This is a genomic window from Mycobacterium persicum (assembly GCF_002086675.1).
GTDB lineage: Bacteria > Actinomycetota > Actinomycetes > Mycobacteriales > Mycobacteriaceae > Mycobacterium > Mycobacterium persicum.
The window spans coordinates 1-55654 of sequence record NZ_MVIF01000026.1; the positions used below are offsets into that span (position 1 = coordinate 1).

General features: G+C 68.2%; 58 protein-coding genes, 1 tRNA gene and 1 pseudogene (1 of these 60 cut by a window edge). 34 read left to right on the forward strand and 26 right to left on the reverse strand.

Annotation, left to right across the window (positions count from 1 at the left end; genetic code table 11):
• Nucleotides 1-35: 35 nt before the first annotated feature.
• Nucleotides 36-1088 (reverse strand): iron-containing redox enzyme family protein, encoded by a 1053-nt coding sequence (locus tag BST40_RS10885; protein WP_083154234.1) that lies wholly within the window; start codon nt 1086-1088, stop codon nt 36-38.
• A gap of 315 nt (nt 1089-1403) precedes the next feature.
• On the opposite strand from BST40_RS10885, the gene BST40_RS10890 reads away from it, so the two are divergent.
• Nucleotides 1404-2465, forward strand: a complete 1062-nt coding sequence (locus tag BST40_RS10890; RefSeq protein ID WP_083154236.1) for a lysophospholipid acyltransferase family protein — start codon at nt 1404-1406, stop codon at nt 2463-2465.
• On the opposite strand, the gene BST40_RS10895 is transcribed toward BST40_RS10890, so the two are convergent.
• From BST40_RS10895 to BST40_RS10915, 5 genes are read right to left on the reverse strand one after another with little or no spacing between them, the layout of a single operon-like run.
• On the reverse strand, nt 2462-4666 hold the full coding sequence (locus BST40_RS10895) for a SpoIIE family protein phosphatase (RefSeq protein WP_075547809.1): 2205 nt from the start codon (nt 4664-4666) through the stop codon (nt 2462-2464). The genes BST40_RS10890 and BST40_RS10895 overlap by 4 nt on opposite strands.
• Complete coding sequence (locus BST40_RS10900; RefSeq protein WP_075547810.1) at nt 4663-5289, reverse strand: SpoIIE family protein phosphatase; 627 nt, start codon at nt 5287-5289, stop codon at nt 4663-4665. Before BST40_RS10900 ends, BST40_RS10895 begins: the two co-directional genes overlap by 4 nt.
• Nucleotides 5279-5692, reverse strand: a complete 414-nt coding sequence (locus BST40_RS10905; protein WP_075547811.1) for an anti-sigma regulatory factor — start codon at nt 5690-5692, stop codon at nt 5279-5281. The genes BST40_RS10900 and BST40_RS10905 overlap by 11 nt, the downstream gene beginning before the upstream one ends.
• Nucleotides 5682-6071: an STAS domain-containing protein gene (locus BST40_RS10910; RefSeq protein WP_075547812.1), complete on the reverse strand. Its 390-nt coding sequence runs from the start codon at nt 6069-6071 to the stop codon at nt 5682-5684. The genes BST40_RS10905 and BST40_RS10910 overlap by 11 nt, the downstream gene beginning before the upstream one ends.
• Before the next feature lie 30 nt (nt 6072-6101).
• Nucleotides 6102-6992, reverse strand: coding sequence for an STAS domain-containing protein (locus BST40_RS10915; RefSeq protein WP_371687272.1), 891 nt, complete (start codon nt 6990-6992; stop codon nt 6102-6104).
• A 176-nt stretch (nt 6993-7168) separates the two neighbouring features.
• Here BST40_RS10915 and BST40_RS10920 point away from each other — a divergent pair, with 176 nt between their 5' ends.
• The 4 genes from BST40_RS10920 to BST40_RS10935 all read left to right on the forward strand — a co-directional run bounded on the left by BST40_RS10920 (nt 7169) and on the right by BST40_RS10935 (nt 9945).
• A complete protein-coding gene (locus BST40_RS10920; RefSeq protein WP_075547814.1) occupies nt 7169-7537 on the forward strand; it encodes an STAS domain-containing protein in 369 nt (122 codons plus the stop codon).
• A gap of 258 nt (nt 7538-7795) precedes the next feature.
• Nucleotides 7796-8194 carry a heme-binding protein gene (locus tag BST40_RS10925; protein WP_083154257.1) on the forward strand — a complete coding sequence of 133 codons (399 nt, stop codon included), beginning with the start codon at nt 7796-7798 and terminating at the stop codon, nt 8192-8194.
• 117 nt (nt 8195-8311) lie between these two features.
• Entirely contained in the window at nt 8312-8821 is a 510-nt protein-coding gene (locus tag BST40_RS10930; protein ID WP_083154258.1) for a DUF6328 family protein, read from the forward strand.
• 68 nt (nt 8822-8889) lie between these two features.
• Nucleotides 8890-9945, forward strand: a complete 1056-nt coding sequence (locus BST40_RS10935) for a DNA topoisomerase IB (protein WP_083154237.1) — start codon at nt 8890-8892, stop codon at nt 9943-9945.
• Between the two features lie 10 nt (nt 9946-9955).
• On the opposite strand, the gene BST40_RS10940 is transcribed toward BST40_RS10935, so the two are convergent.
• The 5 genes from BST40_RS10940 to BST40_RS10960 all read right to left on the reverse strand — a co-directional run bounded on the left by BST40_RS10940 (nt 9956) and on the right by BST40_RS10960 (nt 16057).
• Nucleotides 9956-11008 carry a helix-turn-helix transcriptional regulator gene (locus tag BST40_RS10940; protein ID WP_083154239.1) on the reverse strand — a complete coding sequence of 351 codons (1053 nt, stop codon included), beginning with the start codon at nt 11006-11008 and terminating at the stop codon, nt 9956-9958.
• 31 nt (nt 11009-11039) lie between these two features.
• Nucleotides 11040-12248, reverse strand: a complete 1209-nt coding sequence (locus BST40_RS10945; protein ID WP_075547816.1) for a glycosyltransferase — start codon at nt 12246-12248, stop codon at nt 11040-11042.
• 141 nt (nt 12249-12389) lie between these two features.
• Nucleotides 12390-14231: a CheR family methyltransferase gene (locus BST40_RS10950; RefSeq protein ID WP_075547817.1), complete on the reverse strand. Its 1842-nt coding sequence runs from the start codon at nt 14229-14231 to the stop codon at nt 12390-12392.
• A gap of 58 nt (nt 14232-14289) precedes the next feature.
• Nucleotides 14290-15048 carry an STAS domain-containing protein gene (locus tag BST40_RS10955; RefSeq protein WP_083154260.1) on the reverse strand — a complete coding sequence of 253 codons (759 nt, stop codon included), beginning with the start codon at nt 15046-15048 and terminating at the stop codon, nt 14290-14292.
• Complete coding sequence (locus tag BST40_RS10960) at nt 15041-16057, reverse strand: chemotaxis protein CheB (RefSeq protein WP_083154241.1); 1017 nt, start codon at nt 16055-16057, stop codon at nt 15041-15043. The genes BST40_RS10955 and BST40_RS10960 overlap by 8 nt, the downstream gene beginning before the upstream one ends.
• Before the next feature lie 130 nt (nt 16058-16187).
• Here BST40_RS10960 and BST40_RS10965 point away from each other — a divergent pair, with 130 nt between their 5' ends.
• Together BST40_RS10965 and BST40_RS10970 are read left to right on the forward strand one after the other, a co-directional pair.
• The gene (locus tag BST40_RS10965) at nt 16188-17174 is read left to right on the forward strand and encodes a glycosyltransferase (RefSeq protein WP_208618905.1); all 987 of its coding nucleotides are present in this window, start codon (nt 16188-16190) and stop codon (nt 17172-17174) included.
• Nucleotides 17171-18379, forward strand: coding sequence for a glycosyltransferase (locus tag BST40_RS10970; RefSeq protein WP_083154243.1), 1209 nt, complete (start codon nt 17171-17173; stop codon nt 18377-18379). The genes BST40_RS10965 and BST40_RS10970 overlap by 4 nt, the downstream gene beginning before the upstream one ends.
• An 18-nt stretch (nt 18380-18397) precedes the next feature.
• Here the strand turns inward: BST40_RS10970 and BST40_RS31090 are convergent, their stop codons facing one another.
• The gene (locus BST40_RS31090) at nt 18398-19297 is read right to left on the reverse strand and encodes a glycosyltransferase family 2 protein (RefSeq protein ID WP_176357731.1); all 900 of its coding nucleotides are present in this window, start codon (nt 19295-19297) and stop codon (nt 18398-18400) included.
• A gap of 82 nt (nt 19298-19379) precedes the next feature.
• On the opposite strand from BST40_RS31090, the gene BST40_RS31095 reads away from it, so the two are divergent.
• The 10 genes from BST40_RS31095 (at nt 19380) to BST40_RS11025 (ending at nt 30364) form a co-directional block, all read left to right on the forward strand.
• A complete protein-coding gene (locus BST40_RS31095; protein ID WP_176357732.1) occupies nt 19380-20363 on the forward strand; it encodes an NAD-dependent epimerase/dehydratase family protein in 984 nt (327 codons plus the stop codon).
• Nucleotides 20364-20371: 8 nt separating this feature from the next.
• Nucleotides 20372-22012, forward strand: a complete 1641-nt coding sequence (locus tag BST40_RS10985) for a carbamoyltransferase family protein (protein ID WP_075547882.1) — start codon at nt 20372-20374, stop codon at nt 22010-22012.
• On the forward strand, nt 22009-23502 hold the full coding sequence (locus BST40_RS10990) for an HAD-IIIA family hydrolase (protein ID WP_075547820.1): 1494 nt from the start codon (nt 22009-22011) through the stop codon (nt 23500-23502). The genes BST40_RS10985 and BST40_RS10990 overlap by 4 nt, the downstream gene beginning before the upstream one ends.
• A complete protein-coding gene (locus tag BST40_RS30760; RefSeq protein ID WP_241780274.1) occupies nt 23499-24530 on the forward strand; it encodes a glycosyltransferase family 9 protein in 1032 nt (343 codons plus the stop codon). Before BST40_RS10990 ends, BST40_RS30760 begins: the two co-directional genes overlap by 4 nt.
• A complete protein-coding gene (locus tag BST40_RS30765) occupies nt 24527-25096 on the forward strand; it encodes a D-sedoheptulose-7-phosphate isomerase (protein WP_075547821.1) in 570 nt (189 codons plus the stop codon). Before BST40_RS30760 ends, BST40_RS30765 begins: the two co-directional genes overlap by 4 nt.
• Nucleotides 25093-26484, forward strand: a complete 1392-nt coding sequence (locus BST40_RS30770) for a PfkB family carbohydrate kinase (RefSeq protein WP_075547822.1) — start codon at nt 25093-25095, stop codon at nt 26482-26484. Before BST40_RS30765 ends, BST40_RS30770 begins: the two co-directional genes overlap by 4 nt.
• Before the next feature lies 1 nt (nt 26485).
• Nucleotides 26486-27187, forward strand: coding sequence for an SDR family oxidoreductase (locus tag BST40_RS11010; protein WP_075547823.1), 702 nt, complete (start codon nt 26486-26488; stop codon nt 27185-27187).
• Nucleotides 27178-28125, forward strand: coding sequence for a glycosyltransferase family 9 protein (locus BST40_RS11015; RefSeq protein WP_075547824.1), 948 nt, complete (start codon nt 27178-27180; stop codon nt 28123-28125). Before BST40_RS11010 ends, BST40_RS11015 begins: the two co-directional genes overlap by 10 nt.
• A complete protein-coding gene (locus BST40_RS11020; RefSeq protein ID WP_083154249.1) occupies nt 28122-29426 on the forward strand; it encodes a UDP-glucose dehydrogenase family protein in 1305 nt (434 codons plus the stop codon). The genes BST40_RS11015 and BST40_RS11020 overlap by 4 nt, the downstream gene beginning before the upstream one ends.
• 86 nt (nt 29427-29512) lie before the next feature.
• Nucleotides 29513-30364 carry an SDR family NAD(P)-dependent oxidoreductase gene (locus BST40_RS11025; protein ID WP_158006357.1) on the forward strand — a complete coding sequence of 284 codons (852 nt, stop codon included), beginning with the start codon at nt 29513-29515 and terminating at the stop codon, nt 30362-30364.
• A gap of 76 nt (nt 30365-30440) precedes the next feature.
• Here the strand turns inward: BST40_RS11025 and BST40_RS11030 are convergent, their stop codons facing one another.
• Nucleotides 30441-31202, reverse strand: a complete 762-nt coding sequence (locus BST40_RS11030) for a cutinase family protein (protein WP_075547886.1) — start codon at nt 31200-31202, stop codon at nt 30441-30443.
• Nucleotides 31203-31391: 189 nt separating this feature from the next.
• Here BST40_RS11030 and BST40_RS11035 point away from each other — a divergent pair, with 189 nt between their 5' ends.
• Complete coding sequence (locus BST40_RS11035) at nt 31392-32348, forward strand: esterase family protein (protein WP_075547827.1); 957 nt, start codon at nt 31392-31394, stop codon at nt 32346-32348.
• 5 nt (nt 32349-32353) lie between these two features.
• Here the strand turns inward: BST40_RS11035 and BST40_RS11040 are convergent, their stop codons facing one another.
• Nucleotides 32354-32926 carry a hypothetical protein gene (locus tag BST40_RS11040; protein ID WP_075547828.1) on the reverse strand — a complete coding sequence of 191 codons (573 nt, stop codon included), beginning with the start codon at nt 32924-32926 and terminating at the stop codon, nt 32354-32356.
• Between the two features lie 184 nt (nt 32927-33110).
• On the opposite strand from BST40_RS11040, the gene BST40_RS11045 reads away from it, so the two are divergent.
• Both BST40_RS11045 and BST40_RS11050 read left to right on the forward strand, forming a co-directional pair.
• Entirely contained in the window at nt 33111-34103 is a 993-nt protein-coding gene (locus BST40_RS11045) for an acyl-CoA dehydrogenase family protein (protein ID WP_075547829.1), read from the forward strand.
• Nucleotides 34104-34116: 13 nt separating this feature from the next.
• Nucleotides 34117-34899, forward strand: a complete 783-nt coding sequence (locus BST40_RS11050) for an endonuclease/exonuclease/phosphatase family protein (protein ID WP_075547830.1) — start codon at nt 34117-34119, stop codon at nt 34897-34899.
• Between the two features lie 397 nt (nt 34900-35296).
• On the opposite strand, the gene BST40_RS30775 is transcribed toward BST40_RS11050, so the two are convergent.
• Nucleotides 35297-35467: a hypothetical protein gene (locus BST40_RS30775; RefSeq protein ID WP_089025095.1), complete on the reverse strand. Its 171-nt coding sequence runs from the start codon at nt 35465-35467 to the stop codon at nt 35297-35299.
• A gap of 68 nt (nt 35468-35535) precedes the next feature.
• Nucleotides 35536-36075: a cysteine hydrolase family protein gene (locus tag BST40_RS11055; RefSeq protein WP_075547831.1), complete on the reverse strand. Its 540-nt coding sequence runs from the start codon at nt 36073-36075 to the stop codon at nt 35536-35538.
• A gap of 248 nt (nt 36076-36323) precedes the next feature.
• Between BST40_RS11055 and BST40_RS33205 the strand changes: the two are divergent.
• From BST40_RS33205 to BST40_RS11080, 5 genes and pseudogenes are all read left to right on the forward strand, one after another.
• Nucleotides 36324-36449, forward strand: a pseudogene (locus BST40_RS33205) (hypothetical protein); the annotation flags it as partial.
• 263 nt (nt 36450-36712) lie between these two features.
• Entirely contained in the window at nt 36713-37015 is a 303-nt protein-coding gene (locus BST40_RS11065) for a DUF4193 domain-containing protein (protein WP_075547887.1), read from the forward strand.
• A 15-nt stretch (nt 37016-37030) separates the two neighbouring features.
• Nucleotides 37031-38500, forward strand: a complete 1470-nt coding sequence (locus BST40_RS11070) for a cytochrome P450 (protein ID WP_089025096.1) — start codon at nt 37031-37033, stop codon at nt 38498-38500.
• Between the two features lie 28 nt (nt 38501-38528).
• Complete coding sequence (locus BST40_RS11075; RefSeq protein ID WP_075547833.1) at nt 38529-38774, forward strand: hypothetical protein; 246 nt, start codon at nt 38529-38531, stop codon at nt 38772-38774.
• A 33-nt stretch (nt 38775-38807) separates the two neighbouring features.
• Nucleotides 38808-39500 (forward strand): SDR family oxidoreductase, encoded by a 693-nt coding sequence (locus BST40_RS11080; RefSeq protein ID WP_083154252.1) that lies wholly within the window; start codon nt 38808-38810, stop codon nt 39498-39500.
• A gap of 22 nt (nt 39501-39522) precedes the next feature.
• Here the strand turns inward: BST40_RS11080 and BST40_RS11085 are convergent.
• The 4 genes from BST40_RS11085 to ponA2 all read right to left on the reverse strand — a co-directional run bounded on the left by BST40_RS11085 (nt 39523) and on the right by ponA2 (nt 44181).
• Nucleotides 39523-39596 (reverse strand) — tRNA-Pro (locus BST40_RS11085).
• A 17-nt stretch (nt 39597-39613) separates the two neighbouring features.
• Entirely contained in the window at nt 39614-40759 is a 1146-nt protein-coding gene (cds1, locus tag BST40_RS11090) for an L-cysteine desulfhydrase Cds1 (RefSeq protein ID WP_075547835.1), read from the reverse strand.
• Nucleotides 40756-41712 (reverse strand): metallophosphoesterase, encoded by a 957-nt coding sequence (locus BST40_RS11095; protein ID WP_075547836.1) that lies wholly within the window; start codon nt 41710-41712, stop codon nt 40756-40758. Before BST40_RS11095 ends, cds1 begins: the two co-directional genes overlap by 4 nt.
• 54 nt (nt 41713-41766) lie before the next feature.
• Nucleotides 41767-44181, reverse strand: coding sequence for a transglycosylase/D,D-transpeptidase PonA2 (gene ponA2 / locus BST40_RS11100; protein ID WP_075547837.1), 2415 nt, complete (start codon nt 44179-44181; stop codon nt 41767-41769).
• A 361-nt stretch (nt 44182-44542) separates the two neighbouring features.
• On the opposite strand from ponA2, the gene BST40_RS11105 reads away from it, so the two are divergent.
• Nucleotides 44543-44893: a WhiB family transcriptional regulator gene (locus tag BST40_RS11105; RefSeq protein WP_023368611.1), complete on the forward strand. Its 351-nt coding sequence runs from the start codon at nt 44543-44545 to the stop codon at nt 44891-44893.
• 325 nt (nt 44894-45218) lie between these two features.
• On the opposite strand, the gene bagB is transcribed toward BST40_RS11105, so the two are convergent.
• On the reverse strand, nt 45219-46379 hold the full coding sequence (bagB, locus tag BST40_RS11110; protein WP_075547838.1) for an ATPase BagB: 1161 nt from the start codon (nt 46377-46379) through the stop codon (nt 45219-45221).
• Nucleotides 46376-47401, reverse strand: a complete 1026-nt coding sequence (bagA, locus tag BST40_RS11115; RefSeq protein WP_083154253.1) for an ATPase BagA — start codon at nt 47399-47401, stop codon at nt 46376-46378. Before bagA ends, bagB begins: the two co-directional genes overlap by 4 nt.
• A gap of 76 nt (nt 47402-47477) precedes the next feature.
• Between bagA and sp36 the strand changes: the two genes are divergently transcribed.
• Genes sp36 through BST40_RS11125 form a run of 3 tightly spaced genes read left to right on the forward strand, consistent with a single transcriptional unit; the run spans nt 47478 to nt 48885 of the window.
• Nucleotides 47478-47639 (forward strand): Sp36 family protein, encoded by a 162-nt coding sequence (sp36, locus tag BST40_RS28955; RefSeq protein WP_023368608.1) that lies wholly within the window; start codon nt 47478-47480, stop codon nt 47637-47639.
• A complete protein-coding gene (locus BST40_RS11120; RefSeq protein WP_075547840.1) occupies nt 47639-48103 on the forward strand; it encodes a RidA family protein in 465 nt (154 codons plus the stop codon). The genes sp36 and BST40_RS11120 overlap by 1 nt, the downstream gene beginning before the upstream one ends.
• The gene (locus BST40_RS11125; RefSeq protein WP_075547841.1) at nt 48100-48885 is read left to right on the forward strand and encodes an MBL fold metallo-hydrolase; all 786 of its coding nucleotides are present in this window, start codon (nt 48100-48102) and stop codon (nt 48883-48885) included. The genes BST40_RS11120 and BST40_RS11125 overlap by 4 nt, the downstream gene beginning before the upstream one ends.
• 66 nt (nt 48886-48951) lie before the next feature.
• On the opposite strand, the gene crp is transcribed toward BST40_RS11125, so the two are convergent.
• Nucleotides 48952-49626: a cAMP-activated global transcriptional regulator CRP gene (crp, locus tag BST40_RS11130; protein WP_036362963.1), complete on the reverse strand. Its 675-nt coding sequence runs from the start codon at nt 49624-49626 to the stop codon at nt 48952-48954.
• A gap of 98 nt (nt 49627-49724) precedes the next feature.
• On the reverse strand, nt 49725-50072 hold the full coding sequence (locus BST40_RS11135; RefSeq protein WP_075547842.1) for a hypothetical protein: 348 nt from the start codon (nt 50070-50072) through the stop codon (nt 49725-49727).
• 173 nt (nt 50073-50245) lie between these two features.
• On the opposite strand from BST40_RS11135, the gene nth reads away from it, so the two are divergent.
• From nth to marP, 4 genes are read left to right on the forward strand one after another with little or no spacing between them, the layout of a single operon-like run.
• On the forward strand, nt 50246-50926 hold the full coding sequence (gene nth, locus BST40_RS11140; protein ID WP_075547843.1) for an endonuclease III: 681 nt from the start codon (nt 50246-50248) through the stop codon (nt 50924-50926).
• Nucleotides 50923-51570: a TlpA family protein disulfide reductase gene (locus BST40_RS11145; protein WP_075547844.1), complete on the forward strand. Its 648-nt coding sequence runs from the start codon at nt 50923-50925 to the stop codon at nt 51568-51570. Before nth ends, BST40_RS11145 begins: the two co-directional genes overlap by 4 nt.
• A gap of 55 nt (nt 51571-51625) precedes the next feature.
• Nucleotides 51626-52390 carry an NUDIX hydrolase gene (locus tag BST40_RS11150; protein WP_075547845.1) on the forward strand — a complete coding sequence of 255 codons (765 nt, stop codon included), beginning with the start codon at nt 51626-51628 and terminating at the stop codon, nt 52388-52390.
• Between the two features lie 14 nt (nt 52391-52404).
• On the forward strand, nt 52405-53598 hold the full coding sequence (gene marP, locus BST40_RS11155) for an acid resistance serine protease MarP (RefSeq protein ID WP_089025098.1): 1194 nt from the start codon (nt 52405-52407) through the stop codon (nt 53596-53598).
• Here the strand turns inward: marP and BST40_RS11160 are convergent.
• A complete protein-coding gene (locus tag BST40_RS11160; RefSeq protein WP_075547847.1) occupies nt 53591-54559 on the reverse strand; it encodes an alpha/beta fold hydrolase in 969 nt (322 codons plus the stop codon). The genes marP and BST40_RS11160 overlap by 8 nt on opposite strands.
• On the reverse strand, nt 54560-55081 hold the full coding sequence (locus BST40_RS11165) for a phage holin family protein (RefSeq protein WP_075547848.1): 522 nt from the start codon (nt 55079-55081) through the stop codon (nt 54560-54562).
• 249 nt (nt 55082-55330) lie between these two features.
• On the opposite strand from BST40_RS11165, the gene BST40_RS11170 reads away from it, so the two are divergent.
• A protein-coding gene (locus tag BST40_RS11170) for a chymotrypsin family serine protease (RefSeq protein ID WP_075547849.1) crosses the window boundary here: on the forward strand, nt 55331-55654 show its beginning. 375 nt of this gene lie beyond the right edge of the window; only the first 324 of its 699 coding nucleotides appear in the window; the start codon lies at nt 55331-55333; the stop codon falls past the right edge of the window.

Here is a 55654-nt window from a genome sequence, read left to right on the forward strand (position 1 = left end):
CGACGACGAACCCCCACCCTTTTAAGCGCGAGGGCCTACACCTCGTCCAACGGCCGGCGCAGCGATGTCTCACCGGCCTGCCACGACCGCATCAGGCAGTCGGCCAACCGGTTTTCGAGGAGCTCGAACGCCCGCATCCCGAACACGATGTCCTGCTCGAGGTGTGGTTCTCGCTCGGCGAGATCGCCCACCACGTCGATGCGGACCACCTGTTCGTGTACCGCGTCCGCTTCCACGTGTTCGTGGTAGAAGGCGACACATTCCTCGGGTGCCTCCATCCGGCGCAGCGCCTCGACCATCCGCCGAGAACCCGGTGGCGAGGTGATCTCCGTCGCCGCGAAGTGTCCGATTGCGGCGCCCCGCAACCGCCGGTGCAGCCCGAACAACGACATGATGTTGACCACCGCCAGTGATTCGGCGGGAACCACGTCGAGATACCCCAGGTAGGTCGAATCGAGTCCGGCCGCGTCCAGGAGGTCGGCGAAAAGCTGCTGGTGCACCCGCGGGCCATAACCGGCACCGTATTCGTCGAACTCGACGGCGACGAATGCCGCCTTGGCCTGACCGGTCAGGCGTGGAATTGCCCAGGCATGCGGATCACCCTCTTTGAGGTGATACAGCGATCGGTGTGCAAAATATTCACGCATCTGCCGCCATGTTCCGGTGTCGCGCAGGTAATACGACGGCCCAGTGCCGTCGACGGGCTCTATCGAGAGCTTGTCCATTTCGGCCACGGCGGTGTCGTGCGGCTCGATGGGGCCGACATCACGACGCACGCCCGTCAGGAAAGCCCGCTCGAATTCGGCACGTAGGTGCAGCAGCGCGGGATTCCACTCCCAAGTCGGATCCACTCCGGAAAAGCCGCGGTAGTGCAGCTCATAGCACATATACAAGGCCAGCTGCAGATCGTGGCCGTAGGGATCGACGTCGCCCACCGAGGCGCCGATGCGGGTGAACTGGTCGCGGGGCGCCGGCCCGGTCAACGCGCGGCGCACGGCGATCGACAGTGGTCCGTGTCCGGCCGGTAGGGACGGCTCGACGTCAGATGAGCGTCGCTGCTTGACGGGCCTGAAGGTGGTACGGGTCACGCCCTTGAATACCCCGGATCCGGTAACTCAACCTGCCGCGGTTCAACCGAGGATCGGCCGTAGCCGCCGCGGGCGGCTAATGCGATTTGACGACCCGGACAGATTTGCCGCGATGCCGCCACGTGAATTGTGCTCCGGCAAGCCGTGATCTGAGCGAGATCGCCTGGATAATTTTCGTCCAACCCCATGTCTTCTATTGCCGATATGTAAGGACTAAACTCCTTGCATGCGCTGCGGGGGCGGCGCCGGCCAGGGTCTAACACAAGGCCCACTTCACATCCATTCCAGACACTCAGAGTGCCGGGGGGTTCGTCTATGCCCGCGAGGACCAATGTCATTGCATTGCAACCGAATCGACAACGTTTAGCGACACGGAATCAGGCTGGCCGCCAAAGCAGCCGGCACACGGCATTGCGGCCCACGCTTGCGCCGCCCAATTCCAAGGCCACTCAACGGCGGGCGGCCGCCGTCATCCGAGACCTCGATCAGAAGCGCGCCTTCGGAGCCAGGGTGCCCGGGGCCCAGGCGCCGGCCAACGAGCTCGCCCAACGGGTCGCCGCCGTTGCCCAATTCCTGCGCAAGCGACTGACCGGGGACTATCGCGTCGACGAGTTCGGCTTCGACCCCCACTTCACCGACGCACTGGTACGGCCGTTGTTGCGGTTCTTTTCGCGGTCGTGGTTCCGGGTCGAGGTCAGCGGGATCGAAAATCTGCCCGACAAGGGCCCGGCACTGGTGGTCTCCAACCACGGCGGGGTGTTGCCGGTCGATGCGCTGATGATCTCGACGGCGGTGCACGAACACCATCCCGCGCACCGAAACCTGCGAGCGTTGGCCGCCGATTTGTGTTTCGACGTGCCGGTCATCGGCGAGGTTGCCCGCAAGGCCGGTCACACGCTGGCCTGTCCCACCGATGCTCATCGGCTGCTGGCGGCCGGCGAACTCGCCGTGGTGTTTCCCGAGGGATACAAGGGCTTGGGCAAGTGCTTCAAGGACCGCTACAAGCTGCGCCGTTTCGGCCGCGGCGGCTTCGTGTCGGCCGCGGTGCGCGCCAAAGCGCCGATCATCCCGTGCGCGGTGGTGGGTTCGGAGGAGATCTATCCAATGCTGGGCGATGTCAAGCCCTTGGCGAGGCTGTTGGGCCTGCCGTACTTCCCGATCACCCCGTTGTTCCCGTGGGCCGGAACGGCCGGGCTGATACCGCTGCCGTCCAAGTGGCACATCGCATTCGGCCGGCCGATCGGCACCGCCGACTACGACCGCGCCGATGCCGACGACCCCACCGTCACATTCGAACTGACCGACCACGTACGGGAGACCATCCAGCAGATGCTGTACAGCCTGTTGATCCGCCGCCGCAACGTCTTCTTCGGCTAGCGAGGCAGCCGAAACAGCATCTCGATGGCAGTCCCGCCCGGGCTGTTGTCGATTTCCACGGCGTCACACAGGGCGTTGATCAGCGTCAGGCCCCGCCCGCCGTTGCCCGGATCGGCCGCCGGTGTCTTCCACGACCCGGAGTCGACGACCCGCGCCTGCACCGCTTCGTCGACGGCTCTCACATCGACCAGCATGGTCCCGACGCGGTGCCCGCGGTATGCGTGCTCGATGCAATTGGTACAGGCCTCGCTGATCACGAGCACGATGTCGCCGGCCCGTTCGTCGGAGACGTCGGCGGCTCGCAGCCACCACGCCAGCTGGCGCCGGATGCCCGCCAATTGATCTGGGGTAGCACTGGTTTCGATGCGTAGCGGCCCGTGTGGATGCCGGTATGCCACCATTGCGACGTCGTCGTCGTATCCTGCGGCCGGCGCCAATCGGCCCAGCACGGCATCGGCGACGGCATCGACCGGCAACATCATCGACGCTGCCAACACGTCGGCGACGCGTCCCAGGCCTTCGTCGATCGACTCGTACTTGCGCTCGACCAGGCCGTCGGTGAACAGCATCAGCGTCGAGCCGGGCAGCAATTCCTGGGAAGCCTCCGGGCGCGGCTGCGTTCGCCGGACCGCCAACGGCACCGAGCGGGCGTCGGTCAACAACGTGGTCCCGCGGCCGGGCTCGGCAAGCACCGCGGGCATGTGCCCGGCGTTGCTGTAGTCGAGGATCCCGGATTTGGTGTCCAGGATCGCCAGAAACACAGTGGTGCAGTAGGCATCCGGAATCAGCGACGCGGCCGCGTCGAGTTGTTCGAGCAACAGTGCGGGTTGCGCGCCGGTGAGTAACAGCGCGCGCGCCGAGCTGCGCAGCTGGCCCATGATCGCGGCGGCTGGCAACCCGCGGCCCACGCAGTCGCCGACGACAATGCCGATGCGGTGGTCGTCCAGTGCCAGCACGTCGTACCAGTCGCCGCCGATCTCCAACGGCGGCACGGCGGGTTCGTAGCGGACCGCGAAGCCCGGCGGCGGCTTTACCGGGGGCAGCATGGCCCGCTGCAGGGTCAACGATGTCTCACGGGCGCTCTCGAATTGCCGGACATGGCCGATGGCCAGGCTCAGGTGACCGATGAGCACCGTGACCAGCAGCCGATCCTCGGCGGTCACCCAGCGCGGCACCCGCAACTCGAGCCACAGCGCGACGTCGGCGGCACCCGACAGCACCGCGACCAGTCCCCGGGCTTTGCCCGGAGTGTCGGGCCACTCGATAGTTCTCGCCGTCAGCGGCAGTTGTTGGCGTGCCTCCTCAAACGTCTGGCGCAGCATCGGATCCATTCTGCGCCAAGACTTTTCGGATGGCTCCCCGGCGACCTGGACGGTCGGTTCACCGTCGCCGGGAGGCCATATGACGGCAACCACGCGTTGCACGTCGACCGCGCTGCGGCATTCGTCGAGGGTGATGGACAGCACCTCGGCCATGCTCTTGGCCACACCGACCGACGTGGCCAGCCGCAGCACCGCGCTTTCCCTTGCGGCGAAAGCTCGTTCGGCGGTGATGTCGCGCACCGTGCCCACGTACACGTCGCGGTCCGCGACCGCGCCCCGAACGGCGTTGATACTGACTGTCACCCAGACCAGATGGCCGTCGCGGTGCCGGATCGGCGTCTCGTACTCGGCAAAGCCGTCCCGCCGGACCCGCTGCTGTTGCTGGGCCGCGCTTTTCTTGTCGAGCAGCCACGGATGCGGCCACCGGTACGGCAAACCTTCCGGGGGATAGCCGATGATCTCGGCGAACGCGCTGTTCATCTCGATCACGGCGCCGTCGTGGTCGGCGACGAAGAATCCTTCCTGCAACGAGTTCACCAGCGCGTTGCGGAAGGTGTCGCGGTGGGCGAGATCCTCGGCCCGGGCCCGCTGCTGCTCGTAACGCCTGGTGCCGTCAAGGAATCCGCGGGTGGCGATGTCGAGGGCTGCCAGGGTCTGCAGCAGGAACTCCAGCGCGATCGGCCGGCCCGACGCGGCGTCTGCCGAGAGCTCGTCGAGCAACCGGAAGTGGTTCTCGATGATGTCGAGCATGCTGATGCGTTCCGCTAAGGCCCGGCGTCCGAGCTCATGGCCGACGGCCAGGCTGTCCTCGTCGCGCTTGTCCAGGTAGGTACGCAGCGCGGCGAAATAACGGGCGCGAAAGTCGTCGGTGTAGGTCATGTCGAGATGCCCCGGTGACGCGCGGCGAGCACCATCGCGTCGTCAGTGTCCTTGGCGTGCTTGACCAGTATCTGCTCGGCGATGGCGGTGGCGGAAGCAGCGAAGTCGATGTGGTCCAGGTGGTCGTCGGTGATGCCGTCGCTGGCGACGACCAGCAGGTCACCGGCGCGGATCGGCACCACCTTGGCCGGCGTGACCTCCGGTACCCGGTAGCCGACGATGCCGGCGGTCAGCCGCACGCTGGAACTGATCCGGACCCCGCTGATCGCCTTGGCGACCAGGTTGGCGGCCACGTTTCCCACGCCCGTCCAGCACAGCCCGCCGGCGGAGAAGTCGATTCTGGCCAGGGTCATCGCGACCCCCCGGGTGCCGTACAGCATGCGGTGGCAGAGCTGGATCAGCACCTCGAGACGTTCGTCGCGGGCGTCGTCGAGCACCTTGACGGCGATCCGTGCGGCCCGGGCGGCCTCCGGGCCGTGTCCAAGTCCGTCGAGGACACCGAACAGCGCCGCGTCACCGCCGATCTGGACCGCGATCGGCAGGTCGCCGCAGGTGTGCTCGCCCGGCCGCGGCCGGCCCGCGACCGCCCACTCGATCGGCCCGAACCGGCCGTTATCGCGCACGGGGCGGAACCCATTTCCACATTTCGACGATCGTTCCGCGACCCACCGCCGACTCGACGATCAGCCGGTCCATCAGGCGCCGCGCGCCCGGCAAGCCCATGCCCAGCCCGCGGCCGGTGGAGTAGCCGTCCTCCATCGCACGATCGACGTCCGCGATGCCCGGCCCCTCGTCCTCGGCGCGCACCACCAGCGCCTTGCGGCCCTCGCGCTCGGCCACCGCGACCCGGACCTCGCCCCGGCCGGCGTAGCTGGTGATGTTGCGGGCGATTTCGGAGATCGCGGTGGCGATCATGGTGACATCGGTCAGCGAGAACCCCAGCTCACTGGCGAGCTGATGTCCCGCGTGGCGAGCAGCGACGATGTCGTCGGGGTGGTCCACCTCGACGACGATGTCATCCGTCACTGCCGGGCCCGATCATCGGCTTTTCCAGGCCCAACTTGCGGTTCAGCAGCGCCAGGCCTTCCTCCAAGTCGAGCGCGGTGTGCATATCGTCGAAGGCCAGCCCCAGCTGCACCATCGCGAAGGCCACCTCCGGGCGCAGGCCCACGATCACCGTCTCGGCGCCACGCAGCCGGATCATCCGGGCGATCGTCTGCAGGGACCGGGCGGCAAACGAATCCAGCACCTCCACGGCGGTGACGTCGACGATGATGCCCTGGGCGCGGAATTCGGTGACGCGGTCCATCAGACGCTGCCGGAAGAGCTCGGTTTCGGAGTCGGTGAGCGCCGAGCGCACCGTCGCAATGAGAATCGGTCCCAGCTTCAGAATGGGTACCGGCATGGGCTGACCTTTGATGAGTGCCTACCCGGTCTAGTCGCCGGTGCGGGTGACTTCGTAGCCCAGCAGCCGCTCGGCTTCCTCGATACCGCCCTGTAGGTCGCCGACGGCGTTCATCTTCGACAGGTCCAGCCCGATTGTGACCAGGGTCAAAGCGATTTCGGAGGACAGGCCGGTGATGATCACGCTGGCGCCCATCAACCCGGAGGCGTCCACCGTTTGCACCAGGTGGTTGGCCACCGTCGAATCGATGGTCGGTACCCCGGTGATGTCGATGACCACGACCTTGGCGCGGTTGGCCCGGATGGCGCGCAGCAGCTGCTCGGTGACCTGGCGGGCGCGCTGGCTGTCCAGCACGCCGATGATCGGCAGAATCAGCAGCTGCTCGCGCACCTGCAGCACCGGCGTCGACAGCTCGCGGATGGCCTCCTGCTGCTGGCGGATGATGCGTTCACGTTCCTGCACGAAGCTGACCGCCACGGTGTTGGCGATCCGGTTGGCCGCCGGCTCGTAGGCGTCCAGCACCTGGTTGAGCATCTCGAAGTCGGTCTGGTACTTCTCGAACAGTGACCGGGCGAGCACATCGCGCAGCAGCAGCACGATGCCAACGACCTCGTCGGTCTCCACGCCCCGGGGAATGATGCGTTCCGACAGGTCGCGGGCATAATCCTGCAGCGCCTCGACGCTGCCGGTCTCGAGCACCTCGACGTAGTTGTCGTAGACGGCGGTCGCCTCGGAGAAAATCTCCTCCGGCGTCATCGCGGTGAGCAGCTCGGCCGCGGTGATCCGGCGCGCCCACTCCTCGCGCAACCCGGTCCGGTTCTGCCGCAGATGCTGCACCAGCTGTGGCAGCAAACCATCGCTGGAGACCGTCTGCGGGACGGTATTGGTGTTCGAAGTGTTCGAAGTAGTCGTGAGCTCCATCGGCAAGTCTGACATCTGGCCTCCCCAAGTGCCATGTCGCGCCCCGAAGGGCGCAGCTCATATGGGGAGACTAGCCTGGGGCGCGCCGCATAACGCGTCAAGGTCTTCTTCTTCTCGCAGTTCGGGAGGCGGGTTAGGCTTGCAGTACCCCCACGGCTTTGGACAAAGGACCGCCATTGTCAGCTCCTGATTCGATCACCGCCGAGGTCACGGACCACGACGGGGTCGCTGTGCTCAGTATCGGTGGCGAAATCGACCTGGTCACCGCTCCGGCCATGGAAGAAGCCATCGGCGGCGTGGTCGCCGAAAATCCGACGGCATTGATCATCGATCTGTCCGGCGTGGAGTTCCTCGGCTCGGTGGGGCTCAAGATCCTCGCGGCGACCTACGAGAAACTCGGCGGTGCGGCCGAATTCGGAGTGGTCGCGCGAGGCCCGGCGACCAGACGGCCGATCCACCTGACCGGCCTGGACAAAACCTTCCCGCTATATCCGACGCTGGACGAGGCATTGACCGGCGTGCGGGACGGCAGGCTGAACCGCTAACACATCACGTTTTCGTCACGATCGAGATAACGATCGTCTAAGAACTCGTCTTCACTTCTGAGAATTTGGCCGTTCCTTAACACAACGGGTCACACCAGTGCGCAACCGTCACGGCAACGACGGTTGCCGCCGCAGGCGCATGTTCGTCCTGGGCGAACGGCGCCCGGCGGCTGCTTTTCCTTCCGCTACTTTGGCTTTCGGGGATTCGGGAGCCTCCATGATCGGTTTGCTCATGCGAATCATGTGAAGGAATACGTCATGAAATTCAGCAGTATCGTCGCGCGTCGGCGCGTCGCCGGGGTCAGCGTCGGTTGCCTGCTCGGGGGGCTGGCCATCGGGGTCGTGGCCGCGCCGTCGGCGGTGGCCGCACCCGACTGCAGTCCGGAAGGCGTCCACGCCACCATTTCGTCGGTGACCGGCTCGGCGCAGCAGTACCTCGCCGCGCATCCGGGTGCCAACCAGGTCGTCATGGCCGCCTACGGGCAGCCGCGAGGCGAGGCGGCCGCCAACATTCGCAACTACTTCACCGCGCACCCCAACGAGTACTACGACCTGCGCGGGATTCTGGCGCCGATCGGCGACACCGAGCGCCAGTGCAATGTGACGGCCCTGCCCTCGCATCTGGAGTCGGCCTACCACGAGTTCATGGCGGGCTGACGCGGCGCCGGCAGCCGGAACGACCCGCCCCGACGATGTGGCGGGTCGTTCGGCTTCGGCCGGGCAAGCCGGTGGAAAATCGCCGTCCGGGTCTCGTCGAATGCGATGATCACCGGCATGGATGTCGACCATCCGGACCGGGACCAGCGCTTGGATCAGCGCAGACGCGGGGAGACCGAACTCCAACGGCTCGACCGCAATTGGAACAGCCTGCTGCAGGAGCTGCGGGTGGTCCAGACCGGTGTTCAGCTGCTCACCGGCTTCCTGCTGACGCTGCCGTTCCAGCAGCGCTTCGACACCTTGACGCTGCACGGTGTGTATCTGGCCACGGTGGGATGTTCGGTGGCCGCGACGGTGCTGCTGATCGCCCCGGTGGGCATGCACCGGCTGCTGTTTCGGCGGCACCGCCTGGTGGTTCTGGTGTCGGCGGCGCCCCGGTGCGCCTACGCCGGTTTGGTGCTGCTAGGCCTGGCGTTGACCGGGGTGACGGTCATCATCTTCGACGCGGTGTCCGGGGTGACCGCCGGCATCGTCGCCGGGGCCTGCGCGTTGGCGCTGTTCGCGGTTTTCTGGGTGCTGGTTCCGCTGTTGCTGCGCACCCGCGACGTGCACCCGCCGGACTACTGACCCGCCGAGCCCCGGTGTGAGCCGCTGTCGCGGTGGGTAATTCCTCTGGGGACATGAGAGGAGCGCCGATGCGGCTGCGTCGCAGCGTCCTGAGCAAGCCCGGGATCGCCCGTAAACGGCGGGGTAAGGGCTTCGCCTACTACGGCCCGGACGGCGAGTTGCTGACCGACGGCCAGACCCTGCAGCGAATCAAGGATCTGGTGATCCCGCCGGCGTGGCAGCAGGTGTGGATCGCGCCGTATCCCAACGCGCACATTCAGGCGGTCGGCACGGACGCGGCCGGACGCCGTCAGTACCTCTACCACCAGGCCTGGCAGCAGGAGCGTGCCGAGGAGAAGTTCGACCGCGTGCTGGATTTGTCCAAGGAGCTGCCGGCGCTGCGGCGCCGGATCGCGGAGGACCTCGGCGGCCGGGGTCTGACCCGCGACCGGGTGCTGGCCTTGGCTCTGCACCTGCTCGATCTGGGCTACTTCCGGGCCGGTGGTGAGCAGTATGCGGACGACAACGACTCCTACGGGATCGCCACCCTGCGCTGTGAGCACGTGACGGTGCGCCGCGACGCTGTGGCCTTCGACTACCCCGCCAAGAGCGGGGTGCGGCGCACCCTGGAGATCGACGACCCCGAAGTCGTCCGCGCGGTGCGTTCGCTGACCCGCCGAAAGCCGGCTTCGGAGCGATTCCTGGTGTGCCGCAACGGTTCTGGATGGGAAGAGATACGTGCTGACGACCTCAATGCGCGCTTCAAGGAGTTGGTCGGCAACGACTACAGCGTCAAGGACTTGCGGACCTGGCACGGCACCGTGCTGGCGGCCGCGGCGTTCGCCGACGCGGACCCGCCGGTGTCGCAACGGGTGACCAAGCGGGTCGAGGCGGCCGTGATGCGCGAGGTCGCCGAGGAACTGGGCAACACCGCGGCGGTGGCGCGCGGCTCCTATGTCGATCCCCGGGTGGTCGCCGGTTACGAGCAGGGCGCGACGATTGCCGCGGCGGCCCGGCGCGCGCGCCGCGCCCGCCGGGCCGCTGCCGCGCAGCAGATCCTGGAAAAGGCCACCCGGATGCTGGTGCAACGAATCGCTAAGGGGCAGAACGCATCCGGATTGCGGAAGTTGGCCAGAACGGCGTGATCCGGCGGCGCTACCCGGCGGCGGTGCGCTTGAGCGCGGTGTGCGGACTTTCGCCGTAGGTCTGGCGATAGAGTACGGCGAACCGGCCGGTGTGGGCGAAGCCCCAGCGCTGCGCGATTTCGCTGACCGTGGTGGCCGATCGATCGCCGGAGATCAGATCTTGATGGGCTCGATGCAGCCGGACCCGGCGAAGGTACTCAGTGGGAGTGGTGTCGAGCTGCTGGCGGAACAGGTACTGCACCGCCCGCGGCGTCAGATGCACCACGGCCGCCACATCCTTGACCCCGATGTTCATCGCGGCGTGGCGGTGAATGAACGACATCGCGGTTTGCAGGGCCTTGGGGACCGATGGGTCGTTGGGCGACGACGTTCCCGCGGTGACGTTGGACGGAAAGCACTCGAGTAGCGCGGCGGCCAGCAGGCGACCGGCCGCGGTGACCAGGAGCGGGTGCCGGGCGGTGTCGGCGGAGGCGAAGCTGGTGGTGACGTAGTCGAATGCGTCCCGCCACATGCGGGCCGCCGCGGGGGTACGCGGCCGGGAACCGAGGAACTCGACCTGCTGCGGCATCGGCGTGTGTGACCCCGCGGCGACCTGCCGCAGCAGGTCGGCGTCGATGCTGGCAATGGTGAACCGGACGCTGTTCAGCCGCAACAGCCGCGGAAATCCGTCGACGGCCAGCATCGGAGTGTCCGCGTTCGGAGAGCCGTCGCCGACCGCGATCAACGAGCCCGAGCGCGGCTGGATCACCTCGAAGCCGTCGCTGGTGCGGATTTCGCAGTCGACTCGGCCCTGGATCGTCACGTCGTCGACGGTGAGGTGTTCGGTTGCACACCGGCGGTGGGTGATCGTCGCTCCCCTGGCGAACTCGGTGATTCGCCAGCCCGGGTGATAGGCGTTGCCGAAGAATCTCTGGGCGGCGACCGGGTCGGCGGTGTGGAAGTGGGCGTAGCGCACCGCGGCCGGGCCGTCCGGTTGTTGCGGGCGATCCTTGCCGTCAAGGCTGACCGCGTCGCGCAGCTGCGGACGGGCACGGCACCGTGTGTCCTCGGTAACACTTGTCATTGTTGACAATAATGGTAGTGGATCTGCGCCACTATCGGGCGCTCGCCACGGCTTGCTGTTCGACCTGCGAGCTCACCTGACGATAGATGTTTAGCGCATCGAGCGCGATGCGCTCCCAGGTGAACCGCGACTCTGCGCGCAACCGCCCCGCGGCTCCCATTCCCGCACACTGGAAGCTTTGTCCTTGAAGAGTTTTCAATGCGATTGCCAATTCCCGGTGGTCGTTCGGCGATACCAGGAGTCCGGTGACCGAGTGCACCACGGTGTCGACCAGGGCGCCGGTGGACACCGCCACCACGGCGACGCCGCTGGCCATGGCCTGCAACGCGGCGCCGGCGCGCGGCGCCTGCCGCGGCGCGCACGCTACCACGTCCGCCGACCGCAGCAGCGCCGGCAGTTCGTGGGCCGCAACCGGGCCGGCGACGCGGACCCGGTTACTCACCCGCAGCTCGGCGGCGAGGTTTTCCAGGGCGCGCCGAGCTTCACGGTGCCGGGAGCCGGCCGGGGCGCTTTCGGCGATGACCAGTTCCGCCGCGGGGATCTTAGGCAGGGCGCGGATCGTCGCGTCGAAGCCGCTGTCCGGCGAGGGATCTGGGGCGACGCAGACAATGCGATGCTGGTCGCCACGGGCGAGCGCGGGACCCACGGGAGTAAAGCGGTCGACATCGACACCTGCCGACAAGACCGACAACCGCGCACGGGTGCGGCGCAGCCTGGCCAGCGCGCTGACGTCGTCAGTGCTGCCGGCGGTGACCCAGGTCGCGTTGCGGGCCAACAGCGGTTCGAGCCGGGCGCGTTCGGAGCCGTCGGGATGGCGACCGGCTCGGTGCGGCTGCGTGGTCAGGCCATAGAAGCTCTGCACGGTCGGCAGGCGTTGACGTTTCGCCGCCAGCTGGGCGGCCATGCCCCCCAGCCATCCGAGGGCATGAACGACGTCGGGAGGATCCGACGCCCACACAGCGGCAAGTTCGGCGGCCCAGTCGCCCACATAGGGCAACACCTGCACCGCAGGAATCGCCGCCACCGGGCCGGCGGTCACCGCAACGATCCGATAGCCGTGACCGGTCTCGGCACCCGCGGCATCCGAGAAGGTCGCCCGGCGGCGTACGAAGGCGGTGACGTCGTGCCCCTGGGTAGCCAACGCGGCGCACAGCTGCCCGCAGTCCTCGGTGACGGCCCCACCGTACTCGGGGTCGTACTCCTGAGCGACGTCGTCACCGCAGACGATCGCGATCTTCATTCGGCCATCCTCCGAACCTCGCGACTCCCTTCCCGCGTTTCTTGGGGCGTTCCGCGACGCGCGGAGACTACCCGCTATGCCGGAAGTGAAACCGCCGCAGAGGTTGTTTTCGCATTCCGGACCGATCGCCCGGTGCGGCTGTCAGCCGACGACCTCCATGAGCAGCAGCGCCCCGCCGATGAGGTCCCCGGCCGAGCGAAACGATGTGCAGGTGACGCGCACCTGAGCCGGGCGGCCGCGGCGGTTGACCGCATCGAGCACCGTTTCACCGAAACTGTCGGGGTCCACGAAGGCATTGCCGATCAACGGCCGCAGGTTCTCCATCGGCAGTCCGATATCCAGCGAGGTCAACGCCGAACCCGTCGCCTCGTCGGCTCGCAGCCCCCACAGGTCCTCGCTGCCGCTGTTCCACACCACCACCCGCATCTCCCGGTCCACCACGACCATGCCCAGCCGGACCGAGTTGACCAGCGAGTCCAGCAGATCCTTCAGGTCGTCCAGCTCGAGGGTGCGTTCCCGCAGAGCGTCGTTGATGGTGTGCAGCTCGTCGTTGGTGGAGTGCAGTTCCTCGTTCATGGTTTCGAGTTCTTCGTTGGTGGACTGCAGTTCCTCGTTGGTGGTCTCGAGCTCTTCCACCGTCGACTGCAGTTCCTCGTTGGTGGTCTCCAGCTCCTCGTTGGTGGACTGCAACTCCTCGTAGGCCGTCTCCAGCGCCCGGTTGGTCGCGACGACCTTGTCGAGCAGCGCGCGGGTCGCGGTGACGTCGAAGAACACGATCGAGACCCCGAGCAGGCCGTTCTGGGCGTCGATGAGCGGGTTGACGTGGATCTCGAACCACACCGTGTCGGCGCCCGGCCGCTGCCATTTGACGTCCTGAATCCGCGCCGGACGGCGCTCCACCTTGGCCTGCTCCAGGTAGGCGCGCAGCTCGACGGGCCGGTAGGACACTTCCAGATCACGCAGCAGCCGTCCGATGTCGCGGGCCGAAAGGCCGAACACCGTCTCGGCCTGCTGGTTGATCATGGCGACGGTGTCCTCCCGGGTGACCACGATCTGGGCCACCGGGCCGGCGCGAAAAGCCAAGTCCCGCAATGTTGTCAGGCCCGGCGAGTCGCCCTGGCGGTCATACAGCGCCGCCGCCGGGTCGTAGCGGTTGACGTTGGCGTGCGGTCCGGCGGCCTTGCGGAAGATTCGGTTCTTGAGGTTCAGCGGGGTGAATCGATCGCCGTGACTGAGCAGCATCTCGGCGTGCCCGAGGAATAGGGTGCCCTGTGGTGCCAGCGCGAAATGCAAGCGGCTCAACACGTTTCGCTGAGTTTCGGCGTTGAGGTACATCAGCGTGTTGCGGCACACCAGTAGGTCGACGCGGGAGATCGGCGCATCCTTGACCAGGTCGTTGCGGCCGAAGATGACGGTGCGACGCAGATCTTTGCGAAACACGTAGCGGCCGTTGAGCTGTTCGAAGTAGCGGGCCAACAGATCCGGCGGCACCGGCTCGACCGCCTTGGCATCGTAGGCGGCGATGCGTGCCTCGGCGAGCGCGTCTTCGTCGATGTCGGTGGCGTAGATCTTGACCCGTTGCCGGAACGCGTCGGCGCCCAGCGCCTCGGCCAACAGCATGGCCAGGGTGTAGGCCTCCGGGCCGGAGGCGCATCCGGCGCTCCAGACCCGGACCGGGTCGTCGGGACCGCGCTCGGCCAGCATCCGCGGAATCACGTCGGCCCTGACGAAATCCCAGGTCTCCTGGTCGCGGAAGAAGGCGGTCACGTTGATCAGGATGGTGTTGAACAGGGCGGCGAATTCGTCGGAGCTGGCCTGCAGGACGTCCAGGTAGTCGTCGAAGCCGGAGTAGCCGGCCTGATCCATCCGGTGCCGGACCCGGCGCATCAGCGACGCGCGCTTGTACCCGGTGAAGTCGAAGCCGCGGGAATCCCGCATGTAGCGCAACAAGGCCTCGAAGGACTCGTCGGTTGTGGCGTTCATGGCTGTGACGTCCGCATTCGGTGAGGGGGTCCGACGGACTGGAACACTACTCGCGACGTCACAGCCCGTTTTCGGGACCGACGAGCGCCCACACCGTCTTGCCCGAGGAGGTCGGTGTGCTGCCCCACGCGCGGCAGAGGGCGGCGACGATGGACAGGCCGGACAGCATTTCGGCGCCGTGCCCGGCGTCTTCGTGTCGCACCGCGGGTCGATAGCTGTGGTCCTCCACCGCCACGGTGACGGTGTCTCGGTAGCTCTCCAGCACCAGTACCGGCGCGCTGTCGGTGTGCGCGAGCACGTTTTCTACCAGCACCGTGGCCACCGTGGCGGCTACGGCAGCGAGATCGCTTCTGGCCCATGCGGTTAGCCACGCCTGGATCAGTGAACGGGCCACCCGGACGCTGACCGCGGTCGGCGGAAGCTGGGCCCGGGTACGCCGCCGGACGTGTAGCGACGGTTCCGCCACCGCGGCGAGCGCGGACTCCCGGGTCGGGTGCGCCGGCACGTATCGCGCCACCCCGACCCTGGTGATCAGCCGCCGCGTCTTTGGGTCCTCGCAGGCAAGCAGCATGGGCACATCCGGCCAGGTGCTGACGTGCCAGCGGGCACTGGTGAACACCGACCAGGCCGAGGCCGATGGCACCGACAGGCGGTTCACGTCGACGATCACCGCGCGCGGTTCTTCCAGCGCCGCCTTAATGACGGCGTCGCGCAGCTCGCGGTAGGTCAGGCTGTCGAGCACGCCCTCGACCACCAGGACCGCTGTGTCGTCCTGGTGCTCGGTGTCGACCACCACGTGCCGGTTGTGCTCAGTCATCGTCATCGCCCGGGTGGCCCCGGTGGGGAACGCCGGCCGACAGCCGCTGGCTTAGCACGGCCAGCGCCCGCTCGGTCTCCTCGGCCCGGGCCGAGTAGCGCCGAAAAACCGGACCGTGACCGGCCTTGTCGGCCAGGTGCCGCGCCAGTCGGGCTTTCTCCTGCAGGCTGCGCAGCGCCACCCACAGTGCGCCCTCGATCTCGTCGTCGCGGGCGGTCAGCAGGGCGTCGGCCGTCCAGGCATGGCCGACGCGGCAGCGATAGTGGCCCTCGCCGATGGATACCAGCGAACCGTGGCAGTCCGGGCAGGTGTACCCCGAAGCCGTCCCCAGTTGCTGGGTGTCGAAGTCGGTCGAGAAAGGTGACGCCATGGCGATGCGGTTCTCCAGCTCCAGCGCGATATCGGGTTCCATGGTGAGCTCCTTGATTTCCCGGTGCGACAGCTCCTTGAGGACTGCCCCGATGTCGGCGGCGGCCGCCTCCCGGTCCAGCACGCCGGCGTGTCGGGCATTGGTCGGCATCGACGGAAACAGGGCATCCTCGGCTGTTTGGCCGATGGTGGTGCCGCCGCGGGCGCGGATTGCCGCGAGCCCCAGCACGCCGTCGTCGAGCACGCCGGACAACAACACCCCGATCGCGCGCGGCCCGAAGGCCAGCGCCGCCGACCGAAACAATGCGTTGATCGCGGGACGATGCCCGTTTTCGGTCGGCCCTTGCGACAGCACCACCCGGTGGTCGCTCACCAGCAGATGACGATCCGGCGTGGCCACATAGATGCGTCCCTGCTGCAGCGCGGCGCCGTGCTCGGCGGGCACGGCCGGCAGCGGCCCACTGCGATCGAGGATCTGCGACAGCACGCTGGGTGCGCCCGGCGGCAGATGCAGGGTCACCAGGTAGGCGTAGGGCAGGTCGGGTGACAGGCCGGACGCCAGACAGCGCAGCGCTTGGACACCGCCCGCCGAGGCGCCCACCACCACGCCGCGCAGCTTGCTGAATTCGCTTTCCTGCATGACAACCCTGAATACCCAGTTCAAGGTTAGGCAACCGCCTTGTCGGTGGGTAGGTCCGACGCGGAAGGGGGACCGCAAATCGTCGCGAAAAAGCCGTTTAGCGAATCACCTTAAGGGTACTTGGCTCGCCATGTCGCAGCGTGACGTCAAGACGGTCCTGGTGTGGCACGTGCACGGGTCCTGGACGCAGGCGTTCGTGGCGGGCCGGCATCGGTATCTGGTCCCGCTGGCCGGCGATGGTGGTGCCGAAGGCCGGGGCCTGGCGGGCCGGTCGTGGCGCAACGCGCGCGAGGTCGCGCTCGAGGAACTGGGCCGGCACGACATCGACGTCGTGGTGCTGCAGAACCCGCACGAGGCGGCGCTGTGTGCCCGGTGGACGGGCCGCCGTGCCGGCCGCGACGTGCCCGCGGTGTACGTCGAGCACAACGCACCGCGGCCGCACGCCGAGCGCAGCCGCCATCCGGTTGCCGACCGCAGCGACATCCCGCTGGTCCACGTCACCGAGTTCAACCGGCTGATGTGGGACAACGGGTCGGCGCCGACCCGGGTGATCGAACACGGCGTCGCCGATCCCGGCCCGCGCTACACCGGCGACATCCTGCGCGCGGCCACGATGATCAACGAGCCACTGCGGCGGTGGCGCACGGTCGGCGCCGACCTGCTGGAACCGTTGTCGGCATACGCGGCCGTCGACGTGTGGGGCATCGGCAGCGAGGCGCTCTCCGTCAACCGCGGTGCCGTGATGGGCCGCGGCGATGTTGCCGCTCCGCGGTTGTGGGAGCAGGTCGCTCGCAGGAGGGTGTACCTGCATACCGCGCGCTGGACGTCGCTGGGTCTGTCGCTGGTCGAGGCGATGTTCCTGGGGATGCCGGTAGTGGTGGCCGGCACCACGATGGTCCCGCTGCTGATGCCCGCCGAGGCGGGCGTGGTCAGCGCCGACGTGGACGCGTTGGGGCGCGGCCTGCGCGAGTTTATGAACGACCATGCCAGCGCGGTCGCCGCCGGCAAGGCGGCGCGGGAATTCGCCACCAGCCACTTCTCGCTGGGGCGCTTTCTCGCTGAGTGGGACCAGCTCATCGAGGAGCAGTGCAGTCGATCCCGAAAGGAGCCGGCATGAGGATCGCGATGATCTCCGAACACGCCAGTCCCCTCGCCCATCTGGGCGGCGTGGACGCGGGTGGTCAGAACGTGCACGTCGCCGAGCTATCGGCCGCGCTGGCCCGGCGTGGCCACGAGGTGGTGGTCTATACCCGGCGCGACGACTCCGCGCTGCCCGACTCCGTCGAGACCGGATCCGGCTACACCGTCGCGCATGTGGCCGCGGGCCCGGCTCGCCCGTTACCCAAAGACGAACTGCTGCAATACATGTACGGGTTCGCGCGGTACCTGGACGCGGACTGGCTGGGCGCACCGCCCGACGTGGCGCACGCCCACTTCTGGATGTCGGGCCTGGCCACGCAGCGGGCCGCCCGGCCGCACCGCATCCCGACCGTGCAGACCTTCCACGCGCTGGGCTTGGTCAAACGAGCGCACCAGGGCGTCGACGACACCAGCCCCGGCTGCCGGATCGGGGTGGAGGCCGTCGTCGCCCGCGACGCCGACTGGGTGGCGGCCACCAGCACCGACGAAGTGTTCGAGCTGGTCCGGATGGGCCGCGCCCGGTCCCGGACGTCGGTGGTGCCGTGCGGAGTCGACGTCGACGCCTTCACCCCGGACGGTCCGGTGGCCGGCCGCGGCGATCGGCCGCGCATCGTGTCGGTCGGACGATTGGTGCCGCGCAAGGGATTCGACACGCTGATCCGGGCACTGGCCCGAGTTCCGGATGCCGAGTTGGTGATCGTCGGCGGCCCCGACCGCAGCCCACTGGCCGACGAGCCGGAGGCGCGCCGATTGCAGGAGCTGGCCGGGTGGCTGGGGGTATCCGATCGCGTACAACTGGCCGGGGCGATCACCCGCGACGAGATGCCGGCCATGCTGCGGTCCGCGGATGTGGTGGCCTGCACCCCGTGGTACGAACCGTTCGGCATCGTGCCGCTGGAGGCGATGGCCTGTGGAGTGCCAGTGGTCGCCACGGCCGTAGGCGGAATGCGCGACACCGTCGTCGACGGCGTGACGGGCCGGCTGGTACCGCCACGGGATCCAGAAGCGCTGGCCCAGGCGTTGTCGTCGCTGCTACCGGATCGGCGCTGGCGCGCAGCGTTGGGCACGTCCGGCCGGGAGCGGGCCCGGACCCGCTACAGCTGGGACCGGATAGCGGCCGACACCGAACGCATCTACGACAAGGTGGTGCCGTCCCGGCGCATGGCCGCCAGGTCGGGGTGATTCGGATGACGTTGCCGTTCAACGACTTTCGATTAGCCGCAATGACCGCTCAACCGGCTCGGGTAGCCGGCGCCGCTGCCGCAGCGCCTTCGGCAGGGCGCTGAGCGCCTCGAATAACGCTGCGGCGTGGGCGGTGTCGTGTGTCGCGGCCCAGGCCAGCTCGGCGGAGGCGCGGATGCACCGGTCTACCGGCCGGCGCAGGCACGCGGTGAGCATTTCGTTGCGCAGCACCCGGGCATGCTGGACGCGGTCCGGTTTTCGCGCCGGAGACGGTCGGTGGTATGCCACCAGCGCCCGGCAAAAGCACAGATCCCAGCCCCTTGCGGCCAGATCCCAGGCCAATAACGTCTCTTCGCCCCGGAAGTGCAGGATCGGGCTGAATCCGCCGACGGTCTGGAATGCCGCCTTGCGCACCAGCGCCGAGCAGGCCTGGAACCCCAGGATGGACGGCCCGGGCAAGGCCGTGTGTCGACCGAGCGGACTGTTGGCGAGTTCGTCGACCACCGGGTCGTCACGGTGCTGCGGCCAGACGACGGTTCGGCCTGCCAGTAGCGCCACGGTGGGATACGCGTCGAACAGCACCTCGGCAAACTCGACGGCCCCGGGCGCCCACCAGGAATCGTCGTCGCAGAACGCGACAAAAGGTGTGCTGCATTGTGCCACACCGATATTGCGGGCTACGCCGCCTTGGTTGCGGGTCAGGGGTATGACGGTCAACCGGCCGCCGGAGCGGGCCGCGAGCCGGTCGGCGGCCGCCACCGAGTGGTCGTGGGATGCGTTGTCCACCACCACGATCGGGCAGCCGGTGGTGTCCAGCAGACGTTCCAGGACGGTGCACAGCTCGCTGGCACGGTCACGCGTCGCGATCACGAAGGACGTTCGGGGCCGGCATGCAGAGTTTGCAGAGGGGACCGCCATATCCGAGTCCACTACCCCGGAATTACGCTGGCAAAACACGTTTCATCATCGAATTCCCGGGTACCAGACGCGGGTGCCTGGAATGTCGCGTGTTTTGGTCACTGGGGGCGCCGGCTTCCTCGGTGTTCACCTGTGCAAACAGCTGTTGGGGGCCGGCGTCGAGGTGGTTAGCCTGGACGACCTGTCTACCAGCTCCCCGGCCGCGGCGGCGCGGCTGCGGGGGCGGCCGGGTTATCGCTTCGTGCCCGGTGATGTCTGTGATCCCGCAGTCATCGGCATGGTGGGCGTCGCCTTCGACACCGTCTTCCATTTGGCGTCACCGGCTTCACCGCTGGACTACCAACGGTTGCCGATTGCGACGCTGCGGGCCGGATCCGAGGGCACGGCCACTGCTTTGGAGATCGTCCAGCGTGGCGGTGGCCGGCTGGTGCTGGCATCCACCAGCGAGGTCTACGGCGACCCCCAGCAGCATCCGCAGCCGGAAAAATATTGGGGCAATGTCAATCCCGTTGGCCCGCGGAGCGTCTATGACGAAGCCAAGCGCTATGCGGAGGCGCTGGCCTTCGCCCACCATCGAAAGCACGGAACCAACGTCGGAGTGGTCCGCATCTTCAACACCTACGGGCCGGGTATGCGCGCCGACGACGGCCGGATGGTTCCGACTTTCTGCCGGCAGGCGCTGCGTGGTGAGCCGCTGACCGTATCGGGCGCCGGAACCCAGACCAGGTCATTGTGCTACGTCGACGACACCGTGGCCGGTCTGATCGCGTTGGCCCGCAGCGACTTCAGCGGCCCGGTCAACATCGGCAACCCCACCGAGCTGACCGTGCTCGAGGTCGCCGAGCTGATTCGTGCGTTGGCCGACAGCGGCTCGATCATCGAATTCGGCCCGCCGGCCGTCGACGACCCGCAGCGCCGCTGCCCCGACATCACGCTGGCCCGCCAACGGCTGGACTGGTGGCCGCGGGTCGACCACCGCACCGGGCTGAGCCGGACGCTGCAGTGGTTCCGGATGACGCTCGACCAGTCGCGGCGGACCCCGGCCCGCGAACCGCTGGCGACATAGGAGGTCCGGTGCGAATCCTGGGCGTCAATGCCGTATTTCACGATCCGGCCGCGGCTCTGGTGGTCGACGGGCAGGTGGTCGCGGCCGCCGAGGAGGAGCGGTTCTCCCGGCGCAAACACGGCAAGCCGGCGGTGCCCTTCTCGACCTGGGAGCTGCCCGTGGCGGCGATCCGGTGGTGCCTGGATCACGCCGGTCTGCACCCGGCGCAGATCGACGCGGTCGGCTATTCCTACGACCCGGCACTGATGTACGAGGAACCGCTCGACCCGGCCGGCCTGGACCGGGACTGGGAGCACTTGCGCACGCTGTATGCACTGCGCGCGCCGCGATTCCTGGCATCCGCCGTACCCGGACTCAATCCCGAAGTCGTGCAACACGTTCGCCACCATATCGCGCACGCGGCATCGACAGCGCTGGCCTCGCCGCACCCCGACACCGCGGTGCTGGTGGTGGACGGTCGCGGCGAACGAACCTCGATGCTAGCCGGGGTGTACCGCGACCACAAGCTCGACGTGCTGGCATCGCAGCGGCTGCCCGACTCGCTGGGGCTGCTCTACGAAAGTCTCACCGAGCACCTGGGTTTCGCGCGTTCCAGCGACGAGTACAAGGTGATGGCGATGGCCTCCTACGGCCGCCCTAGGTTCCTCGGAGAGCTGCGCGACCGGGTGTACGCCTGCGCCGACGGCGGGTTCCGCACCAAGCCCATCGAGTGGGAGGAGTTGGCGCCGCGGCGCGCCCCGGAGTCGCACGACCTCGATCCGGTGCACGCCGACCTGGCCTGCAGCGTGCAGCGCGTCATCGAAGAGGTGTTGCTGGACCTGGTCGGCTGGCTGCGCGACCGCACCGACGGCGACGCACTATGCCTTGCCGGCGGCGTGGCGCTCAATTGCGTTGCCAATACCCGCATCTACGCGGAATCCGGCTTCGACCGGGTATGGGTGCAGCCCGCCGCCGGCGACTCCGGCACCGCGCTGGGCGCCGCGCTGGCGCTGGCGGCAGCCTATGGCGAGCCGATCGCCCCGATGCCGACCGCGCGACTGGGCCGCGGCTGGTCCGACCGGCAGATTCGGGCCGCACTGGACAGCGCGGCAATCAGTTACGAAGAGCCACAGGATATTTCGTCTGCCATTGGTGACGCGCTGGCGGACGACCGGTTGGTCGGCTGGTTTCAGGGCCGCGCCGAGTTCGGTCCCCGGGCCCTGGGCGGACGCTCATTGCTGGCCGATCCCCGTGATCCCGCCAACCTGGAACGGCTCAATTCGGTCAAGGGCCGCGAACAGTTCCGGCCGGTGGCGCCAATGGTTCTCGCCGAACGTGCCGCCGAAATCTTCTGCCGCGGCCCGCTGCCCAGTCCCTACATGCTGTTCGTGCACGACGTCGCCGAGGCGTGGCGCGAGCGCATCCCCGCGGCCACCCACGTCGACGGCACCGCACGCATCCAGACCGTCGACAAGGACGCCGAGCCGCGGCTGCACGCGACGATCAGCCGGTTCGCCCAGCGGACCGGGGTGCCGGTGCTGGTCAACACCAGCTTCAACACCGCCGGACGGCCGATGGTGGACTCCCCGCGGGATGCGCTCGAGGTGTTCGGCAGTTCCCCGATCGACGTACTCGCCATCGGCCGCTACCTGGTCAGGCGCCGCCGATGAGTTCCGGCTACGCGATCGTGGTGCCCACTGTCGGCCGAGAATCATTGTGCCGCTTGGTGACCGCGCTAGACCAAGGTTCGGGCCCGGCCCCCGAAGAGGTGGTGGTGGTCGACGACCGGAAAGCCCCCGACGCCGCCCTCGACCTGGTCGCCGGCTTTCCGGTGCGGGTGCTGGCCAGCGGCGGGCGCGGCCCGGCGGCCGCACGCAACGTGGGATGGCGGGCCACCAACACCCGGTGGGTGTGCTTCCTGGACGACGACGTGGTGCCCGGGCCGCGGTGGCGCTCGGAGCTGTCCGCCGACCTGGCGGCCGCCGGCGCGGCCGGTGCGGACGGCTCCCAGGCGGTCATCGAGGTTCCGGCGTCCCGGTCCGGCCGGCCGACCGACGACGATCGCCGGACCCTGCGGCTGGCGTCGGCGCGCTGGATCACCGCCGACATGGCATACCGCCGCGCCGCACTGGTCACCGTCGGCGGCTTCGACGAGCGGTTCCCCCGCGCCTACCGCGAGGACTCCGACCTGGCCGTGCGGATCATCGCGGCCGGAGGCCGGATAGTGCGCGGCGGCCGGCGTAGCCGGCACCCCGTGGCCCCCGCCACCTGGTGGTCCAGCGTGCGTGCGCAGGCCGGAAACCGCGACGACGCATTGCTGCGCCGCAAGTACGGCCGGTCCTGGCGAACCATGGTCGGCGAGGGGCCGGGTCGGCTGCCGGCGCACCTGGCCACCACCGCGGCCGGCAGCGTAACCGTGCTCGCTGGACTACTACGCCGGAATTCGGCGCGCCGCATCGCGGTGACGCTCTGGCTGCTGCTGAGCGCGGAGTTCACCGCCCGGCGCTGGCTGGCCGGCCCGCGTTCTGCCGTTGAGGCTCTTCGACTTTCGGTGACCAGCGCGCTGATTCCACCGGCCGCGGTGGCGCACCGGCTGGCCGGCGAATGGGTGTTTCGCCGGACCCGGCGCGACCCGCCGCTGGCGGTGCTGCTCGACCGCGACGACACGCTCATCGTCGATCGGCCCTACCTGAACGACCCCGACGGTGTTCGGCCCACTCCCGACGCCGTGCGTGCGCTGCGGCGGCTGCGCGAACGCGGGCTGTTGCTGGCGGTCGTCACCAACCAGTCCGGGGTGGCCCGCGGGCTGATCAGCAGCGACCAGCTGACCGCCGTCAACGCCCGGGTCGACGAACTGCTCGGCCCGTTCGACTCCTGGCAGGTGTGCGTGCACGCCGAACTGGACGGCTGCGGCTGCCGCAAGCCGCGGCCGGGCATGGTGCTGGCCGCCGCCGAGGCGCTGGCGGTACCGCCCAGCCGCTGCGTCATGATCGGCGACACCGGCGGCGATGTGGAGGCGGCCCTGGCCGCCGACGCCGACGCGGTGCTGGTGCCCACCGCGCGCACCCTGCCGGACGAAATCGATCGCGCGCAGGCTCGCGCGCGGGTGGCCGCGACCCTGGACGAGGCCGCATCGCTGGTGTTGCGGGAGTGCCGATGAAGACCGCCTCGAGTACCGCGATGGTGGCGCGGCTCGACAGTGCCGGCGACGTGCTGATCACCGGCCCCGCGGCGCGGGCGGTGGCCGCGTACCACGACCGGGTCGTCATGCTGGTCGGGCCACGCGGCCGCGATGCGGCCGAACTGCTGGTCGGCGTCGACGAGATCGTGGAATGGCAGGCGCCTTGGGTGGATTTCGACTCGCCCGAGCTGACCGCCGCCCACGCGGAAGGGTTGGTCAAGCAGCTGCGCGACATCGCGCCGGCACGCTTGTACATCTTCACGTCGTTCCACCAGTCGCCGCTGCCGCTGGCGTTGCTGGCCAAGATGGCGTCGGTGCCCTGGGTCGGCGCGATCAGCACCGACTACCCCGGCGCGCTGCTGGATCTGCGATACCAGGCGCCCAGCGGAGTCCCCGAGCCGGAGCGGGCGCTGTCGCTGACCGCCGCGGCCGGTTGTCCGCTGCCACCCGGCGACGACGGCGCGCTGCGGATCCGGGCGCTCGATCCGCTGCCGAGCCGGCTGTCGACCCGGATCGGCCGGGACCCGTTCGTGGCATTCCATCCCGGCGCCGCCGTGCCGGCGCGGCAACCGAGCCAGGACCGCAGCGCGGCCATGGTGGCGGCGCTGGCCGGCGCCGGCTACCGCGTGGTCGTCACAGGTGGTCCCGGCGAGGCCGCGCTGGCCGCCGCGGTGGCCGGCGATGCGGCCGTCGACCTGGGCGGCCGGACCAGCCTGGCGGAATTGGCGGCGGTGTTCGCGGCGGCGCGCGTGGTCGTGGCGCCCAACACCGGGCCGGCGCACCTAGCCGCCGCCGTCGGAACCCCGGTGGTGTCGTTGTTCGCGCCCGTCGTCCCGGCCGCACAGTGGCGTCCCTACGGCCGGCGGGTCAGTGTGCTCGGCGACCAGTCCGCGCCGTGTCGCGCCAGCCGGGCCCGGGTCTGCTCGGTGCCCGGCCATCCCTGCCTGGACGGAATCAAAGACGCCGAACTGCTGGCTGCGGTGCGGTGGAGAGGAGGACCGCCATGATCGAAGTGCACTTCGACGCGTTGCGGGATGCGGTCGGCCGGACCAGTGCGCAGGCGCCGCGCCTGCGCAGGTGGGGCCGGCAGCTGGCGGGGGTGCTGAGCGGCGGCGGCCGGCTACTGGCATGCGGCAACGGCGGCAGCGCCGCCGAGGCCCAGCACCTGACGGCCGAACTCGTCGGACGGTTTCGCGACGAGCGGATCCCGTTGTCGGCCATAGCCTTACACGCGGACACCTCGGCGCTGACGGCCATCGCCAACGACTACGGCGAAGAGGAGGTGTTCGCCCGGGGAGTGCGTGCCCACGGCCGGCGGGGCGACGTGCTGGTGGCGCTGTCGACCAGCGGCAGCAGCCGAAATGTGCTGGCAGCCGTCAAGGCCGCACACGACCTCGACATGCTCACCTGGGGCCTGACCGGGCCGGCCCCCAACGTGCTGGCGTCGATGTGCCATGACGCGGTCACCGTGGACGCCCCGACGACGGCGACCGTGCAGGAGATCCACCTGCTGTTGGTACATGCGCTATGCATGGCGGTCGACGACGTGCTGCTGAGTTCGGAGAGAGCATGAAACCGCTTGTGATCATTGGTGATTCGATGCTCGACATCGATATAGACGGGTCGGCCACCAGGCTGAGCCCGGAGGCCCCGGTCCCGGTGGTCGACGCCGGGCAGCTGAGGCAACGGCCGGGCGGGGCCGGGCTGGCCGCCCTGCTGGCGGCGCGCACCGAAACGGGAGTGGTGCTGGTCACCGGGATCGTCGACGATGACGCCGGCCGGCAGTTGCAGGGCCTGCTGGCCGCTGCCGGGGTGCGGGTGCTGGGGCTGCCGATGCGCGGAACCACCGTGACCAAGACCAGGATTCGGGCGCGGGGACAGTCGCTGCTGCGCCTCGACGGCGGCGACGGTTCCCCGGTCAGCCGGCCGCTGGCCGACGAGGTCACCGAGGCGCTGGCCGGTGCCGGAGCGATCTGTGTGGCCGACTACGGCGGCGGTGTCACCGCGCTGCCGGAGATACGAGGAGTGCTGAGCCGGCTGGCACCGCGGATCCCGGTGGTCTGGGACCCGCATCCGCGTGGCGCCGCACCGGTGCCGGGATGTGTCCTGGTGACTCCGAATCAGCAAGAGGCACAGCACTTCTGCGGCGACAGCAGGGCCGGAGAACTGCTCCGCAGCAGATGGTGTGCGCAACTGGTGTGCATCACCCACGGCGAGCACGGCGCCTGGGTGTACGGAGCCGACGGCGACGCCGAGCACGTCAGGGTCCCGCAGCCGGCAGCGGCCGCCGGCGATGTCTGTGGAGCGGGCGATCGCTTCGCCGTCGCCGCGGCCACCGCCTTGGGAGCCGGGGCGGGGCCGATCGCCGCCGTGGTCGCCGCCGTCGCCGACGCCGCCCGCTTCGTGGCCACCGGCGGTGCGGCCGCGGTATCGACCCCCGTCCCGCGCGCTGTGTTGCCAACCGGCGCCCGGATCGAAGACCCCGCCGGCCTGGATCCGGCGGCGCTGGCCGAGCGGTTGCGCCGGGACGGCCGCACCGTGGTGGCCACCGGCGGCTGCTTCGACCTGCTGCACACCGGGCACATCAGGTTGCTGCGGCAGGCCCGCGAACTCGGTGACGCCCTGATCGTCCTGGTCAACTCCGACAAGTCGGTGCGCGCGCTGAAAGGCGACGGGCGTCCGGTGATGCGCGACGTCGACCGGGCGCGGGTACTGGGCGCCCTGGCCTGCGTCGACGCGGTGGCGATCTTCGACGAGCCGACTCCGGAGCGGCTGCTGGAAAACCTGCGTCCCGACATCTGGGTCAAGGGCGGCGACTATGCGCCGGCCGACCTCCCCGAAGCCGCCGTGGTGCGCCGCCACGGCGGTGAGGTGGTGATCCTGCCCACCGTGGCCGGCTACTCCTCGTCCCGGTTAATCGCCGCCGCGAGTTCGGGCGCTGGCCGTAACGAAAGGACCTGACATGACCGACGTGACGAATCCCCTTGGAGCCGTGCTGATCTCGGGAGGTTCCTCCGGACTGGGCGCGGCCACCGTCGCCGCGGTGGCTCGTCGCGGCGGCACGCCGCTGGTCATCGACAAGAAACCCCCGGCGGCCGACGTGCCGTACGCGGCCGCCGACCTGGCCGACACCGGCGCGGTCGCGGCGGCCGTCGAGTCACTGGCCGACCGGGTGGGCGGCCGGATCGCCGGGGTGTTCACCGCGGCCGGCATCGACTCCTGCGGCACCCTCGGGCAGGTACCCGCCAAGGAGTGGGAACAGGTGATCGCGGTCAACCTGGTCGGCACCGCGGCCGTCGTCCGCGCCACACTTCCCTACGTCAGGGCCAGCCACGGCCGCATCGTCACCTGTGCCTCCACCCTGGGCATCAAAGCGGTCAGTGACGCCACCGCCTACTGCGCCTCCAAGTTCGGTGTCGTCGGGTTCACCCGGGCCTTGGCGGCCGAACTGGCCGGGCAGGTCGGGGTGACGCTGCTGATTCCCGGCGGCATGTACACGCCGTTCTTCGACGGCCGCACCGAACAGTACAAGCCGCCGGCCGACGCCAAGCTCAACAAACCCGAAGACGTCGCGGCGACGGTGGTTTTCGCGTTATCCCAGCCACCCGGGTGTGAAGTGCGCGAGCTCGTGGTCTGCTCATCCACGGAGTCCTCGTGGCCGTAGCGTCGCCGGGCGCCACGGTCGTGGTGCTGCGGGCCCTCGGCCTCGGAGACCTGCTGACGGCGGTGCCCGCGCTGCGCGGGCTGCGCCGGCACTATCCCGGCGCCCGGATCACCCTCGCGGCGCCCGACGGCTATCGGGACCTGGCGCTGCTTACCGGTGCCGTCGACGACGTGTTGCCGACGGCGGGCCTGGGGGATGTGCGTCCGTTGCCGAAACCGCCCGCGCTGGCGGTCAATCTGCACGGCAGCGGGCCGGAAAGCATCGACCACCTCCTGAGATGGCGACCCGAGGCGGTGATCACCCATCGGCACCGTCGTCATCCCGAGCTGGCGGGACCGCCCTGGCGACGCGGCGCGCACGAGGTGGACCGCTGGTGCTCGCTGCTGCAATGGGCTGGAATCGCTTGTGAGCCAAGCGATGTGACCGTCCAGCGGCCACCGATCAGACACGGCCCCACCGGTGCGGTGGTGATCCATCCGGGGGCCTCGGCGGCGGCGAGACGGTGGCCGGCGGGGCGCTTCGCGGCCGTGGCCGCGGCACTGGCCGGCGACGGTCACCCCGTCGTGGTCACCGGATCGGCCGGCGAATCCGACCTGGCGCACGACGTCGCCCGGCGCGCGGGCCTGCCGTCGAACGCCGTCCTGGCCGGGGCGCTGGACCTGCCGAGGCTGGCCGCGCTGGTCGCCGACAGCCGGCTGGTGATCTGCGGCGACACCGGCGTCGGGCACCTGGCCGCCGCGACCGGCACCGCGTCCGTGGTGCTCTTCGGGCCCACCGCTCCAGCCCGCTGGGGTCCGCGTGGACCCGCGCCGCACGTCGCGCTGTGGGCCGGCGGCCTCGGCGATCCGCACGGTGACATGCCCGACCCGGGGCTGTTGCGCATCGATGTGGCCACGGTGCTCGAGGCCGGCCGGCGACTGCTGAAGGCGGCCGCATGAGTGCCCCGCCGCGAGTCGGCGTGGTCGGGGTCGGCTACGTCGGTCTGACCACCGCGGTCTGCATGGCCGCACGCGGGTTACCCACGATCGCCGTCGACATCGACGACGACAAGGTGCGGAAACTCTCGGCAGGAACACCGGTGATCGACGAACCCGAATTGCCGAAGTTACTGCGGGCCGGGCTTTCTCGTCGGTTGTTGAGCTTCAGCGCGAGTTTCGAAGTATTGGCCGACCGCGACGTCGTCTTCGTCTGCGCACCGACGCCAAGCGCTGGCGACGGACAGGCGGATCTGGGCGCGGTGCACTCGGTGGTCGACCGGCTCGCAGCTGTCCTTCGATGCGGCGCCATCGTCGCGCTGAAGTCGACGGTGCCCGTCGGGACTACCTCGACAGTGGCTAATCGACTGCGCGGCACCGGTATTCGAGTCGTATCGACACCGGAGTTCTTGCGCGAGGGACATGCCGTGCACGATTTCCGGAATCCGGACCGGCTGGTCATCGGCACCCTGGACGACGTTGCGGCGCAACGTGTTCGGGAGACATACGGCCCGGAGACCGAGCCGGTGTTGCGGATGACGCCGGAGAGCGCCGAGCTGGCCAAGTACGCCAGCAACGCCTTTCTGGCGGTGAAACTTTCCTACGCGAACTCGCTGGCGGCGCTGTGCACTCGGGTCGGCGCCGATATCGAGGACGTCACCGGCTGCATGGGCGCCGACCCCCGGATCGGAGCCGAATTCCTGCGGCCGGGCCCCGGGTGGGGGGGCTCATGTCTGCCCAAGGACACCGCGGCGCTGGTGCACACCGCACGCGGTCACGGCGTGTCCTTGGCCGAAGTCGAGGCGGCCCGGGTCACCAACGCCGTGCAGGCCGACCGGATTGCCGGCGCCCTGCGCCGCGCGCTGGGCCGTCCGTTGTCCGGCTGCCGGATCACCGCACTCGGATTGACCTTCAAGGCCAGGACCAGCGACACCCGGGATTCTCCCGCGTTGACAGCGTGCGCCGAGCTGGCCCGGGCGGGCGCACAGGTGATGGCTTACGACCCGCAGCTGGCCAACATCGACCCGGTGATCCTGCAACGGGCCGAGGTCACCGCCGTCGACGAACCTTACCGGGCCGCCAAGGCGGCCGACGGCATCCTGGTACTCACCGAGTGGCCGCAATTTCGCGATCTGGACTGGTATTCCATTGCCCGGGAGGCGCCCGCGGCCGTCGTCCTGGACACCAGAAACCTGCTGGATCCAGCAGGAATCCGCGCCGCCGGGCTGAGGTATCTGGGAAACGGCACGCCGCGGGGGTTCTGAACCGATGTTTAACCGCGGTTTCACCGGGTAGGACCTGGGCTGGGGGATGCCGGCGCTCGGGACCGGCAAGCGTGGAGGACGTGTCATTGACTGATAACAGGGTCATACCCATTCGCCCGGCCGCACACAGTAGTGACCCACACTGGCGTGACCGAAGACCGCACCAGCGCGGCGAAAACTCGCCCGGCGGGTTGGCCCTGGTCACCGGTGCCAGCAGCGGCGTGGGTTTCGCCTTTGCGAGCCAGTTCGCCCGGCGCGGATACGACCTCATCGTCGTCGACTCCGTCGATGAGATCCACACGGCGGCGGACGCTCTCAGCGGTCTGGGCACCAACGTTCAGCCGATCCAGGTCGACGCGCGGCTCGCCGAGCGGCCCGACATGTTGTACCGGCGGGTGCGGGCGGCGCGGCAACCCGTGGTGGCGGCCGCGCTGAACTCACCGGTCGACGGCTATGACCCCGACGACAGCTTGGAAAACGTGCTGCAGGAGATGGTGGCCGGCATCGGGCAGACCATGAGACTGGCTCGGCTGCTGGCCGAGGAGATGGTTGTGCACGGCCGCGGCGGCATCATCTTGACCGTGTCGCCGGCCAGAGCCGCATCGCCCCACCCGGCTCGCTGGGATCACTCGGACCACTATGTGGCGCTGTACCGGGCCAGCGCGGCTTTTCTCAGAGACTTCGCCCAGACGCTGCAAGGCGAGTTGGGCCAGAGCGGGGTGCGGGTTACCACGATGCTGCCGGAACCGGTTGGCGCCGGCAGTTCCCGGATGCACCGCGCACTGGCCAGGGTGGATGTGGCTCTCGACCACCTCAGCCAGCTGGCCGGCGCCGCGTGGCATCCGCGGATCCTGGCGGAACTGGCGCGCCGGCTAATCCGCGATGACGCGAAATGGCTGGTACGCCAGATCATCTCGCCGTCGGGGGACGCGGTGTGACGCGGTGGGTGCTGTGGGGTGATGGGGCACATTGGGCGCACCCACCGCGTCACCGGGTGGAACGGGCAGCCGTGAGTCAGTTGCCGAAGCCGCCGCCCGGAGACGCGACGGTCATGGGTCCGCCGGGACCTGCGCCCAGGCGGCTGGCGGCGAAGTCGACGCCCTTGCCGATCATGCCGCCGTCGTCGGCGTAGGTGTTGTGCGCGGCGAAGTTCATGCCGTCGGAGCACACCGGGTCTTCGGGGGCGCAGACCTTGATGGTCTTGCCCTGGTAGGCCGGGCCGATGGTGACCGGCGGCTCACCGAGGAAGTTCATGGCCCGAACGTTGGGTGGTCCGAACAGCACGACGGCGGCGACGTGGTTGGCGACGTCGGGTGCCAGCGGTTTGGGCACGGTCGCCGGGTCGACGCCGTCCGGCACCGCCGGGGACGTGACGAAGCCCATCACCGCCGCGCCCTGAGAGTAACCGCCGAGCACCATTTTGGTGTTGGGGCAGCTGCCGGCGGTGGAGACGACGTGTGCGCCGGCGTCGCGGACGCCGTCGACGCCGGTGTCCCACTGGTCGCTGGCGGGGTAGTTGACCGCGTAGACGCCCATCGAGCGGGCGACCAGACGGGAGCGCAGGCCGTCGACGAAGGCCTGTCCGGTAGGGCCGACACCGGGTGGTTCGCCGGTGCCGCGGGCGAACACCACCTCGACGTCGGGGCACGATTGGGCGGAGGCGGTGGGGATGGCAGTAGCCGGCAGGACGGTAGCGCTGAGGACCCCTGCGGCGGCTGCCGCGGGACCGACGAGACGGACAATACGAGAGGCATTCATGCCGCAGGAAGTGCCCACCCATCCGCATACCCAAACCCTGAATTTTTCGGCGCCTCGGATCGGCCCCGAATCGACCCGGCCGTCGTCACTTCCGGCGGTTGAAACCCTGCGGGCCGGGGTACCCGCAACCCGGTTTGGTCGGTAGGGCGCGGCTTGGCCCGGCACCTGAGCGAGCGAACACCAATCCTGCGATGAAAGGAGCCGGGAATGGGCACCCAGAACAATCGGGACAATCGTTGGAAGCGTCGATTAACCGTCGCCGCAGTCACGGCCGCCGCGCTGCCGTGGCTGGTGGGTGTGGTCGGGGGCGAACCGAAGGCGCGGGCGGCCGCGCCGGAGTTTCTGCAAGTGCCGTCGGCGGGCATGGGCCACAACATCACCGTGGAGTTCCAATCCGGCGGAGCCCCGGCCGTTTATCTGCTCGACGGCCTGCGCGCCCGCGACGACCGCAGCGGCTGGGACATCGAGACCAACGCCTTCGACGAATATGCGGGTTCCGGCATATCGGTGGTGGCGCCGGTCGGCGGGCGGTCCAGCTTCTACTCCGACTGGTACGGATCGGCCAACGGCCAGACCTACAAGTGGGAAACCTTCTTGACCAGCGAATTGCCCGCTTACCTGGCGAGCAGGGGGGTGCGGTCGACCCGCAACGCCGTGGTCGGCGTCTCGATGTCCGGGTCGTCGGCGATGATCTTGGCGGCCTATCACCCGCAGCAGTTCGCCTATGCCGCCTCGCTGTCGGCCTATATGACGCCGTCCAGCGGAAACGGCCCGACGCTGATCGGATTGGCGATGAACAACGAAGGCGGGTTCAACCCGCAAGATATGTGGGGACCGACGGGCGGTCCCGGGTGGCAGCGCAACGACCCCACCGTGCAGGCCGGACGATTGGCCGCCAACAACACCCGGCTGTGGGTCTACAGCGGTAATGGCACCCCCTCCGAAATCGGCCAGGGCAGTATCCCGGGACAGGTCATCGAACAGGTGGTGCTGCAAAGCAATTTCGCGTTCAAAGATGCCTATACCGCTGCCGGCGGCCACAACGCCGTGTTCAACCTCGACAACAACGGCGTGCACAGCTGGGGCTACTGGGGAGCCCAGCTGGCGGCGATGAAGCCGGACATGCAGCGGACGCTGGGCGCCAGTGGCGGCGGGCAGACGTGACGCTCTCAGCCGCGTAGGCCGAGCCGGCCGGCCAGCATCAGGAATGCGGCCGCGAAATCGTTGTCGTCGGTGGCCTTCTCGAGGTGGTCCCAGTCCAGCTGTTCGCGCACCGCGCGGGCGGCCGGTATCAGGTCGGCGAAGTTGCAGTGATGTTCGGTCATGGCGCGCAACTTCTGGGTGAAGACCGTCGTGGGCGGCAAAACCGGCATCGAAATGGCAAGCACCACACGCTCTTCGGCGCCGTCGAGGTCCGCCGGCCGCACCGGCTCACCGTTGACCCGGTGTAGCACGTCGACAACCCACTCGCCGTTGCGCGCCTTGAGCAGCCAGTCTTCCGGTGGGCGTTCGATACAGAAACCGGCGTCGGCGAGCGTGGCGGCCGCAGCCGCCACGTCGGCCTCGGCGACCACGATGTCGACGTCGTGACTGGGTTCCGGTGCGCCATAAGCCCATAACGCGTAGCTGCCGGCCAACGCGAAGTGCGGCCCGTGTTCCTTGAGGGCTGACGCGGCGTGGCGTAACGATTCCCGCAGCCCCGGGTACTCGGCACCGCCGGTGCGGCTGGTGGGCTCAGTCATTGTGGGTAGTGCATACCCTGCCGGAGTCGTCGGCAACCCGGCCGACCGTGACTGCCGGGGACTATCGGGCAGCCGTTTAATCACCCGCCGAAATCGGGTATCAGCAACGTATGTCACCCATAGCGCCGAGTTGCTACGCACGGGCCGCGGTGGTGACTTTCGTTCGCGACGGGCGGGTGCGCCCGTGACGGCTGGGCTGGTGGAGCATTGGCTGGAGTCGGGGCGGCTGGACTTGCCGCTGCCGGCCTCGGGGCGCACCGCCGAACGCTGGCAGCGCCTGGCGCAGTTGGCCGAGGAGGACATCGCGGCGGCCCGCATCGCCGAAGCCCATGTCGACGCCGGCGCCATTCTCAACGAGTTGGGCGGTAAGCCGCCGCAACCAGGTCAGCTGTGGGGCGTGTGGGTGGCCGAGTCCGCCGACGCGGTGCTGCGGGCCAGCCGCATCGCCGGCGACGAATATGTCCTCAACGGCATTAAGCTGTGGTGTTCGGGCGCCGGGTTCTGCACGCACGCGCTGGTTACCGCGGTGCTGGACGATGGCAAGCGGGGCCTGTTCGCGGTGACCGTCACCGACCCCGTCGTCAAACCCTTGCCGAGCACCTGGTGGAACCCCGGGATGGCCGGCAGCGACACCCGATCGGTGCAGTTCAGCAACGTCCATGCGATGGCGGTGGGGGAACCCGACGCCTACCCGAACCGGCCCGGTTTCTGGCACGCCGCGATCGGAGTGGCGGCGTGCTGGCTGGGCGGCGCCCGCCGGGTCGCCGACCCCTTGTACCGCTGCGCCGGAAGCCAGTCGGCCGACGCCTACGCGCTGGCGCATCTCGGCGCGGTCGACGCCGCGCTCGCCGCCGGAGAAGCGGTCCTGGCCAGCGCCGCGGAGCGGATCGACAGTGATCCGTTTGACCGGTCCGACACCGCGCAATTGCTGGCTCGTCGTGCCCGCGCCATCGTGGAACACGCGGTTGACGAGGCCATCACCCGGACTGGCCGCGCCCTGGGGCCGGGACCGCTGTGTGAGGACGGTCGCCATGCGCAGCGGGTCGCCGACCTGACCATCTACATCCGACAAAGCCACGCCGAGCGGGACCTTGCCGAACTAGGGCGCCTGGCCGGGCGACAACATTGCGGGCCGCGGCACCGGGCAAAGGCGCCCGAGCCGCGGCCATGCCGTTAGCCGACCGGTAGCCATGCGGGTGGCGACCTTCAACATCCTGCACGGCCGCACGGTCGGCGACGGGGTGGCGGTGCAGCGGTTGTGCGACTGCGTGCGCCGTCTCGACCCCGACGTGTTGGCGTTGCAGGAAGTGGACTGCGACCAGCCGCGATCGGGCCGGGCCGACCTCACCGCGGCGGCCGCCGAAGCCATGGGCGCGGTGGCGCATCGGTTTGTGGCCGCGATCTCGGGCACGCCCGGTGCGACGTGGATGGCCGCAACCGGCGATGAACAACCTGGGACCGCGGCGTACGGCATCGCGCTGCTGTCGCGCTTTCCTGCGGCCAGCTGGCAGGTGGTGCGATTGCCCCGCATTCCGGCGCGCTTCCCGATGTATCTGCCCGGGCCGGACAAGGTGATGATCGTTGACGAGGAGCCGCGGGCGGCCGTCATCGCTCGCCTGCATACGCCCTTGGGGCCGATCACGGTGGCCAATACCCACTTGTCGTTCGTGCCCGGCTGGAACCGGTGGCAGCTACGCCGCCTGGTTCACGACGTGCGCGGCTTCCCCGGACCGCGGCTGCTGACCGGGGACCTCAACCTGACTCCGGCCGCGGTGCGCCGATGGTCGCGGATGCGGCCGTTGGCAACGGCCGCGACGTTTCCGGCGTCCGCCCCCGACCGGCAACTCGACCACATCCTGACCGACGATCCCGGTCTTCGTGCCGGCGCGGCGGCGGCCGAGCTGATGCCGATCTCGGATCATCGGGCGCTGCTGGTGGACCTGGACCGGGCCTCGAAAACGGTGTTGCTCTAGTCAACGCGGGTCCCTGCGCCCGCCGCAATCACATCGTTCACATCGGGCCCAGGCCTAGGCGGTGCTCAGTTTGCCCACCTCATAGCGACAACTTTGGTGTGACGCCGCACCGATTTTGTCGCTCACAGTGGTCGTGGGGCTGCGTACCGGTGTGGGCAGATGGAAACCGCGTGCCGGTGCGGGTGGGTCGGCGGCTGGCGGGTACGACTGTGCGGTGGTGCCGCCGACCGTGCCGTCACGGCGGCCGATCGCGGGCGGTTACCGCCCTCCGTACACTCTCAAAGCCGTCATTGCACACTCGACACGGCAGTGCCGAAAACAGAGCCACGGTATGCGCAGGCGGCCAAGGCCGCGCAAGAGGACATCGTTGCCCAGCAGCTTCTACAGCCCCGACGGGTCACTCCTCTTGACTGCGCGCCTCCGCGCCGGTTTCTCCGCTGCCGAAGTCGTCGTCGGCGGAGCCGCGTCCGACGTAGCTGCCCTCGGCGTCGCGGCCGGCTCGCGACTTGGCGACATGTGGGTCGAACTCCACGTCGGACTCGGTTTTCTCGGACTGACGTCGTGTCATCTGGTTACCTCTCGGCTAATAGCTAAGCTAGAGCGCCCGCATTCCCCGGTTGGGCCGATCGCAAACGCTCACCGCAGACAGCGCTCCGCGGGCAGCAACGTGGCGCTCATGTTGCGTTCCATCATCTTCAGCGCGGCGGCGCCGAGCTCCTCGTCGATGTGCGCGACGGCATCGGCCGGGACCACGACGTCGTAGTGGCGCAGGTAGCCGTCGAGCGCGCTATAGAGGATGCACTGCTCAGTGACTTGACCGGCAAGCACGATGCGCCGGGTCTTCAGCCGATCCAGCAGATACTCCAGTGCGGTGGCATAGAACACGCTGTGGCGCACCTTGGTGATGATTCGGCAGCCGGCCTTCGGCACCAGCGGTTTGACCAGGTCAGGACGCTCGCCATCCAGCGCGGCCGAAATGATGGCACGATGGTCGGCGGTGAAGTCGCCGTGGTTGTCGTTGACATAGATCAGATCGACGCCGCGGTTGTGTTCGGCGTCGCCCACCAGCCCCACGAGCGGATCGATGATGGCCGCGACGTTGGTCGCCAGCTGTTCGGCGTCGGGATGGCGGTAGTCGTTGAACATGTCGATGACCAGCAAGGCGGTATCACTCACCGACCAGTGATACCCCGGTATGTGGCCGGCCACCCGGTTTGAGGGCCACAGGACGCTGGGTAGTCATTGGCAGCGACCTCACAGCCATCCGGCAGAACGATTACAGATTAGACGATGTGGAAATAGTTTCCATAGGCTATGGTGGTGGCCACACCGATATAGCTGGGGAGTTGACCATGCTTGACACCGAAAGTAGCGCCGTTTGTGCTGGCCGCACGCCGCGGTCGATGGCCGGCGAGCGCGGCGCCAACGTGCCCGGTTTGGTGGCCGCGGGCATCTGGGCAGTCGGACTCGTCGCCGGCCTGGTGCTGCTGGCAACTGGGCATGAGGTGGTGGCCGCGGTGATCCTGGTGGTGGCCGTCATGTCGCCCTGGTTCGGGCTGGCAGTCTCACGCAGCCGAATCCCGGCTTATGGATCCGGGGAGCCCCAAACCATGCCCAACGGCTGGCACGGGATGGAAATCCCGGCCCGCTGAGTCGGCCTCTTTGGAGAGTTGACTATCGATCGACGCGCCTTGCAAGCGTCGGCAATTTCTTTCTGTTGACAGGTGTGGCCGATATCCGAATGGGGTATTGACTCTGCCACGGGGTGACCACAGCAGGTGAAACCCGGTCACTGCGCAGGAAGGAACGCACCATGCCGACCGCTAGCGATTACGATGCACGCCGTGTGTCCGACGCCGAGACCGCGGACGGTTCGGTTCTGCGCGAACTGACACCAGTCCTGCCCAAATTGTCCACTGCCGTCGCCGACGACGATCCGAACGAGGCGCCATTCTTCGAACTGCCGGGTGCGGATCTTTCCGGTGAAGAACTATCGGTAGCGGTGATTCCCCAGCGTGCCGACGAATTCACATGCTCACGTTGTTTCCTGGTGCAGCACCGCAGCCGGTTGCGCAGTTCGGCCGGCGAGCTTCCGGTGTGCGCCGACTGTGTGTGACCGGCTCGGCCGGTCTTGACCTGGCCGGCGGCGCCGTGTTGTGTCGTGGGCGTGGCTGCTTCACCAGATTTGGAGCCCGATTCGGAGCGTGATTTGGCCGGCCCACCGGACGTGAACCGCCGGCCACCGGGGCTGCCGGCCCCGCGCCCGTTTCGTACGGCTTGTGCGGCGGCGTATGCGGTTGCCTATCTGGTGGGCGGGGAACGCCGGATGCTGCGGCTGATCCGCCGCTACGGCCCGATCATGACGATGCCGATCCTCACCTTGGGAGACGTCGCGATCGTGTCCGATCCGGCGCTGGTGAAAGAGGTTTTCACCGCTCCCGCCGACGTCCTGCTCGGCGGCGAGGGCGTGGGCCCCGCGGCGGCGATCTACGGGTCCGGGTCGATGTTTGTGCAGGAGGAGCCGGAGCATCTGCGGCGCCGCAAACTCCTGACACCCCCGTTACATGGAGCCGCCCTCAACGGTTACGTGCCGATCATCGAAGACTCCACCCGCGCGGCTATGCGCAGTTGGCCCGTCGACCGTCCGTTCGCGCTGCTGCCGGCGGCGCGGGCGCTGATGCTGGACGTGATCGTCAAGGTGGTTTTCGGTGTGCGCGATCCCGACGAGGTGCGGCGATTGGGCCGGCCGTTCGAACGTCTGCTGAACCTCGGTGTCTCGGAGCAGTTGACGGTTCGCTACGCACTTCGGCGCTTGGGCACATTACGCGTGTGGCCATCGCGGGCCCGGGCCTTTCGGGAGATCGACGACGTCGTCATGCCGCTGATCGCCCGACGGCGCGACGACCCGAGCTTGACCGAGCAACGCGACATCCTGGCATTGCTGATGTGCGCGCGCGGCGAGGATGGTAAAGGATTGTCCGACAACGAGATTCGCGACGATTTGATCACCTTGATGCTGGCCGGCCACGAAACCACCGCGACCACGCTGGCCTGGGTATTCGATCTCTTGCTGCACCATCCCGAGGCGCTGCGGCGAGTGCGAGACGAAGCCGTCAGCGGTGCGGACGCGTTCACCACGGCGGTGATCAACGAGACGTTGCGGATACGGCCGCCCGCGCCAGTCACGGCACGCGTTGCCGCCCAACCATTTCGCATCGGCGACTACCTCGTGGATGCCGGGACGCGCATCGTCGTCCACATCATCGCCATCAACCGCAATCCCGATGTCTATGACCATCCCAACGAGTTCCGGCCCGACCGATTCCTCGGGGTGCACCCGCAAACCTACGCCTGGGTGCCGTTCGGTGGTGGCGTGAAACGTTGTCTGGGAGCGGCTTTTTCGATTCGAGAGCTGGTCACCGTGGTGCACCTACTGTTGCGCGAGGGCGACTTCAGTGCCGTCGACGACCTGCCCGAGCGCATCGTGCGCCGCTCCATCATGCTGGCGCCCCGCCATGGAACCAGAGTGCGGTTCCGGCCACGGCTCCAAGAATCCGTTGAGAATCTTCCAAGCGCCGGCTCGGATGCTCGTCGGCAGTGACACGCGGCGACGAAGGGATACAGCCGAGATGACAACCACCCGCCCACTGTCGGTTGCCGGCGCCGCGCCGGAGCGTGCCACCAACGGCTATGCGTCGGCGGCGTTCGCGTTCAGCGTCGTGGGGGCGCTGGTGTTGAGCGTCGTTTGCGCCGTCACCGCATTGGTTCAGATCAAGAATCCCGAAGAGGGCCGGGGACTGGCGATCGCCGGGCTGGCGATCTCCGCGGGCTGGGTCGCGCTACTGTTCGCGCTGGCCCATGCGCACGTCATCTAAACGGTATCGGCATCTTTGGAAAAGGGGGAAGCGATGCAGGTCGTGGTGATTGGTGGCACGGGCATCCTGGGGTCGCAAGTGGTCGAGAAGCTGCGGGAACACGGTCACCAGACGGTGGCGGCATCGCCCAGCACCGGTGTCAACACGCTGACCGGAGCGGGCCTCGCCGACGCTCTGAGCGGGGCCGACGTCGTTGTCGACGTGTCGAACTCACCCTCCTTCGACGACGATCCGGTGATGGAGTTCTTCACGAAGTCGACCACCAACCTGGTGGCCGCCGCGCGGGCGGCCGGCGTCGGGCACTACGTCGCGGTGTCGATCGTCGGCTGCGATCAGCTGCCCGACAGCGGTTACCTGCGGGCGAAGGTCGCCCAGGAGAAGCTCATCGAAGAAGCGCGGCTGCCCTACTCGATCGTGCGGGCCACCCAGTTCGCGGAGTTCACCGACGCCATCGTGGCGTCGATGACGGTCGGCGACGAAGTGCGCGTCCCGGACGCGCTGATCCAGCCGATCGCCGCCGCCGACCTCGCGGCTGCGGTGGCCAGGGTGGCGGAAGGCAAGCCGCTGGGTGGCATCGAGAATGTCGGCGGGCCGGAGAAGATCTCGTTCGAGCAGATGGCCCTCGACGTCCTGGCGCGCCAAGGCCAAGCCAAGACTGTCGTCGTCGATCCCGATGTCGGTTACTTCGGAACACCGCTCGCCACGAATAGCCTGGTTACCGCATAGGCGCCGGAACGCCGTTGTCGAGTCGGGGTGGCGGGATTTGAACCCACGGCCTCTTCGTCCCGAACGAAGCGCGCTACCAAGCTGCGCCACACCCCGCTTGAAGCCACGACAGCCTATCGCACCCGCCCGTCGACTCGCCAAACCGCCGGCTCAGGGTCCCAGGTGCAGGAGCGTTCGAACTCGACCAAGGCCCGGGCCGGACCGCTCGGATCGAGCCCCTGCGCACCGACCCAGTCGTCGTCGAAGTAGGTGTCGGCGTAGCGGTCGCCGCTGTCGGCGAGCAGGGTGACCACCGAGCCGCTGCCGCCGTCGGCGACCATCTCGGCGAGCAAGCCGAACGCTCCCCACAGGTTGGTGCCCGTGGACGGCCCCACCCGGCGTCCCAGCACGCTACTGACGTGGCGGGCGGCCGCGATCGACGCGGCGTCGGGGACCGACACCATGCGGTCGACCACGCTGGGCAGAAACGACGGCTCGACCCGCGGCCGGCCGATGCCCTCGATCCGCGACGACGCGGACATCACGACGTCGGACCGACCTTCGGCGTATGCGGGGAAGAACGCCGAATTTTCCGGGTCCACGACACACAACCGGGTCGCGTGCCGCCGATAGCGGATGTAGCGCCCGATCGTCGCGCAGGTTCCGCCGGTTCCGGCACCGACCACGATCCAGTCCGGGACGGGGTGCTTCTCCTCGAGCATCTGCGCGAAGATCGACTCGGCGATGTTGTTGTTGCCGCGCCAGTCGGTGGCGCGCTCGGCATTGGTGAACTGGTCCAAATAATGACCGCCGGTTTCGGCTGCGACGCGTTCCGCCTCGGCGTAGACCTGACTGGAATTCTCCACGAAATGGCAACGGCCGCCTTGCGATTCGATGAGTGCTACCTTGGCGGCGCTGGTCGCCGCCGGCATCACCGCGACGAACGGCAGGCCCAGCAGCGACGCGAAGTAGGCCTCCGATACCGCTGTCGAACCCGACGACGCCTCGACCACCGTGGTGTTCTCCCCGATCCAGCCGTTGCACAGCGCATACAGAAACAACGACCGCGCCAGCCGGTGTTTGAGGCTGCCGGTGATGTGTGTGGTCTCGTCCTTCAGATACAGCGCGACGTCAGCATCGGCGCACCAGGCCGACGGCAGGGGGTAGCGCAGCAGGTGGGTGTCGGCGCTGCGCCGGGCATCAGCCTCGATCAGCCTGATCGCGTTGTCTGTCCAATCGCGGGACAGGCTGCGGACGGCGATGCGGGTCCGGTCGTTCAACGCACCGAGACCTTGGGCTGCGAACGGCCCAGGTTCCTGTTCGAGTCCCGGCCGCCCATGGGGCTGGCGATCAATGTCAACAGGGTCGCTTCCGGCCGGCAGCAGAACCGCGCCGGCGCGAACGGCGAAGTCCCGATGCCGGCGGAGACATGCAGCCGCATGGTCGCGCCCCACTGGGATGCCCCTTTGGCCCGCGTCCGGTCCAGCCCACAGTTGGTGACCAGGGCCCCGTAGAACGGCAGGCACAGCTGTCCGCCGTGGGTGTGGCCGGCCATCACCAGCTGATAGCCGTCGGCGGCGAAGCGGTCCAGCACCCGAGGCTCCGGTGAGTGGGTCAGTCCCAGCCGCAGGTTGGCGACCGGGCTCGCCGGGCCCGCGATCGTGTCATAGCGGTCCCGATCGATGTGGGGGTCGTCCACGCCGGCTGCGGTGATATGCAGCCCCGCCACCTCGAATTCGCGACGGTTATGGGTGAGGTCGAGCCAGCCGCGCTCGGTGAACGCCGCTCGCAGATCCTGCCACGGCAGCGGTTCGCCGTGGACGCGGTGGCCCGGGTTGATCAGGTAATTGGCCGGGTTCTTCAGGCGCGGCCCGAAGTAGTCGTTGCTACCGAAGACGAAGACGCCCGGCCGGTGCAGCAGGTCGCCCAGGGCCTGCACCACTGCCGGCACCGCCTTGGGATGCGCCAGATTGTCGCCGGTGTTGACCACCAGGTCGGGTTCCCAGCTGGACAGCTCGCGCAGCCAGGCCTGTTTACGGCGCTGGCCGGGCAGCATATGCAGGTCGCTGATATGTAGGACCCGCAGCGGTGTGGACCCAGGACTCAGCACGGGCATGGTGATCTCGCGCAGCACGAACGCGTTGCGTTCGATGAGCGCCGCGTAACCGATCCCGGCGACGATCGAGCCGAGCGCGACGGCACCGGTGCGTAACAGGACGGGCGAAACAGCCATGCAGGCAGCCTACTGCCGGTCGCCGACTGATCGCTTGTGTCTAGCGCAACAACCCTACGGAGGCGGCGGCGGAGCCAGCAGTGGAATGGTGATCGGCGGCAGCCCGGGGATCTCGATAACCTGCGAACCGATCGGAGCCGGCGGCCCGTCCTCCGGCGGCGGCGGCGGTGGCGGCGGGATGCCGTTACTGATTTGGATCGTGACGATCGAACCCGGAATGGTCTGGCCGCTGGGCGAGGTTCCGACCACTTCGCCGTACTTGGCGCTGCTGTTGACCGAGTTGGGTTGGTCGGCGACCTGGAAACCGGCGTCCCGTAGGCGCTGGCGCGCCTGGTCCACATCCAGCCCGGCCACGCTCGGCACCCGGGAGGCCGCCGATCCTTCGACATACCGCGGATCGGTGGGCGGCAGGTGCACCTCGCCGAAGTTGTTGGCGATCGGCTTCATGGCGGTGAACCACGTCCGGGCCGGCTCGTTGCCGCCGTAGAGGTCACCGTTGCCGCAATGGCGCAGTGGGCCGGAACACAGATCCGTCGGCGACGTCGAGTCGTCGTAGATGTAGTTCGCCGCCGCGTAGCGATTGGTGAAACCCACGAACCCGGCGGAGCGGTGCGCCTCGGTGGTGCCGGTCTTACCCGACATCGGCAGGTCCCAGCCCGCGGCGCCGGCCGAGCCGGCTGCCGTGCCGCTACCCACGGCGTCCTTGCTCATCGCGTTGGCCAGGGTGTTGGCCAGACCCTCGGGCACCACTTGTTCGCAGGTCTCGGTGGTGACGGAAACCTGGTTGCCGTTGCGGTCGATCAGCTTGTCGATCGGGTTCGGCGGGCACCACACGCCGCCGGAGGCCAGCGTGGCCGCGACGTTGGACAGTTCCAGTGCGTTGACCTCGATCGGACCCAGGGTGAACGACCCGATGTTCTGGCGTTTGACGAAGTCGGCCAGGCTCTCGTTGCTGTCGGGGTTGTAGTCACGCGCGGTGCCGGGATTGGCGTAGGACCGCAGGCCGAGCTTGATGGCCATGTCGACCGTGCGGCTCACCCCGACCTGCGAGATCAGCTTGGCAAAGGCGGTGTTGGGGGAGGTGGCCAGCGCGTCGGTCACGTTCATCGATCCGCGGTAATTGCCGGCGTTGATCACGCACCAGGTGTCCTTGGGACAGCCTTTGGCTCCGCCGCTGCCCAGCCCTTTGGCCTGGAATCGGGGTGGCACGTCGAGTTGGGCGTTGATGCCCATACCCATGTCGAGCGCTGCGGCCGTGGTGAAGATCTTGAAAATGGAACCCGCGCCATCCCCGACGAGTGAGAACGGCTGGGGCCGCATGGTTTCACCGGCTTCGGTGTCCAGGCCGTACTTGCGGTTGCTGGCCATCGCCAGCACCTTGTGTGAATCCTTGCCCGGTGCGATGACGCTCATCACGCTGGAGATGCCGGCCAGGTTCGGGGGAGCGAATTTGTCGACCGCCGCCTTGACCGGGACCTGGACGTCGGGGTCCAGTGTGGTGCGGATGAGGTAGCCGCCCTTGGCCAGCTGGTCCTTGCTGATCCCGGCGCGGGACAGGTACTCCTGGACGTAGTCGCAGAAGAAGGCACGGTCACCGGCGGCAATGCAGCCGCGGGGCAATTCGTTGGGTTGCGGCAACACTCCCAGCGGCTGCGCCTTGGCGGCACGCAATGCGTCGGCCTCTTGCGGGATGTTCTCGATCATGGTGTCGAGGACCAGGTTGCGCCGGGCCAGCGCGCCCTCGGGGTTGGTGTAGGGATTCAGCGCGCTGGTCGATTGCACCATGCCCGCCAGCAGCGCTGCCTGTTGCCAGTTCAGATCCGAGGCGTTGATGCCGAAGTACGTCTGCGCCGCGTCCTGCACACCGAAGGAGTTGTTGCCGAACGACACCAGGTTCAGGTACCGGGTCAGAATCTCGGGTTTGGTGAAGGTCTTGTCCAGGGTGAGCGCCATCCGGATCTCGCGCAGCTTGCGCGCCGGAGTGGTCTCGACGGCTGCCCGCTTCTCGGCGTCGGTTTGGGCGGTGACCAAGAGTTGGTAGTTCTTGACGTACTGCTGCTCGATGGTGGAACCGCCGCGAGTGTCGAGATCCCCGGAGGCATAGCCGGCGAGTCCGGTGAGGGTGCCTTTCCAGTCGACGCCGTTGTGGTCGGCGAAGCGCTTGTCCTCGATGGAGACGATCGCCAACTTCATGGTGTTGGCGATCTTGTCGGAAGGCACCTCGAACCGGCGCTGCGAGTACAGCCACGCGATGGTGTTGCCCTTGGCGTCGACCATGGTCGACACGGCCGGAACCTCGCCCTGAAGGAGCTGAGCCGAGCCGTTCGCCACTACCTCAGAAGCGCGATTGGACATCAGCCCCAGCCCGCCTGCGAAGGGGAACATCAGTGCCGTGGCCACGACGCTGGCCAACACACAACAGCCCGCGAGCTTGAGCAGGGTAAGCGCCACCGGGGGGCGATCGGACATGCGTACTACAGTAGCGGCCCCTTGTCACGCCCCCGCGCCGTGAGACTGAAAAAAATTCTTAGGAAAGCGGTGACGGCGGCGCCCGCGCCGCCCCGGCGCTTATTTTGCGCGTGCGTCACAGGTCAGGGACCTAATCGGGGACCGAGGGGGTGCTTTTCCCCCGGCCGATCGCCAGAAGTCGGGACGCGCGTCCCAAAAAAAGCGTTATCAGACTGTTGCGCAATTGCCACCTGACCACCTAACTTATAAGCGCAGTGAGATTCAGGTAACACCGATGTGCACAGTGTGTCTTAGGTCGCAACATCGGCTGGTACCCGAGGAGGGCGGTCGCGGCTAGCGGCCGGGAGGAAGGGATCAGCTCGTGTCAGGAACACGTCCGGCCGCTCGAAGGACAAACCTCACGTCGGCGCAAAACCTCCTCCGCAGCGCCGATGCGGAGGAACGGATCAACTGGGTGTCAAAAGCGCTGTGCAGGGCGACGGACCCGGACGAACTCTTCGTCCGTGGCGCCGCGCAGCGCAAAGCCGCGGTGATCTGCCGTCACTGTCCGGTAATGCAGGAATGCGCGGCCGACGCACTTGACAACAAGGTCGAGTTCGGGGTGTGGGGCGGCATGACCGAGCGTCAGCGCCGAGCACTGCTCAAGCAGCATCCTGAGGTGGTCTCGTGGTCGGACTACCTCGACAAGCGCAAGCGTCGCAGCGTCGGTTAAGGCTCTCGGATAGGGGGTGCAGGCGAGCCGGCCGGCCCCTTGTTCCCCATTACGATTTTGTTACTGAGTCGGCGTCCCTGGCTCTAATTGTCTTGTGCCCAATAGGAACTGGCGCGTGCGTAATAGCGCGGTTTTCTCACTGTAGCGTTGTTCGGCGCGGTGGGGGCCGGTTTCGCGAATCTGCTGGGAGTCGTAGGCGTCGACTGTGAGTCGTAGGCGTCCAGTGTGCGGCAGGGGCGGAAATATCCGGCTCAGACTCAACTGGCCGCGCCCCGGATTCACGGTCGACGCCCTCGGCACACACTCGATGCCGCGGGCCGGCTTCTCAGCGGCCTGTGGCGCGGGCCGCTTCGTCGCCGACGGGAGCGATCTGGTCGGCGAGGGCACGCAGCGCATCCAGGTCGGAGACGTCGAACGGCAGCGACGGGACCCCGACGACGGGCACGTGTGGATTGGCCCCGGTGAACCGGGACAGCAGCCGGATCTCTCGCTTGGCCGTCTGCCCGCGGTCGGCATGGATCCGCAGCACCGCTGCCGCCAGCGACGCCACCTCCGACTCGCCGTGCTGCTCCTCCAACGTTTCGGTCGCGTCGATGGCCCGCTCGACGGGTAACGCGCACAGCATCGGGTGAGTGCGGTTCAACACCAGCCCCGCCAGCGGCATGCCTTCTTCGGTCAGCCGGTCGACGAAGAACGACGCCTCACGCAGCGCATCGGGCTCGGCCGCAGACACCACCACGAACTGGGTACCGCGCCGTTTGAGCAACGCATAAGTTCGGTCGGCCTTCTCCCGGAAACCCCCGAATGTGGCGTCCAGCGATTGCACGAATGCGGCGGCATCGCTCAGCATCTTCGAACCGAGCACCGTAGACATCGCCTTCATAGCCAAACCCATAACACCCGTCACCAGCCGGCCGATACCTCTGCCCGGCGCCAGCAGCAGCCGCCACAACCGGCTATCCATGAAGCTGCCCAAGCGTTTTGGCGCGTCCAGGAAGTCCAGCGCGTTGCGCGACGGCGGGGTGTCCACCACGACCAGATCCCAGCGATCCTGCGCCAGGAGCTGGCCCAGCTTCTCCATGGCCATGTACTCCTGGGTGCCGGCAAGTGATGTGGCGACGGTCTGGTAGAACTGGTTGTCCAGAATCGATTGTGCGCGTTCGGATCCGGAGTATTGGACCACCATCTCGTCGAAGGTGCGCCGCATGTCGAGCATCATCCCGTGCAACTCGCCGGGCACCTCCGGGGCCAATGGCACCCGTTGCGGTGTGTTACCCAGGTCGTCGATACCCAGGGCCTGGGCCAGCCGCTTGGCCGGGTCGATCGTCAGGACGACGACGGTGCGGCCATATTCGGCTGCGCGCAAGGCAATTGCCGCGGCAGTTGTGGTCTTGCCCACACCGCCGGCTCCGCAGCATACGATAACCCGATTGGACGTATCGGCCAGGATCGCGGCCATATCAAGGGTTTTCGGTACAGTGCTCATCGAACTCCCTGCTGCGCAAGCGATTCCGAAAGCTCATACAAGCTGCCCAAGTCGACACCATCGGAAATCGTCGGTAATTCCAGCCGCGGAACATGCAAGGCGTCAAGTTGCTGCGCGGTTTCGGCGCGTGCACTGATTCGGCTGGCGTGCTGGATCGTCTCAGTCAGCAGACCGGCGAAATCCGGTGCCGCCAGCTCGATTCCGGCCATTGCCAAACCGGACCGCACCGCGTCGGCGTCGACATCGCCCTCGGCGGCCTTCGCGAGGTCCTCGGCACTCAGGTAGGCCGGAATATTGCGGTTGACGATGACGCTGCCGATCGGCAATTGCATCTCGGCAAGCTCCTCGATCGCCTCCAGGGTCTCCTGCACCGGCAGCGCTTCCAGCAGCGTCACCAGATGGATAGCGGTCTGATCGGAGTGCAGCAACCTCACCACCCCTTCGGCCTGCGAATGCACCGGCCCGCCCTTGGCCAGATCGGAGACCGCCTTGGTGACGTCCAGAAAGCGCGCGATGCGGCCCGTCGGCGGTGCGTCGACGACGATCGCGTCGTAGGCCGGGTTCTTGGTCCCCTTGTTGAGGCGGACCACCGTTTCCTTGATCTTGCCCGTCAGCAGCACATCGCGAAGGCCGGGCGCGATCGTCGTCGCGAACTCGATGGCACCGACACGTCGCATTGCCCGGCCCGCGATGCCCAGGTTGTAGAACATGTCGAGGTATTCCAGGAACGCGGCCTCGATATCGATTGCCAGTGCGTTCACCTGCCCGCCGCGCTCGGCGGTCGCGATCTTGACCTCTTGATAGGGCAGCGGCGGGACATCGAAGAGCTGCGCAATCCCTTGGCGCCCTTCGACTTCGATGAGCAGCACCTTGCGGCCTCCGGCTGCCAGTGTCAGCGCCAGTGCGGCCGCGATGGTGGATTTCCCGGTGCCGCCTTTGCCGGTGACAAAGTGCAAGCGGGCCTTCGACAGGCGCGACGGCCAGCCGACGGAAGGACCGTCGTGAGGTGTGTTCGCCACCATCGCATGCTAGCCCCACCACTTCGCTCGGCCGCCGGGCTGGCCGGAGCTCGTCAACGGGGGCGGATAAGCTGCCGTCATGACCCAACCCTCCGCATGGGAGTACGCGACGGTTCCGCTGCTCACGCACGCCACCAAACAGATCCTCGACCAGTGGGGAGCCGACGGCTGGGAGCTCGTCGCGGTGTTGCCGGGGCCAACCGGCGAGCAGCACGTCGCCTACCTGAAGCGCCCGAAGTAATGGACGCAAAATCCCGGCTCGCGCAACTGGGCATCACGCTCCCGGAGATGGTGGCGCCGCTGGCGGCCTACGTGCCGGCGGTGCGCACCGGCAACCTCGTCTACACCTCGGGGCAGTTGCCCTTCGAGGCCGGAAAGCTGGCCTGCACGGGCAAGGTGGGTGCCGACATCACGCCGGAGGAAGCCAAGGCCGCGGCGCGCATGTGTGCGCTCAACGCGCTGGCGGCGGTGAATTCACTGGTGGGTCTGGACGCGGTGACGAGGGTGGTCAAGGTGGTCGGGTTCGTCGCCTCCGCGCCGGGCTTCCACGGTCAGCCCAGCATCATCAACGGAGCCTCGGACCTGCTTGCCGAGGTGTTCGGCGACAACGGCGCGCACGCGCGTTCGGCTGTCGGCGTATCCGAGTTGCCGCTGGGCGCACCCGTCGAAGTCGAGCTGATCGTGGAGGTCGGCCAGCGGCCGTGACCGCGCCGCTGACCCATCCCGCCTACGGCCGGCTGCGGCCGGTCACCGGCACGGCATCGGTGCTGGTAGCCGACAATCCCGGGCTGATGACGCTGGAGGGCACCAACACCTGGGTGCTGTGCGGACCGGGCAGTGACGAGTTGGTCATCGTCGACCCTGGGCCGGGCGACGACGAGCACCTCGCCCGGATCGCCGCGCTGGGCCGTATCGCGCTGGTGCTGATCAGCCATCGCCACGGCGACCATACCGACGGCATCGACAAGCTGGTCGAGCTGACTGGGGCGCCGGTACGCGCCGCGGACCCGCAATTTCTGCGCGGCGATCACGGGGTGCTGGGCGATCGCGAAGTGATCGAGGCCGCCGGGCTGGAGATCACGGTGCTGGCGACCCCGGGTCACACCGCCGACTCGCTGTCGTTCCTCCTCGACGATGCGGTGCTGACGGCCGACAGCGTGCTGGGCCGCGGCACCACTGTTCTGGACAAGGACGACGGCAGCCTGACCGACTACCTGGAATCGCTGCATCGGCTGCGCGGTCTGGGTCAGCGGACCGTCCTGCCCGGGCACGGGCCGGAATTGACCGATGTCGCGGCCGTCGCGCAGGGGTACCTCGCGCACCGGCAGGAGCGGCTCGCGCAGGTGCGCTCGGCGCTGCGGGACCTCGGCGACGATGCCACCACCCGCCAGGTCGTCGAACACGTCTATGTCGACGTCGACGAGAAGCTCTGGGATGCCGCAGAATGGTCGGTGCAAGTGCAACTGGACTATCTGCGAGCTCCGTAGCGCGAGAAGACGCAGAATCGCACACGAATCGCGGCGGTGATGCGAGTCTGCGTCTGCTCGGCGGAGCTAGCGAGCGCGGCGCGCCAGGCGTTCGGAGTCGGAGATCAGCACGCTCTTGCCCTCCAACCGGATCCAGCCGCGGTGCGCGAAGTCGGCCAGCGCCTTGTTCACCGTCTCCCGCGAAGCCCCGACCAGCTGGGCGATCTCCTCCTGAGTGAGGTCGTGGGTGACCCGCATCGCGCCGCCCTCCTGGGTGCCGAAACGCTGGGCGAGCTGCAGCAGCTGCTTGGCCACCCGGCCGGGCACGTCGGTGAAGATGAGGTCGGCCAGATTGTTGTTGGTGCGCCGCAACCGGCGGGCCAACACCCGCAGCAGTTGCTCGGCGATTTCCGGACGATCGGCGATCCACGCCCGCAGCGCGTCGCGGTCCATCGAGACCGCCCGCACTTCGGTGATGGTGGTCGCGCTGGATGTTCGCGGCCCGGGGTCGAAGATCGACAACTCGCCGAACATGTCGGACGGGCCCATGATGGTCAGCAGGTTCTCCCGGCCATCCGGCGAGCGGCGCCCGATCTTCACCTTGCCCGCGACGATGATGTACAGCCGATCGCCCGGCTCACCTTCAGCGAAAACCGTGTGTCCGCGGGGGAAGTCAACGGGCTGCAGCTGCTTGGTCAGTGCCGCGACCGCGCTGGGCTCAACCCCTTGGAAGATTCCTGCCCTTGCCAGGATCTCGTCCACGTTGCCTCTTCAGCTTTCCAACGAAGTGATACGGGCAGGCCGTCCCTCTTGACCAGCGCCGGTGTACAGGTTAGGCCAATCGGTACGACGTGCCAACGCTACACACGATTGACGTGTCGAGTCGCCTGAACCCGGGAATGGATGTGTCGGGGGGCAGCGCGGTACGGATCGGCGTGATGCTTGCCGGTGAGGGCCCTGGTTGTGGGGGCCTCGGTCAGGGCCGGCGCCTGGCGTCGATGCAGATAAGCCAGCGCCTCCGGCATGCCCTCGCGGGCCAGCCGGTGCACATCGACGGCCTGAGCTTGTTCGAGAAACTCGGCAACGTCCGAAGCGGTCACGGTATCGCAGGAAAGCGCTTGCTCTAGCCGACCAAGGCCGAGGGTGGTCAGCATCAGCAACGCCGGAACGCACGCCACCAGCAACCACGACACAAGGAGAGTAAACATGGCCTTGCATCAACACGAGGTCTCGGTCAGATCACGAAATCAGTACTCTGTCGTAGGTGACAGCGGCAAAGTCGTCCGGGCCTACCCGGCCTACACCAGCCACGCCCGCCGCCGACGTCGCCGAGCGTTGGTCCTCTGAAACCCGCACCGCCTTGGTGCGCCGCGCCCGGCGGATGAATCGTCAACTGGCACAAGCCTTTCCGCATGTGTACTGCGAATTGGACTTCACCAATCCGCTCCAGCTCGCGGTGGCGACCATCCTCTCGGCGCAAAGCACCGACAAACGGGTGAACCTGACGACGCCGGCGTTGTTCGCGAAATATCGGACGGCGCTCGACTACGCCAAAGCGGACCGCACCGAGCTGGAAAACCTCATTCGCCCCACTGGTTTCTTCCGTAACAAGGCGAACGCGTTGATCGGCCTCGGGCAAGCTCTGGTCGAGCGGTTCGACGGCGAGGTGCCCGCCACCATGGTCGAACTGGTGACGCTGCCGGGGATTGGACGCAAGACCGCCAACGTGATCCTCGGGAACGCCTTCGGCGTCCCCGGGATCACCGTCGACACCCATTTCGGGCGATTGGTGCGGCGCTGGCGCTGGACCGCCGAAACCGACCCGGTAAAGGTCGAACACGCGGTCGGCGAACTGATCGAACGCAAGGAGTGGACCGTGCTCAGCCACCGGGTGATCTTTCACGGCCGCCGGGTGTGCCATGCCCGTAAGCCCGCGTGCGGTGTCTGCGTGCTCGCCAAAGACTGCCCTTCCTTCGGACTCGGCCCCACCGAGCCGCTGCTGGCCGCAGCTCTTGTCCAGGGCCCCGAAACCGAGCATCTGCTGGCCCTTGCCGGCCTGTGACCTCGCGACTGACCTCAACCCGCTGGACCATCGCGGTCCTGGCGGTGGTCGCCACCCTCATCGTGGCGCTGGTCGCCCAACTGCGCGACGACTCCCCAAGCACCGCAACCCAACAGGCGCCCGCGGCGCGAGACCACCGCGATGCCGACACCGCCGCGGCACTGGCCGGGCCGCGGCGACGCGCCAACCTGCCGCCCTGCCCGGTCGCCGGTGACGGCCCGGGCTCACCGGCACTGAGCGGCGTGGCGGTGGAATGCGCGGCCGACGGTTCGGCAGTCGACGTGGCCCGGGCGCTGGCCGGGCGGCGGGTGCTGCTCAATCTCTGGGCGTACTGGTGTGCGGAGTGCATCGCCGAACTGCCCGCGATGGCCGAATATCAACAACGGGTCGGGCCCGACGTCATGGTGGTGACGGTGCATCAGGACGAGAATGAGGCGGCCGCGTTGCTGCGGTTGGCCGATCTGGGTGTTCGATTGCCGACCCTGCAGGACGGCCGCCGTAAGGTGGCGGCAGCATTGCGGGTGGCGAATGTGATGCCCGCGACAGTGCTGTTGCGGCCGGACGGTAGCGTGGCCCAGACCCTGCCGCGCGCTTTCGCCAGCGCCGAGGAGATAGCGGCCGCGGTCGGAGATAAGGCGTGGTGAGCGGTTGGAGAGATGGCGGGCAGGTGCACCCGTCCAGCCCGACAAGGAGGCGCCGGTGAACGCTGGGGTTGCCCTGACGCCCGAGGTCGGCCCGTCCTGGCTGCGCCCGTTGGTCGACAACGTGGACCGGGTGCCCGACGCGGTCCGGCGGCGGCTGCCGGCCGACATGCTGGCCATGGTGGCGGCGTCCCGGGCTACCGCATCCCTGCGTCGCAATCAACGCGAAGCGGCCGTTCTGGTGCTGTTCTCCGGTCCCGAGTCCGGACGGGCCGACGGCGGCGTTCCCGACGACGCGGACCTGCTGCTGACGGTGCGGGCGTCGACCTTGCGTCACCATGCCGGTCAGGCGGCCTTCCCCGGCGGTGCATCCGATCCCGGAGACCAGGGTCCGGTGGCCACCGCCTTCCGGGAAGCCCATGAGGAGACCGGACTCGACCCGGCCAGGCTGCACCCACTGGCCACCATGGAACGCACCTTCATCGCTCCGTCGCGATTCCACGTCGTCCCGGTGCTGGCGTATTCGCCCGATCCCGGACCGGTGCACGTCGTCAACGAGGCGGAAACGGCCATGGTGACCCGGGTTCCGGTGCGCGCCTTCGTCAATCCGGAAAACCGGCTGATGGTGTACCGGCGGACCCTGAGCCGGCGCTGGGCCGGGCCGGCGTTTCTGCTCAACCACATGCTGGTGTGGGGATTCACCGGACAGGTGATCTCGGCGGTGCTCGACGTCGCGGGGTGGGCCAGGCCCTGGGACACCAGCGATGTCCGCGAACTGGACGACGCGATGGCGCTGGTCGGCGAGCAGGGTGGACTGCGATGAACTCGATGAATGCCATGACCCCGTCACAATGGCTCGACATCGCGGTGTTGGCGGTCGCTTTCATCGCGGCGATCTCGGGCTGGCGCTCCGGTGCGCTGGGCTCGACGCTGTCGTTTGCCGGCGTGCTTTTGGGCGCGATCGCCGGAGTGCTGCTGGCGCCCCACATCGTCACCCACATCGCGGCCCCCCGGGCCAAGCTGTTCACCGCGCTGTTTCTGATCCTGGGACTGGTCGTCGTCGGCGAAGTCGCAGGTGTGGTGCTGGGACGGGCGGTGCGCGGCGCGATCCGCAACCGGCCGGTCCGGGTGATCGACTCGGTCATCGGGGTGGCGGTGCAGCTGGTCGTGGTGCTGACGGCGGCGTGGCTGCTGGCGACGCCGCTGACCCAGTCGAAGGATCAGCCGGAGTTGGCGGCGGCGGTTCGCGGGTCACGGGTGCTCGCCGAGGTCAACGAGGTGGCGCCCACCTGGCTCAAGACGGTGCCCAAGCGGCTTTCGGCGCTGCTGAACACCTCGGGCCTGCCGCAGGTGCTGGAGCCGTTCAGCCGCACCCCGGTCATTCCGGTTGCCTCGCCCGACCCGGCGCTGAGCGATAACCCGGTGGTGACGGCCACCGCGCCGAGCGTGCTCAAGATCCGCAGCCTGGCGCCCAGTTGCCAGAAGGTGCTGGAGGGCAGCGGCTTCGTGGTCGCGCCCGAGCGCGTGATGACCAACGCGCACGTGGTCGCCGGGTCCAACAGCGTGCAGGTGTACGCCAGCGGCAAACCCCTGGACGCGACCGTGGTGTCCTATGACCCTTCGGTCGACATCGCGATCCTGGCCGTCCCGCACCTGCCGCCGCCGCCACTGGTGTTCGCCCAAGAAGAAGCCAGAACGGGCACCAGCGTTGTGGTGCTGGGCTACCCCGGCGGTGGCAACTTCACCGCGACGCCGGCCCGGATTCGCGAGGCCATCAAACTCAGTGGTCCCGACATCTACCGCAACCCGCAGCCGGTCACCCGCGACGTCTACACCATCAGGGCCAACGTGGAGCAGGGTGACTCGGGCGGGCCGTTGATCGACCTCAACGGTCAGGTGCTCGGCGTGGTGTTCGGCGCGGCCGTCGACGACCCGGACACCGGGTTCGTGCTGACCGCCGGTGAGGTGGCCAGTCAGCTGGAAAAGATCGGGGCCACCCAGCGCGTCGGCACCGGGGCCTGCGTCAGCTGAGCCGGTGCACCTGATCGAGGAACCGCGCCAGCTGCCGGTTGACCTCCTCGGGCGCTTCTTCATGGCAGAAATGTCCGGCGCCGGAAACGGATACGTAGCGCCCGTGCGGTGCGTAACGCTGAGTGCGCTCGACCGGATCGGCCAGCACGTAGGGATCGGCGTCGCCGCGTAGGTGCAGCAACGGCACGCCGAGCTGCCGGCGCATCGACTTCATGAAGCGCCGGCCTTCGCCGCGCAGCTGACTGCGCACCGCCCAACGCTGATACTCCAGTGCCGAGTGCGCGGCAGCCGGTATCCGGATGGCCTGCCGCAGATAGCCGATGGTCTGCGAAAAGTCTTCAGAGGCAACCCATTTGGCGCTGCTGCGAATGCGCATCAGGCGCTCGATTTCGGCCGCGTCATGTCGGGTCAGTAGGCGCTCGGGCCACAGCGGCACCTGGTAGCGCAGCAATGTCGGCAACAGCGCGCGGCCCTGGTCTCGCCTGGTCAGGGTCGACCGTCGCAGCGCGGCCGGGTGCGGTGAGCTGATCAGCGCGATGGACCGCACCAGCCGGGAGTGCAGCAGCGCGGTGGTCCAGCAGGCGAGCCCGCCGTCGGCGTGACCGACCAGCGTCGCCGAGGAGTGTCCCAGCGCGCGGATCAATCCGGCCGTGTCACCGGCCAGGGTCCAGCCGTCGTAGCCGCGGGGCGGTTTGTCGCTGCCGCCGTAGCCGCGCAGGTCGACCGCGACCACCCGGGCACTCGTGAGCCCGCGCAACTGGTGACGCCACGACCACCAGAACGAACCGAACCCGTGCAGCAGCATCACCAGGGGCCGTGCCATGGCCGGTATGACCGGGTCCGTCGCGTCGGGGTCGGTCGGAATGGCCTCGACGACATGGAACCGGATGCCGTTGGCGTGCACGTCCAGATGCCGCCATGGCCCGTCGATGCGGGTCATCGACGGATCTGGCGCCGGCACTTACCAACCCGACGGATCGGTGGGCGTGTTGCCCTCGGGTACCGCCGCAGGGCGGGTCACGGCCGGGGTCTTCTCATGGCCCGGCATGAGCGCGGTGCGAGTCTCCTTCACCGACTCGATGGTCTGCCGCGGTCCCCGGATCCGGCGGACCTTCAGGAAACCCAACAGGGCGAGCACCACGGTGGTCACCACCATGAGGGCGAACACGATCAGGAACGCCACCCAGCGCCACAGCCAGGAGTCGAGCAGCTCGGCGAGGAAGAAGAACAGGAAAAAGGTCGAGTAGAACAGCACCACCAGCGCGGCGATGAAGAACACGCTGCCGGTCAGACCCTTCTTGACGTCGCGAGTGATCTCGGCGCGTGCCAGTTCGACCTCGGCCCGCACTAGCGTCGACATCTGGGCGGTCGCGTCTTTGATCAGGTCGCCGATCGACGGTTCACCGGGCCGGGCGTGCGGATCGGCCAACGGAATCGTGGTCAGCGTGCTGGGCACACCGGTCTGGCGATCAGGTTTGCTCACAGACGATCCTCTCGCGTTGACGGGCCACGGTTTCGCGGTAGTCGCGGTTTATGTTGCCATGCGCTCCGGGTGCCGGACGAGGCCAGCCAAAGACCGTGAGTCACCGGGCGGTTTCAACCTATTAAATTGACGGTCAGCGGCCACAACTAACCGCATCGGACGTAGTCTGACGATCATCTACACTGGCGCATCTGTCCTTGATGTCCGGTGATGTCCGGAAGATGTCCAACCACCGACGGGAGTACCACTTTGCAGACGGCGCACCGCCGCGTCACCGCGGCGACCGTGGCCGTGTTCCTGGCTGTTGGGTTTCTTCCCGCGGGCACCGCGGCCGCTGACGACAAGGTTGCGTTGGGCGGCGGCGCGGGCATCGTCGTCAACGGGGGGACGTTGTGCACGTTGACGACCATCGGTCACGACAAGAACGGCGACCTCATCGGATTCAGCTCCGCGCACTGCGGTGGTCCGGGCGCGCCCGTCGCAGCCGAGGGTGCGGAGGCGAAAGGCATCGTGGGCACCATGGTGGCCGGCAACGACACCCTCGACTACGCGGTGATCAAGTTCGATCCGGCC

Bases quoted from the DNA above. Each gene is read 5' to 3' on its own strand.
- BST40_RS10890 (WP_083154236.1), top strand. From the start codon at position 1,404: ATGCCCGCGAGGACCAATGTCATTGCATTGCAACCGAATCGACAACGT.
- BST40_RS10895 (WP_075547809.1), bottom strand. From the start codon at position 4,666: ATGACCTACACCGACGACTTTCGCGCCCGTTATTTCGCCGCGCTGCGT.
- BST40_RS10910 (WP_075547812.1), bottom strand. From the start codon at position 6,071: ATGCCGGTACCCATTCTGAAGCTGGGACCGATTCTCATTGCGACGGTG.
- BST40_RS10915 (WP_371687272.1), bottom strand. From the start codon at position 6,992: ATGGAGCTCACGACTACTTCGAACACTTCGAACACCAATACCGTCCCG.
- BST40_RS10925 (WP_083154257.1), top strand. From the start codon at position 7,796: ATGAAATTCAGCAGTATCGTCGCGCGTCGGCGCGTCGCCGGGGTCAGC.
- BST40_RS10930 (WP_083154258.1), top strand. From the start codon at position 8,312: ATGGATGTCGACCATCCGGACCGGGACCAGCGCTTGGATCAGCGCAGA.
- BST40_RS10935 (WP_083154237.1), top strand. From the start codon at position 8,890: ATGCGGCTGCGTCGCAGCGTCCTGAGCAAGCCCGGGATCGCCCGTAAA.
- BST40_RS10940 (WP_083154239.1), bottom strand. From the start codon at position 11,008: ATGACAAGTGTTACCGAGGACACACGGTGCCGTGCCCGTCCGCAGCTG.
- BST40_RS10945 (WP_075547816.1), bottom strand. From the start codon at position 12,248: ATGAAGATCGCGATCGTCTGCGGTGACGACGTCGCTCAGGAGTACGAC.
- BST40_RS10950 (WP_075547817.1), bottom strand. From the start codon at position 14,231: ATGAACGCCACAACCGACGAGTCCTTCGAGGCCTTGTTGCGCTACATG.
- BST40_RS10955 (WP_083154260.1), bottom strand. From the start codon at position 15,048: ATGACTGAGCACAACCGGCACGTGGTGGTCGACACCGAGCACCAGGAC.
- BST40_RS10960 (WP_083154241.1), bottom strand. From the start codon at position 16,057: ATGCAGGAAAGCGAATTCAGCAAGCTGCGCGGCGTGGTGGTGGGCGCC.
- BST40_RS10965 (WP_208618905.1), top strand. From the start codon at position 16,188: ATGTCGCAGCGTGACGTCAAGACGGTCCTGGTGTGGCACGTGCACGGG.
- BST40_RS10970 (WP_083154243.1), top strand. From the start codon at position 17,171: ATGAGGATCGCGATGATCTCCGAACACGCCAGTCCCCTCGCCCATCTG.
- BST40_RS31090 (WP_176357731.1), bottom strand. From the start codon at position 19,297: ATGGCGGTCCCCTCTGCAAACTCTGCATGCCGGCCCCGAACGTCCTTC.
- BST40_RS31095 (WP_176357732.1), top strand. From the start codon at position 19,380: ATGTCGCGTGTTTTGGTCACTGGGGGCGCCGGCTTCCTCGGTGTTCAC.
- BST40_RS10990 (WP_075547820.1), top strand. From the start codon at position 22,009: ATGAGTTCCGGCTACGCGATCGTGGTGCCCACTGTCGGCCGAGAATCA.
- BST40_RS30760 (WP_241780274.1), top strand. From the start codon at position 23,499: ATGAAGACCGCCTCGAGTACCGCGATGGTGGCGCGGCTCGACAGTGCC.
- BST40_RS30765 (WP_075547821.1), top strand. From the start codon at position 24,527: ATGATCGAAGTGCACTTCGACGCGTTGCGGGATGCGGTCGGCCGGACC.
- BST40_RS30770 (WP_075547822.1), top strand. From the start codon at position 25,093: ATGAAACCGCTTGTGATCATTGGTGATTCGATGCTCGACATCGATATA.
- BST40_RS11010 (WP_075547823.1), top strand. From the start codon at position 26,486: ATGACCGACGTGACGAATCCCCTTGGAGCCGTGCTGATCTCGGGAGGT.
- BST40_RS11020 (WP_083154249.1), top strand. From the start codon at position 28,122: ATGAGTGCCCCGCCGCGAGTCGGCGTGGTCGGGGTCGGCTACGTCGGT.
- BST40_RS11035 (WP_075547827.1), top strand. From the start codon at position 31,392: ATGGGCACCCAGAACAATCGGGACAATCGTTGGAAGCGTCGATTAACC.
- BST40_RS11040 (WP_075547828.1), bottom strand. From the start codon at position 32,926: ATGACTGAGCCCACCAGCCGCACCGGCGGTGCCGAGTACCCGGGGCTG.
- BST40_RS11050 (WP_075547830.1), top strand. From the start codon at position 34,117: ATGCGGGTGGCGACCTTCAACATCCTGCACGGCCGCACGGTCGGCGAC.
- BST40_RS30775 (WP_089025095.1), bottom strand. From the start codon at position 35,467: ATGACACGACGTCAGTCCGAGAAAACCGAGTCCGACGTGGAGTTCGAC.
- BST40_RS11065 (WP_075547887.1), top strand. From the start codon at position 36,713: ATGCCGACCGCTAGCGATTACGATGCACGCCGTGTGTCCGACGCCGAG.
- BST40_RS11075 (WP_075547833.1), top strand. From the start codon at position 38,529: ATGACAACCACCCGCCCACTGTCGGTTGCCGGCGCCGCGCCGGAGCGT.
- BST40_RS11080 (WP_083154252.1), top strand. From the start codon at position 38,808: ATGCAGGTCGTGGTGATTGGTGGCACGGGCATCCTGGGGTCGCAAGTG.
- BST40_RS11095 (WP_075547836.1), bottom strand. From the start codon at position 41,712: ATGGCTGTTTCGCCCGTCCTGTTACGCACCGGTGCCGTCGCGCTCGGC.
- ponA2 (WP_075547837.1), bottom strand. From the start codon at position 44,181: ATGTCCGATCGCCCCCCGGTGGCGCTTACCCTGCTCAAGCTCGCGGGC.
- bagB (WP_075547838.1), bottom strand. From the start codon at position 46,379: ATGAGCACTGTACCGAAAACCCTTGATATGGCCGCGATCCTGGCCGAT.
- bagA (WP_083154253.1), bottom strand. From the start codon at position 47,401: ATGGTGGCGAACACACCTCACGACGGTCCTTCCGTCGGCTGGCCGTCG.
- sp36 (WP_023368608.1), top strand. From the start codon at position 47,478: ATGACCCAACCCTCCGCATGGGAGTACGCGACGGTTCCGCTGCTCACG.
- BST40_RS11120 (WP_075547840.1), top strand. From the start codon at position 47,639: ATGGACGCAAAATCCCGGCTCGCGCAACTGGGCATCACGCTCCCGGAG.
- BST40_RS11135 (WP_075547842.1), bottom strand. From the start codon at position 50,072: ATGTTTACTCTCCTTGTGTCGTGGTTGCTGGTGGCGTGCGTTCCGGCG.
- nth (WP_075547843.1), top strand. From the start codon at position 50,246: ATGAATCGTCAACTGGCACAAGCCTTTCCGCATGTGTACTGCGAATTG.
- marP (WP_089025098.1), top strand. From the start codon at position 52,405: ATGACCCCGTCACAATGGCTCGACATCGCGGTGTTGGCGGTCGCTTTC.